Below are 56,533 nucleotides of genomic sequence, written 5' to 3'. Positions count from 1 at the left end.
GAACTGGCCGTGGATGGAGTCGCGGCGCAGCAGGGAGGCGCGCTTGACCAGGTCCGCCTCGCCGCCGCCGCGGACGACGATGGCGCGCAGCCGCAGGCCGTTGCCGGAGCCGGCCTTCTCGATCAGCAGACGGGCGACGAGGCGGCCGATCCGGCCGAACCCGTAGAGGACGACGTCGCGCCCCTCGCGGCACTCGATCTTGTTGGCACCCGTGGCTCCGGCGACGGCCTCGGCGGTGAACTCCTCCACCGTGAGACCGCGGTCGTCGGTCTTGTACGTCGCGGCGAGCATGCCGATGTCGATCTGGGAGGGGCCGAGATCGAGCGTGGTGAGAGCCTGCAGGAACGGCATGGTCTCGAGGACCGAGAGTTCCTCGCCGGCTATCTGCCGGGCGAACCGGTGGGTCTTGAGGATGCTGACCACCGACTTGTTCACCAAGGAGCGGCTGTGGAGGAGGACCGTGACGTCCCGCTCCCTGTGCAGCTTCCCGATGATCGGGATCATCGACTCCGCGATCTCCTCGCGGGTATTCCAGTTGGTGAACGAGTCGTCGTTGACAGTCACAGGCTTATCTTTCGAGCTAGGCGGTGCTCATATGCTAGCCCTGCCGTTTTGGTCTCTTCACAGCGCCCCCTTGGCGGGATGGCGCGAGCCGGGCTCCGCGGTCGGGACGGTCGGGGAATACGCCGGTTTGCCCGATAAAGAGGAAGCTGCCAATCGCCCACAATTGACGCTTAAGTAAAGAAAAGGGACGCATAGGGGCGAAAATCAGCTATCGGCCCTATGCGTCCGCTGGGCGACGCGGTCGGCGCCACATCCCCCACAGCGTCGGCCCGTCCCCGGGCAGCCTCAGCTCCGCCCTCACGGTGAAGCCGAAGTGCTCGTAGAAGGGGAGATTGGATTGGACGGCTTGGAGGACTCCAGATAGGCGGGCAGACCCGCCGCGTCGGCCTTGGCCAGCCCCGAGCGCAGCAGGGCGGCCCCGTGCCCCTGCCCCTGGGCGGCCGGGTCGGCACCGATCAGCGCCAGGTACCAGTGCGGCTCCTGGGGCGTGTGCCGGGCGGCCGTCTCGACAGCGTCCCGGAACAGCCCGGCACGGTCACCGAGGATGCTCAGGAGTTCCTGGATGGTCTCCGCATCGGGAACGGCCTTGGCCTGCGCCTCCGGCGGCACCCAGAACGCGGCCGCCGCCTCGGTGCGCTCGCACACACCGTGGCGGACGTACTGCCGGGTGAAGATCGTGGTGAAGTAGCGGCCCAGCGCCGCCTCGCGCGAGGCGGCGTCGGGGAAGAACCAGCGCATCATCGGGTCGTCGTCGAAGGCGCGGGCCAGGGTGGGGCCGATCAGCGGAGCGTCGTCGATCGTCGCCGCCTTCGGCGTGTTCGTTATCGGCATACGGGTCATTCTGTACCCGATGATCTTCGACGGCGGGAGCGGGCCCCGGCAGGGCAGGGCAGTGAGGACCGGGCCGTCGCCGTGTCCGCCGTCGGGCCAGGTGGTGGCGCCCCGGCCGGAAATCCCTGGCACGCCGAGGCGAGGGGACGTTACGATCCACGCGATGACTACTCATTCCCCTGGCAGATTGGGGGTCCCGTCCGCGCAAGGTGAGTGCTGATGCTCACTCATCTCGCGAACGGGGATTCCCGCCTTTCCTTCTGGCTGCGCGTGCGCGAGTACGCCGTGCCGCCGTCCATGATCGAGACTGCGACCGCCCGCCGGCATGCCGGGGACTGGGCGGGGGCGTGTGCCGCCGCAGGCATCGATGTCGACCTCCAGCTACGTTCCGTGGCGCGTGTCCACGGTCGGGAACTCGCGGCCCAACTCCGGGCCGATCTCCGCCATCTGGCTCCCGATCTGCTGCGCTGGCATATGCCGAGGATCGCTCCTGACGGGCTGCTGCGCCCGGGGCTGACCCTCGCACTGGCCCGGTACAACTCCCCGAGAGACAACGGCACTTGCCCGGTGTACCTCGTGGCCCGGACTCCGCCGGCCTGGGCGGACGCCGGTCAGCGGATCAGCCTCGCCCTGTGGGACGGATCCGGCTCCGGGGCGGTCGCCGCCTGCCGTCATCCGCATCCGCATCCGCACCCCAACCGGCGGTTCCGTCTCGATCTGCACCGGCACCTGTGGGATGCGCGCAGGACCGAGGAGTTGCGGATCCGGTCCGGGGCCGATCGTCCGGAGACGGGCAGGGGCAGGGGCAGGGGCAAGGGCACAGACGTAGACGCAGACGTAGGCGTGGACCTGGACCTGGACCTGGACCTGGACCTGCTGCGGACGGTGCCTCGGGGGCGCCGCTGCGCGGTCGACCGGTGGGCGGCCGAGGCGGGGATCGTGCTCCACGCCGAGGGGCGTTCCACCGGAGCCGTCGCGGTGCGGCTCGGGGGCCGGCATCGGCTGGTCCTGGAGCTGGTCGCGGGCCGGGGCGGGGTCGGGCCACCCACCTTGCGGAGCACGGCGGCGCCCACGGGCGGCGACGTCTCCTCGCTGCCGGTCCTGCCCGACGCGGCGGCCTGGATACTGCCCGACCTGGAACTCCTCCGCTCCGGTCTGATCGAGGTCGACCGGCTGCACCCGCTGGTCGCCTCGGCACTCGTACCGCATCATGCGCCGGCCGGTGCGCCCCGGCCTCCGGACCGGGCAGGACAGCCACGTCTGGTGGAGTGCCGAGGAGCCCGGCACCGGATCGGCCTGGTCGACGGCGTACTGGCTCCGCTGGACCACGGCCCGGCCGAGATCCGGCAGGAGGAACTGCTGGTCGCACTGGGCGGCACTCCGCTTCCCTGCCTACGGGCCATCGATGAGGCGCACCGTCGGCCGGACTGCCTCAGCGGGGTCCGCGAACGCCTGGACCACGGCGACACCGCCGGCGCGCTGGCCGTCGTCGAGGGCCTGCTGGGTCCCGACGCGGTGCTGCGCAACGGCGCTCTGCGGGACGAACTGGAGGCGGCCGCGCTCCGGCGCATCACCTACGGGCTGTTCAGGGCGGGCCTGATCGGCCCCGGGCCCGGCCGCGTCCGCCCGGACCGTCGCCGCCACCGCGAGCGCCGCTCGCACCCGCGCCACGCCACCGCCCGCTGACCGGGACCTCCGTCCCGCACACCCACTCTTCCCACCGCGAACCCACAGGTGATCACACATGCCCACTTACGCCCCGTTCTCCGCGTCCGCCACGTCCTCCGGCCCGGGCCCCGTCGCCCAACTCGACGTCGCCGGCGAGCTGCTGGCCCTGCTGCGCGACTCCACCACCGAACCGCGCCCCGACACACAGCTGGAGGCCCTGACGCTGGCGGTGGCCGCCGACCTTCCCGTACTCCTGTGGGGCGAGCCGGGCATCGGCAAGACCGCGGCCCTGACACAGCTCGCCGCGGCCCTGGACCTGCCGCTGACCACGGTGATCGCCAGTGTCCACGAGCCGTCCGACTTCTCGGGCCTGCCCGTCGTCGGCGACGACCCCGCGGAGCAGGGTGTCCCGATGGCGCCGCCGGACTGGGCGGTACGGCTGGTGCGGGCCGGCCGGGGGCTGCTGTTCCTGGACGAACTCTCCACCGCGCCACCGGCCGTACAGGCCGCGCTGCTCCGCCTCGTCCTCGAACGGCGGATCGGCGCCCTGCAGTTGCCGCCCGGGGTCCGCATCGTCGCCGCCGCCAATCCGCGGTCCTCGGCGGCGGACGGCTGGGAGTTGAGCCCGCCGCTGGCCAACCGGTTCGTTCACCTCCAGTGGACCCATGACCACGAGGTCGTCGTACGCGGCCTCGGTGGGACGTGGCCCCGGGCGACCCTGCCCCGACTCGCCCCGGAGAAGCTGGCCGAGGCCGTGGACTTCGCCCGCCGCGCGGTGACCGGGCTCCTCGCCGCCCGCCCCGGGCTCGTACACCAGCTGCCCAGCAGTGAAACGCGCCGCGGCGGTCCCTGGCCGTCGCCGCGGAGCTGGGAGATGACACTGTGTCTGATCGCCTTCGCGACCGCGGCCGGCTCCTCACGTGAAGTGCTCTCCCTGCTGGTCAGGGGCACAGTGGGGGACGGTCCAGGACTGGAACTGCTGGCGAGCATGGACCGGATGGACCTCCCGGACCCCGAGGTGCTGCTCGCCGACCCGGCGGGTGCCGCCCTGCCCGAGCGGGGGGATCTGCGCCAGGCGGTGCTGGACGCCGTGGTGGCGGCGGTCCGCGCACGCCCGGAGAGGTCACGCTGGGACGCGGCGTGGGCGCTCCTGGTCCGGGCGGTGGAGACCGGAGCCCCGGACCTGGTGGTCGTCCCCGCGACGACCCTCGCCGCCCTGCGCCGCGAGGACTGGGACGTTCCGGCGTCGATCGAGCGACTCGCCGGAGTGGTGTCCCTCTCCCAGCGGGCGGACCAGGCCGCGGCCCGGACCGCGGCGGTCGCCGCGAAGGCCGGACGATGACGCCCGACGCACCGGGGGCACTGGACCTCGACAAGCTCTACACCGCCCGGCTCCACGCCGCCCGGGTGCGGCCCTACTTGGCGACGGCACTGTTCGCGCTGCACACCGTGGAATCCCGGCGGGTGCCGACGATGGCCGTCGACCGGCACTGGCGGGCCTACGTCTCCCCGGCGTTCGTGGACCGTACGCCGGTGGAGGAGTTGGCCGCGGTATGGGTGCACGAGGTGTCCCACCTGCTGCGCGATCACCACGGGCGCAGCGACCGGGTCGCGCGGGAGCGCGGACTGACCGGCCCGGGGGAACGGCTGCGGATGAACATCGCCGCGGACTGCGAGATCAACGACGACGCGTTCGGTGACGGGTTGGTCCGGCCCGAAGGCGCCGTCGAACCGGAGTTCCTGGGGCTGCCCGAGGGCGAGCTGATGGAGGACTACCTGCGCCAGTTCCGGCTCGGTCCGTATACGCAGAGCCTGTCCTGGCTGGACTGCGGCAGTGGCGCCGACGGGCTGGAACGGGACTGGGACCTGGGACCGGACGGCGCACACGGCCTCAGCGAGCAGGAACGGGACGCGGTGCGGTTCCGGGTGGCGCAGGGCATCACCGCGCGTCCGGGGAACACCCCGAAGGGATGGCGGCGGTGGGCGGAGGAGGCGTTCCATCCGCCGCAGCCCTGGCGGGAGTTGCTGGGCGCGGCGGTCCGCTCGGCGGCCTCCGGCTCCGGCGCGGGCGAGGACTACACCTACGGCCGGCCGTCGCGGCGCTCCGCGGGGGTGCCCGGCGCCGTCCTGCCGAGCCTCCGGCGCCGGCCGCCCCGGGTCTCCGTGGTTATCGACACCTCCGGGTCGGTCAGCGACGCCGAACTGGGCAGCGCGCTCCTCGAAGTCGCCGCGATCTCCCGGGCCGTGGGCGGCCGTCGGGACCTGGTCTCCGTACTGACCTGCGACGCGGCGGCCCGGGTCGTGCACCCGCTGTGCCGGGCCGAGGGAATCCCGCTGCTGGGCGGTGGGGGGACGGATCTGCGCACGGGGTTCAGCAAGGCGCTCCGTGCCCGGCCCCGACCGGACGTCCTGGTGGCGCTGACCGACGGGCAGACACCCTGGCCGGACACCCGGCCACCGTGCCGGACCGTGGTGGGCCTGTTCCCTCGGCAGCGCGCGGCCCGGTCGTGGGACGAGGACGATCCCGACTACGTCCCGGACTCGCCGCCGGAGTGGGCACGGGTGGTGTCCATCGGGTCGGCACCTGCTGGTCGTTGAGCACGGGAAACACTCCCCCCGCGGCATGGGCAGGGTCTACCTGGCCAGGTCACCGGGAGCGCGACTGGTCGCGGCCGTCTCTTCGCCGGCCGGTCCGGCAAGCTCTTCCGTTTCTCGGCACCGGAGTGACTCCGCGTTTGCACAGGTGAAGCAGGGGAAACGCTCTTGCGGATCGATGGACCTGGCGCCGGAGCCCGCCGGCCCGCGCCGCGCGTACCGCGCGCAGTCCGCCACGCAGCGAGAGGACTCCATGAAGGACATCCGCCGTTCCCTCACCGTTCTGGCCACCGCCGTTCTGCTCTCCCTGGGGGGTCTGGCCCTTGCCGCACCGGCCCAGGCCTTCTCCGAAGGTCCCGAGAGCAACGCCGCCGTCGTCCCCGCGCTGGGGGCGGGGCTGATCCTGTAACCGCCCCGGCCCCGGCCCCCGCCCAGGGGAACGCGTCAGTCGCCCCAGATCTTGCGGTAGGCCTGGCGGTAGCCCTCGGAGTCCCAGGACAGTGCGCCGCCGCTGTTGGCGGCGGTGGCGATGTGGACGGGGGCGACGTACCCGCTGTCGGGGGCCCCGGCGAAGGCGCGGTTGAACTCGTCGACGATCTGCCAGCCCTGCTCGGAGAGCGGCTCGGGCACGGTGGCGGCCTGGAACTCCTTGCCGTTGACGCGTTCGAAGGCCGAGGGGTCACCGTCACCGGCACCGATGTTGAACGGGGCCCCGGCGCCGTCCTTGCCCGCGGCGCGCAGGGCGGGGGCGGCATGGCGGAAGTACAGGTCGTTGATGGCGGCCGAATAGGTCCACTTGCGGCCGAAACGGGACAGCAGGGAGCGGACTTCCCCGATGGAGCGGCTGTTGGCCTGGGGAATGGGGATGTGGGTGTAGCTCAGCAGCTTGGTGCCGGAGCAGGTGGCGAGTTCCTTCTTGATCAGGTCGGACTTTCGCTTCGCGAACGGTATCGAGGTGTCGGTGAACAGCACGACGCCCGCGCGGCCGTTGGACCGGGCGATGATCCAGTCGGCGCTGATCTTCGCGACATCCTCGACCCGGGAGGTGATGTTGCTGACGAGCTGCGGATCCTCACTGGGGCCGGGAACCGCGGTGGCGTGCCAGCCGATCAGCGGAATGCGCGCCCGGTTGGCCTTTTTGACGCTCTCCGCGGCCATGCCGGGATCGAAACCGCCGACGACGATGCCGTCCGGCTTGAGGCCGACGGCCTGCTTGAACGCGGCCCGGATGCCGTCGGGCGTGCCCTGGCCGTTGAGGGTGCGCACGTGCCATCCGACGATCTTGGCGGCTTCCTGGACACCTTGGGCGACCCCGGCGACGCCCGGGTTGGTCAGGGTCTGGGCGATATAGACGATGCTCTTGCCGTGGGCGGCCTCGGGCCCGGTGGTGGGCCCTCTCCAGGGGGCGTTGGCCTCCTCGGCCTTCGCGACCGCTTCCTTGGCCCTGGACAGGGTGGTGGGGCACCCGGGCTTGGCGGAGTCCTTGCGGGCCGCGGTGGTGCCGGCGTCGGAGTCACAGCCGGCAGCGGCCATGACCAGGAGTGCGGCGGCTGACACGACCGCCTTGCGGGTGGGGTGCACGGGTCTCCTCGCAGGGCAGGTTGAGGATACGGGTTGGGGTGGGGGGAGACAGGTTACGGGTGGCGAGGCCCGGCGGAGCATCCGCCTCCGGAAGGTACGGCACAGGCCACCGGCGCCGACCCTGTGGGGGAACGGGCGGTCCGCGCACCACTCCCCCACGGACACCGACCCGTTCACCGGGCCGGCACCCCGCCGTGGGACAACCCGCCAAAAGTGACAAAGAGTTGAATACCGCTTGGCCTTTGCTGCCATGTGTTGCATGCGCGTGCACAAGCGGTAGTGTTCACGGCCGGTCGGGCATGTGGCGCGATCTTTTCGCTCACATCTGGGGTGAACTGCGCAAACGCCACACTTCCCCATCGTCGGCGGTCGGCGACAACGACACCTCGGTCACCGCTCAGGAGCACGTCGTAAGGAGGCTGGGTGTCTGTCGACGCAGTGGACCCGCCACACGAAGCGGACCCGTCTCGGCGTTCACCGTCGAGGCCGCGGTTCCGTCAGCGGGCGGGCGTCCTCCTGGACCGATGGCCGTTCCGGCGGAAACTCAACGTTCTGGTGATCGCGCCCGTCGCGGTCGTCGGCGTACTGCTGGGCCTCGGCGTCAACTCCCAGGTGGACAAGGCCGTCGACGCCAGCCGGAGCGCGGAGCTGGTGCGCGACAGCGAACAGGTCACGCGCCTGATCAACGACGTGCAGGCCGAACACCGGCAGGCGCTGCTGCTGTCCGTGGAGCAGGAGTCGGTCCGGCCCGGCGCCGCCCTGCCGTCGACCGCCGCCTACCGCCGGGCGCAGCGGGACACCGATGAGCAGGTCACCGCCGTGCGCTCCGCGTTCGGGGCGGGCCTGCCGCGGCAGGAGGCGCAGGCCCTCGACTACATCCGGGGCCTCGCCGTGCTGCGCGACAAGGTCGAGCGGGGATCGATTCCGGCCGCCGGCATCGATCCCGCGTACGCTGCCGCGGTCGGCTACCTCATCGACGGCATCGGCCTCGATCGCTTCGTCGGCACCTCGTCGTCCTCGGTCACCGAACTCCTCGACACGGTGCTGCGGGCCGACGCCGCCCACGCGGCCTTCGAGAGCGGGGTGTTCTCCGCCCAGACCCGGGATGCCAACGCGCTCACCGAGTACACCCGTGCGGTCGGCGCCCACAAGCTCTACGAGGAGCAGACCGAGCGCTTCGGCAGGATCGCCGACCCGGACCAGGCCCTGCGCCTGGGCGGGATCGAGCGGGATGCCGAGGAGAACGGCATCGAGGCCCAGTTCGCGGAGCTCCAGATCGATCCGGGCTCGCTGCAGGGCCAGAGCCCGCGTCAGCTGCGCGAGGCGATCACCGCCGGAACCCGGCAGGCCGAGGCCCGCCTCGACATCACCCGGTCGCTGATCGGTCAGATCGCCGTCCGGGCCGACGGCCTGTCCCGGAGCGCCCTGCACAACGCGCTGGCGATGCTCGGCCTCGCCCTGCTCGGCTTCGCTTCCTGGCTGGCCTTCTCCGTCCTGGTCCGGCGCTCGGTCGTACGCCCGCTGGCGGCCCTGACCGGTGCCGCCCAGCAGGTGGTCGACGTGGCCGGCGAGGAACTCGCCAGGGTCGAGGACGACGAGTCGGCGGAGGGCACCCCGCTGCGGCCGCGGCCGATCCCCGTCCCGGTCCGCGACGAGATCGGCCACCTGGCCGAGGCGTTCAACCAGGTGCAGGTCACCGCCGCGGCGCTGCTGGAGCGGCAGGTGCTCAGCCGCCGCAACGTGGCCGAGATGTTCGGCAACGTCGGACGCCGGGTCAGCAACCTCACCTCACGCCAGCTGATGCTGATCGACACCGTGGAACGCGAGGAGACCGACCCCGACATCCTGGACCGGATGTACCGCATCGACCACATCGCCGTGCGTCTGCAGCGCAACGCCGACAGCCTGATGCTGCTCGCCGGTATCCGGGACCCCGAGGTGGAGGCCCGGCCGACCACCCTGGCCAACGTCATACGGGCCGCCCTCGGCCAGATCGAGGGCTACCAGCGGGTGTCCCTGCGGTCCGAGACGGAGTTCACCGTCGGGCCCGACGTCGTCGACGATCTGACGCTGATGCTCGCCGAACTGCTGGAGAACGCGGTCTCGTTCTCCCCGTCCGACACGCCCGTCGAGGTGGTCGTCCGGCCCGGTACCGACATCACCTCGGACGGCGGTGCCCTGATCGAGGTCATCGACCACGGCCTCGGCATGAGCACGGAACGGCTCGGCGAGGAGAACTCCCGGCTGGTCCGCCGGGAGCGGCTCGACCTCGTGCCGACCAAGGTCCTCGGCCTGTTCGTGGTCGGCAGCCTCGCCCGTCGCTCGGGCATCCGGGTCACCCTGAGCCGTACCCCGGGCGGCGGGGTCACCGGCTCCGTCTGGCTCCCCGCCACGCTCCTGCTGGCCGTGAGCCCCGCCGCCGCGCCGTCCCCGGCAGCGGACGGGCCCCAGGCCGCGTCGGAACTCCCGGCAGCGCCCGAGCAGGAGTCCACCGCGCCCGCGCTCCAGCCGGTGCCGGCCCTGGCCACGCCCCTGCCGGTGCGTCCCGCCGCCGCGCCCGGCCAGCGGCAGGGCGAGGTCCCCCGGCGCCTCCCGCACGGCGCGGACGCGGAGCGGACCGCCCCCGCGGCCGAACCGCGGCCGGCGCAGTCCGCTCGGCCGCTGCGGCGGCGGGTACGGGGTGCGACGCTCGACATGACCACCCCGACGGCCGACCGTGGGGCTCAGGCCCTGCGCCGGCCCGTCGACCCCGACGCGGTCCGTTCGGAACTCGACGAATTCGAGGCCGCCGTCCGCAGGGCAGAGCAGGAGAGTGCCACTGCCCCGACGGATCCAGCACCCTCGCACCACCAGCAACCCCGGAAGGAGTCGGGCAGTGACCACGCCGACAGGTAAGAGCAGCTCCGAGCGGGAGGAGCCGATGGACCTGACAGCCGCCGCGGCCGACTTCACCTGGCTGCTCGACCGGTTCGCCACCCAGACCGCCGGCGTCGTCGACGCCATCGCGGTGTCCTCCGACGGTCTGCTGATCGCCGTGTCCCAACTGCGCGAACAGGCCGACTCCGAGCGGCTCGCGGCAATCGTGTCGGGCGTCACCAGCCTGGCGGCCGGGGCGTCCGGCAACTACGGCCTCGGCGGCCTCAACAAGGTCATCATCGACTTGGAGGGCGGCCATGTTCTGGTGTCGGCCATCGGCTGCGGTGCCGTCCTGGGCGTGGTGACCTCGAAGGAGGCGAAGCTCGGCAACATCGCCTACGAGATGACCCTCTTCGCCAACCGGGCCGGGAGCGCGCTCACCCCCCAGTTGGTGCTGGAGCTCAAGAACAACGCCGGCGCCGCACCGGCCCGCTGACCCGTCCCGCACCGCGGAGCCAGGGGCGCGGGCGCCGAGAAGAGGATCATGATGGCCGCAGGTGGACCAGGACCGTCGGAACCGGCCGGCCGCGCTCCCGCGATCAGGCCTTTCCTGCTGACCGCCGGCCGGGTGGCGGGCGGCGGCGCCGGCCCACCGCTCCCGGTCGAGACCCAGGTCGTGGCGACGTCGTCCGGCCTCTCCGCCCTGGGCTCGCTCGCCTTCGAACCACACGACATCATCGCCGCCTGCCGAAGGCCGCAGTCGGTGGCGGAACTCGCCGCGCGGCTGCACCTGCACCTCAACGTGGTCCGGGTGCTGGCGGAGGACCTGCGTGCCGCCGGACATCTGACGGTGCACGTCCCGAACGCCAGGACAACCCAGGACATCTCCGTACTGCGAAGGGTTATTGATGGTCTCCGCGCCGTCCCCGACTCACGGGACACACTCCGCGACAGCGGTTGAACAGCCGCCGGTACCGGTCAAGTTGGTCATTGCGGGCGGCTTCGGCGTCGGCAAGACCACGGCCGTGGGTGCGATCTCCGAGATCCGGCCGCTGACCACGGAGGCCGCCATCACCGAGGTCGCGGCGGGCGTGGACGATCTCTCCCACACCCCGGAGAAGACCACCACCACGGTCGCCATGGACTTCGGCTGCGTCACCATCGACCCGACGCTGAAGCTCTACCTGTTCGGCACGCCGGGCCAGGACCGGTTCGGGTTCATGTGGGACGACGTGGTCGAGGGCGCTCTCGGCGCTCTGGTGATCGTGGACACCCGCCGCCTGGACGACTGCTACGCCGCGGTGGACTACTTCGAGCACAAGAACATGCCGTTCGCCGTCGCCGTGAACGCGTTCGACGGCGAGGTCCACCACAACCTCGACGAGGTCCGGTGGGCACTGGACGTCTCCGACCACATCCCGCTCCTCGTCTTCGACGCACGCCACACGGGCTCGGTCCGCGACGCCCTGCTGGTCGTACTCGAAGCCGCCCTGTCCCGCGCGGAGAGCACCGCAGGGAGCTGACTGCCGGGCCCGGGGTGGACGCCGCACAGCGCGGACAGCCGCCGCTGGTCCTGGTCGAGATCGCGGTACGAGACCGCCCGTACCGAGGACGCTCACCTCGTACGTCCCTCCTGTCGACTCACAGTGACCGGCCCAGCCATCGCACACAGGCCAGGGCGGCCCGCAGGAACCCGTCCGCCTCGGGCGATCCGGGGGCCGGCGGCGGGCGGTGCTCGCGCCCCACGGCGAAGGCCCGCCGGATGCCGGTCGCGTCCGGGGCCCCGCACTCCGGTGCCCGCCGCAGGACATGACGGGCCGCCGTCACCCGCTCGCCCTCGCACAACAGCCGGTAGCGCAGCGCGTCGAGGCAGAAGCGGGAGGCGAGCCAGGCGTCCCGCACCGGGTCCGTGCGCTGTCTGTCGGCGGCGGTCAGCCGGGTCCACAGCACGCTCTCGGCGTTCTGGGTCCAAAACCGGGCCTCGTCCGCCAGGGCCTGGGTGGTCGGCCAGGTCACCCCTGCCTCCTCCAGTGTGCCGACCACGGGATGGCGTTCCGCCAGCAGCCGGCAGGCGACCAGCGGGGACCTCGCCGGCCCGGCCGCCTCGGTGACGTTGACGCGCAGGGTGGCGAGGTGCCGGTTCATGGCCGCGGCCAGTGCGTACCAGTGCTCCTGGCAGGGGTCGTCGTCGATGACGACCGTGATGTCGATGTCGCTGAAGCGGCTGACGGCCGCCGGGTCGAGCGTCGAGCCGGTCAGGACGGCGGCCAGGACGCCCGGCCGGTCCCGCAGCACGCCGTGGGCCCAGGCCGCGATGTCCCCCGGCGGCAGGAACGCGGGCCGGACGGGGCCCGGATCCGCGGGCGGCCCGGCGGCGGAGGGCGTGCCCGCCGTGCGAAGCGTCCGGACGGTCAGGTCGGCTCCCAGCAACGCGCGCAACGCCGCGGCGATCGTGGTCCGTTGAAGGTCCGTGGCGGGGCGCGGGCCGTGGTGTTCCACCACGACCTCGTCGCCGTCCCTGACGATCCGCGAGACGCCGAGGTCGAGTTGCCGGGAGAGCTTGGCCAGATCGATCCTGCGCACCGCGCGGCCGCTCGGCCCGGTCACCAGGGCGTGCTGGGTGCGCGCGGCGAGCAGCCGCAGCCGCGGACCGGGCCGCCGGCAGCCGCACGGCCCGTCGACCCAGACGCCCTGGTCCCCGTTGACGTAGCGCAGAAGCGGCATCGCGCGGTTCACCAGCGGCGTCACCGCGACGTCACCGGCGACCCCGGGTGGCAGCGGATCCCCCTGGTCCCCCACCACCTCCACAAAGGCAGCCGTCTCCTCGACGTGGTAGGTCCCGCTCTGCCCGCACTCGTGCGCGACGATGCCGGCCTCGGCGAGGGTGTAGAGGGCGGTGACCGGGCAGTGGAACGTCTCCTGGATCCGTTCCCGCAGCCCGGCGGTGAACTGCTCACCGGACAGCACGACCAACCGCGGCCGCACCCCGCTGGACGGCCCGAGGCGGTCGCACAGGGCCGCCATCACACTCGGCATCACGGTGATCACCTTCCCGCGCAGTTCCCCCAGCGCGGAACGGAACTCCTCGTCCGGCAACTGCCAGGCCCGGCTCAGATTCCACTTGACCAGCGCGACGCCGGGCGGGTCCGGTGCGATCGACGCCCGGGAGGTCGACGCCAGGTGCAGCGTCAGATGCGTGATCGCCAGACCGGCAGGCCCATCGAGGTGACGCCGTACATGCCGGACCAGGGCGGCGAGCTCCGCCTGCTGCGCCGCGTCGTCGACGACGACCTCCAGGGGCGCACCGGTCGTTCCGGTGGTGTGCACCCGCCGCCACCGGTTGGCGTCCCCCTCGGCCGACCACAGGCGCGGGCGCTCGCTCCGGACGGCCGTACGGCGCAGCAGCGGCAACCGGCGCAGCACGGCGACCGCGTTCTCCCCGGTCACCGGGCCCGGCGCAACCAGCGACTGGTAGTGCGGGACGTGCCGGCGGGCGTGGTCGAGCAGTGCGGCGAGCGCCGTCGACGCGCTCGTGCCGCTCACCCCGGAAGCCAATCGGCGGCCTCTTGGTCGACATCGGCCAGGAACCCGGACAGCTCCTCGATGTCGTGACCGCTCGACGCCCAGAACTGGGCGAGCCCGGCGGGGCCGGTCTCCTCCGCGGGCTCACCGGCCACGGGCGCGTGCAGGGCCTGGGCACGGTAGTTCACCATTCTGACGAGCTTCAGCAGGTCGGCGGTGTCCCCGCCCTCGGCGGCCCAGCGGCTGCGCAGTTCGCCGAAGGCGTCCCCGGCGTCCAGCACCGAGTCGTCCGACCGTGAGGCGTGCACCAGCAGCGCCAGATGGCCGCGCAGCAGCACCCCGGTCCGCTTGCTCATCCGTTCGGGGGCGGCCTGGACGAACGACTCGCGCAGATAGTCCGGCAGGCCGCCGGCGCGCAGCGCCGACTTCATCAGCCGTGCCGGCGTCTTTCGTCCGATCACCGCGGCTCGCCCTCTGCCTTCCGCCCGTCCCCCGCCAGCCGGGTCACCTGTTGGAGGTTCTCCAACCGCCACAGCATCCGGTCGACCGCCTTGCGCACCGCGGGGTCCCGGGCCGGTGTGGCGGCGGCCTGCCGAACCGACTCCAATGCCCGGGCCGGCAGCCCCAGCCGCTCGTAGACGAGGGCGAGCCCGTGCAGCGCACGCGGCAGGTCGATGGTCAGGGACAGGGCGCGCATCTCGTGCACCGTGCGCTCCAGATGCCGCACCGCTGATTCGGGTGAGCCCAGGCGCGCCTCGCACATCGCCAGGCTCGCCTCCGTGTCGAGACGGTGCCGGGGGTCGGCGGCGCTGCCGCCCGCCGCCAGGGCGGTGCGGTAGGCCGCGGCGGCCTCCCCGTACCTCCCGCGGCGCAGATGGACGTTGCCCTCCAGCTTGTGGGCGATCAGCAGGCCCGCGGCGTCGCCCGTGCGGGTCCGCAGATCGACACAGACGCCCAGCTCGTGCAGCGTCGAGCGGTCGTCCTCCTGCAGATAGGACAGGAAGGCCCGCTGCCCGGCCAGCTCGGCGCGCAGGGCGGGTGAGTCGGCGGCTCCCGGCACCGACTCGCATTCGCGCGCCAACTGCCAGGCGGACCTGGTGTCGCCGAGCTGGGCGATCTTGCGGGACAGGCGGACCCGCAGGCGGACCCGGTCCGCTTCGTCCCCGAGGCCGTCGACCGCCTCGATGAGTGCCTTGGTGAGCAGGACGTACTCCTTCCAGAAACCGCGTGCGTTGAGGCGGTCCAGCACCCGGTCGGGGACGGCGTCGCGAAGTGCCCGCCACTCACCCGTCTCCACCGACACCAGGGCCACGGGTGCCAGCACGCCCGCGAGCGACGCCAGCACCTCGCTCTCCGCCTCGGCCGCCGGCCCCGCCAGTTCGGCGAGAATGTCGTGCAGGGCGGCCCGGCGGGCCGTCGGGTCCACATCGTCCAGCGCCTGCCTCACGAGCTGGGGCACCTCGATGCCGCCGGCGACATGGACGACGAGGCAGCGCGGCACCAGATCGGACAGCGCGGCGGTGAACCACGGCGGGAGGGCCATCCCGGCCGAGAGGAGGTCCGCCGGCGGCACCCGGTCGAGCACCGCGGCGTACGCCAGGGCCTTGCGGTGCACCTCCGGAAGTCGGGCGACCGCAGTGGCCACGAGTTTCCGTGCGGAGAGCACATCGGAGGGCAGGTCGGGGCGGATCAGCAGAGCCGCGGGCACGTAGGCGGTGTGTGCCAGGAAGGTGCGCAGGGCGAGCGGGTGGGACAGCACATCGCCCGGCAGTTGCCTCGCGAGCTCCGCCGGGTCCACCGGGAGGTTCGTGCTCTGCGCCATATGGGCGATGAAGTCGGTGCTTTCGGCGCGGGACATCGGTGGCACGAGGAGGTGCCGGACCTCGGTGGCGTCCGCGAAGTGCTCCTGGGCGGTGGCCAGGACCAGGCAGTCACGGAGACCGGCGAAGGACCGCAGAATCGTCCTTCCGACCTGGTCCGTGCCGAGGTCGTCCAACAGCACCAGGAGCGGCTCGTCCGCGACGCGCGCCAGCAGGGCCGCGAGCGCGTCCGGCCAGTCGCGCAGGTACAGGTCCTCGCGTGCCAGCCCACGGCCGAACGCACGGTCCAGCCGGCCGTTGACCTCGTCCACGAGGAAGCGGGGCTCGGCGGCGGTGGTCCCTCCCGCGGACAGGGCCAGGACGGTCCGGCCGACGCGGAGGTCGTCCGCCGTGTCGCACAGCACATGCGTCTTGCCGATGCCGGGGAGTCCGCACAGCACCACCGGGGCCCCACCCGGCGTCGCCGCGGCGCGGGCCGCCGCCACGACGGAGCTTCGTCGCCAGCCGCCGGCAGGGGCGTTGAAGCCCGACCGGTGGTCCGCGTCGGTCGCTCCGCCCGGTAACGCCGCTGCCACCGGCTCCGGGGGGCCGGGTGCCTCGCCGCGGATTCCGGCACAGAGGCGGGTGAACGAACGGGGCTGGTCCAGCCCGCCGCGGAAGTCGCAGTAGGTGAACCGGTCCAGGAAGTCCAGATGCTCCAGGGCCGAGTCCGGGGCGTTCGGGAGCAGCACGGGTATCACCCGCATGGAGCGGCCGCTGACCCGGGCGTTGACCGCGAGCCGCACCTCCTCGTTCTGCCACGGACCCAGGCCGTGCGGGCCGCACATCGCAAGACAGCAGGGGCTGTTGGCCAGCGCCTCGTTCTGGCGCTCCTGCCACGGCTCCCCCGCCACCAGGCACCAGTCGTCGAGGAAGACCTGGAAGCCCTCCTCGTGCAGCATTTCGGCGAGCCGGTGCACCACGGCCAGGTCCCTGGTGTTGTAGCTGACGAACGCGTCATAGGTCGGCATCCGCCGACGGTCTTCGCTCTCCACCGTCCCCCCGTAGAAACGCACCCGGATTCCGGAACACGAGCGAACGCCGCGGCCCGGCACGGTCACCCGATTATGCCCGTCGGCACTGACACAGGGGTAACTCGCGGTGGCCCGAGCGGCGTTCGGTCGTGTCCCAGGTCCGGCGACTCAGTCAGCAGCCGTGACCGGCTGCCGGCGGGTGTCCACCACGCTCCGCAGCTTGCCGGTGCCGGGGGTCCGTTCGAGGCCGGCGCAGTCCGTCTCCGTCACCTCCAGCTCCAGCAGCCCCTCGGCGACGGCCGACCGCAGCTCGGGGTAGCCCGCGAGGAACACCTCGCGCGCCCGTAGGGCCCGCGGCTCGCCGCCTGCCCGCTCCAGGCGGACGGTGAGTTGCTCCCGCAGCCCGTCGTGGGCGAGCACGATCTGCGTCTCGCCCCGGTGGCCCAGGGACTCCTCGGCGAGCGTGACGAACCGGCGGTAGTTGAGGAAGTGCGTTGCCACCCGCATCACTTCCCCCAGCCGCCCCAGCAGTTCGAAGCGCGGGGCGCGGTTGCCGCAGGGGCAGGGGCCCGGTACGGCTCGGCCGAGGTCGCCGATGACGTATCGGCCCAGGTCCTGCCCCCGCCGCGCACGCGTGGCGAACACCAGCCGGCCGGTCTCGCCGTGGGCCACCGGTCGGTCCTCGTCGACGTCGAGGATCTCCAGGGCGTGCAGATCGGCGTGGAGGTGGTGCACGCCCCCGGTGCTCTCGGTGCACTGGTAGCCCAGCGGGCCCAGGTCCGTGCTGCCGTAGGTGAGCGAGCGGACCGTCTCGATGCCGAAGTCCTCCACGAGCACCCGTCGCTGCTCGGCGGTGAAGTGCTCACCGCCGTAGAAGATCCGGCGGATCCCGCCGTAGGCGCGCAGCAGGTCGCTCTGGTCGTGCAGCAGCTGCCACAGGTACGAGGGCATGCCGAACAGCGTGTCGACCTCGCACTCCACCAGCGCCTGCGCCGTCGCCCGGTGGTCGGGGCCGGCCGCCAGCGGTATCTGCACGCCGCCCAGCCGCTCCAGTATGGAGAAGAAGCTGATGAACCCGCCGTACATGCCGCCGCAGTAGAAGAGGTTGGCGGTCCGGTCGCGGCGCGGGTCGTAGCCGGCGGCCAGCAGGCCGCGGGCGGCGGCGTGCATCTGCGCGTCGTAGTCCTCGTAGGTGAACAGCGACAGCGCGGGGGTGCCGGTGCTGCCGCCGCTGCGGAAGTACAGCTCGGCGTCGGCGCGGGAGACCTGCTCGTTCAGTTCCTGCACCGCGGCCTTGTCGCGCAGCGGCCCGCGCTGCGCGGGCGGCGGCACCGGGCGTACCAGATCGTCGAGGCAGGCGACGGTGGCGAACCGCTCGTCGGCCTGCACCGCCACGCGGCGGCTGTAGCGCTGCAGCGCGTACACCCCGTCGTGCGGTTCGCCGGAGTAGCCCGACAGCATCCCGCCCAGTGGCGTGACGCGCGTGGCGCCGGCGGCCAGCACCAGGTGGGAGAGTTCGGCGACGTCGGTGCGGTCGCCCGCCACGCCGGCCGTCTGCAGGTAGCGGCGCATCGGCCGCAGCGTGGCCAGGGCGCGCTTGCGCGGCAGCGGCTTGACCCAGACGCTCCGGTGGAGCGGGGAGGCGGTGAGCGCCGGCCGGGTATCGGCGAGCACGCGCCAGGAGCCGTCGGCCGCCGCGTGTACCCGCGTGAGTCCGAGGTGTTCCTCCAGCCGGGCGAGCAGCTCGGTGGTGGTGACCTCCGCCTCCTCAGCGATGCCGGGCGCGTCGGCGGCCGGGGCGGGCGCCGCGGCCAGTACGCCGGCGAAGCGCTCGGCGAACGCGAAGACCTCCTCCTCGTCGTCGGTGTCGAGGTAGACCACCTGCGGGCTGGAGCACGCCTGTTGCTCGTGCGCGCAGACGTCGGCGGCCAGTGCCGCGAGCGCCTGGTCGTCGTGCCAGGCGGCGCGCGCCAGATAGGCGAAGGAGATCCGGTGGCCCCACTCCACCAGGCGGCAACCGGGCGGTACGTGTTCGGCGACGCCCGCGACGGCCGCCTCCCCGCCCCACACCGCGACCGCGTCCGCGGGCGCGCACATCATGCGCAGCCACTCCTGCCGCGACGAGGGGAAGCGCAGTACGATCACGCGCTCGCAGATGGCTCCCGTCGGGTCCAGCGCGGCCAGTTCGGCCAGGACGTGCTGGGCGAACAGCGGGTCGCCGGAGCTGGTCTTGAGCACGTTGACGTTGCCGGCGAGCAGGCCCTCGACGACGCTGAGCGGGGCGACGGTCGCGGCGTTGCCGGGCGCGATGTGGGCCACCAGACCCACCGGTGCCCACGCCTCGTAGACGGTCTCCTTCGCGTCGGGCCGGGTCAGCCGCTGGGGCGCCGTGCCGCCCAGTTCGCGACGGAGTTTGCGGGTCAGCTCGGCGCGGGTGAGGGCCAGGCCCAGTTCGGCGAGCACGCCCTCGTCCTCGTCGGGGGGCAGCTGCGCGGCCAGGCGCAGCCGCGTCGGGTGCGCGGGGTCGAGCAGGGCGGTGGCCAGCGCGTCGCACGCGGACAGCACGGCCGCGGTGTCGATCGGGGTGGCGAGGACGGCCTCGACGGTGTCGGCCAGGGTCGTCAGGCGGCGGCCCGCCTCCTCGTCGCCGATGAACACGTTCTGCCAGTAGTGGTGGAGGTCGGCTGGTGTGCTCGCAGGCGGTGTCGTCACGACAGTCCCTTCATCAGTTCGGCGGCGGCCACCGCACAGCTTCGGTTGCGGCTCACTCCGGCCCGGCCGAGGACGGTGAACCAGGGTGTGTCCAGGTCGCACGGGCACTCCCGGCCCGGCTGCAGGGTCGCCAGGTCCCCCATGACGACGCTCTGCGCGGGCACGGAGGTGATGTACGGGGAGACCAGGTGCAGGAAACCGGGCTCGCCGTGGGGCAGCGGCTCCAGAGTGCGTGTCGAGCGGACGCACACCCGTGACCACACGGGGGCGTGCAGCCGGTGGTGGTCGCATTCGATGTAGGGAACGCAGTGCTCGACCGAGCCGAAGGTGTCGCGGATCCGTTCCGACGGAACACCCAACTGCTCGGTGACGCGTGTGTACAGCTCCTCCTTGCCGATCTGCCGGTCGGTGTGGCCCTTCCAACCACCGCCGAGGACGATCAGGGAGCCCTCCGGGAGGCGGAGCGGCGGCAGCTCCATGGCGCGCATCCGCTCCAGGGTGAACCAGAGGAAGGCGGGAAAGCCCAGGATGCGCACCGGTACGTCGTCCTGGGCGAACCGCCGTAGCGCCGCGACGGTGCCGAACGGGTCGAACTCGTGGCCGCTGCCGGTGTGCCGCAGCGCGTACTCCACCTGCCGGGCGGGCGCGAAGTCGCACAGGTAGTTGTCGGTGAAGGCGGTGCCCAGCTTCAGGCCGGGGGCGGGCTCGTAGCTGTAGAGCAGGTAGTTGACGTCCTGGTCGGGAGTGATCCAGCCGTTGCGCTCGAAGATGCGGGCGACCATGCGCTGGGCTGCGCGGATGGTCCAACGGTCGAAGAACATCTGCGACTTCTGGCCGGTGGTGCCCGAGGAGGTCAGGTGCAGCTCCACCGCGTCCCGGGGGATCGAGAGCACCTCGTGCCGCTTGAAGAAGTTGGCGTGCACGAGAGGAGCGCCGTACGCCTCGGCTGCGCCCCGGTCGGCTCGCTCGGCCAGCGAGCGGAAGAACGGGGAGCGGTCCGCGTGCCAGGCGTTGATCTCCGCCATGGCCGCGGCGAACAGCTCGTCCTGCCGGGGGCCGCAGGCGTACGGATCGGTGAGATCGCACAGCTCCTGGACCCGCGGCAGCAGGGTGGGGTCGGGAACCTCGACGGGGGCGAGGTGGGGATTGACGACGGGGAAACTGCTCACGGTCATGAGGCAACCTCGAAAGGGGGCAGGTAGGTCGACGCCCAGGTCGACAAGTAGGCGTCCAGGTAGGGCTGCAGGGGGCCGTCGGCGACCACGCCGCGGAAATCGATCTGTTCGGCGGTCCGCGACATCACCACGTAGTCGTGGCGGCCGTCGCCGTCGGGCTCGGGGCGCATCGCCGGATAGAGCGCGCTGGGGATGAAGCCCTGCGCGAGGAACGTCGACAACAGGTCGTGCCGCGCCAACGGCAGCAGCGCCTCGACGTAACCGGCGCCGGCCCTGGTCAGGACCCGGTTGATGGGCTCCAGCCAGGCGGCCGCCGCCTCCGGTTCGGGGTACGCGGCGACCAGGGAGCAGTAGCGCCCGGCCCGGTTGAGGTAGGCGTACACCTCGAAACCGTCGTCGTCGGGCACCAGCAGGGTGTTGGGCAGGTGCAGGGGGTAGAACCAGCGCTCGGCGCCGGGGAACCGGTCGCGGAAGCGGCGGCGGACGAAGCCGGGTGCCTCGATCATCTCCAGCCGGTCGGCCGGAGCGGCCGGGCGGGCCGGCACGGGGCGCGGTGCGGTCGGGCGGGTGAGTCCGTAGTCGATGCCCAGGCTGCGTTCGGCGGCGCGGAGCAGGGGGGTCAACGGGGCCGGCACCTCGGCGACGGGGATGCGGCGGTCGAGCACGCCGGCGGAGTGACGCGCGTAGAGCGCGAGGCTTTCACGGCTGCTGAGGTCCACGGCGTTGGCCAGCAGGCCCAGCGGCCGGAAGCCGTTGCGGGCGACGACACGCTGCGGACCGGCGCCGACGGTACGGACGGTGGCGTACACCGAGTCCAGGCGACGGGTCCCCAGCGTGCGCCGGCACAGCTCGTCGGTGAGCGCCGAGGCCAGCCCGCCGGCCCGGTGACCGGGGTGCACGGCCAGGCCCTCCAGCCGGCCCACGCGGCCGCCCGGCTCGCCGTGGATCGCGGCCGACGCGATCAGGGCACCGGTGTCCCGGCAGCGCGCGACCAGCCAGAGCGTGTCCGGGTCGGCGATGAGCCGCAACATCGCGTCAGGGTCGGTACCCAGAGCACCGGGGTAGTGCGGCCCGTAGACGGCGTAGTAGAGCTGGCGCAGCTCGGCGATGTCGGCCGGCGACGCCGGGTCGATCGCGGCGGTCATCGTTCTCCTCGGGTGGCCACGAACTCGGGGGAAGGATCGGACGGATGGGGCCGCCGGTTCACGTCGGCCTGCCCGCGATCCCGGTCGTCCGCGCCCGGTCCGCGCAGCAGCGCCAGCGCGATCGCCGCGGGCACCAGCCCCACGGCCTGCACCAGGCACAGCGTCCGCGCCGGAAGGTGGTCGCCGAGCAGGCCGAACAGCAGCGAGGCGACGGGAAAGGACGCGCCGAGCACGGCCTGCATGACGGCGAAGAAGCCGGGCTTGTCCGCGGGCGGGACGAGCCGCTGGAACAGTGCGACGAAGCGCACGCCGATGACGCCCACGCACCAGCCGACCACCACCAGGCAGCCCGCCAGGACCAACCGCCCGGCCACCAGGTACGCCACGGCGAACGCCGCTGCCATCACGGCCAGCAGACCGGCCCCCACGCGCGTGGGCCGGCCGGGCACCCGGGCGCCGGTGATCGAGCCGAGCAGCGTGCCCGTGCCCAGCCCCGCTTCCAGCAGCGCCACGGTGGAACCGCCGCCACCGAGCTCCGACTTGGTGTAGAGCGGGATGACCACGAAGACGGCCGTGGTGAACAGGTTGGCCGCGGTGAAGCAGACCAGGATCTTCCGGATGGCCGGCAGCCCGGCCAGCACCTCGCGCAACCCGCGTGCCGTGCCGGCCCCGGCCGCCGCGCCGTCCTGCGGCTCCTGCGCGGCGGCCGGGCGGAAGCGGACCGTCGTGACGAGGAGCGCGGCGGCCAGGTAGGCGGCCGCACAGCCGGTGGCCAGCCCGGCCACGCCGGCCGCGTCCACGACCAGCGCGCCCAGCAGCGCGCCGCCCAGGCTCGCCAGCGACTGTGTGGACAGCTCGAAACCGGTGGCGGCCTCGATGTCCTCGTCGTCGACGAGCTCGGGAACGGATGTGGTCAGGCAGGGGTCGAAGAACGCCTGGCACGAGGCCAGCACCAGCGTCGCCGCGTAGGCGGCCGCCGCCGGCGGCGCGCTGCCGTACGCCACCAGGGCCAGCAGCAGGACGGCGGCACCGGCCGTCGCCGCGGCCGTACGCAACACCGACCGGTGCGAGAGACCGGCCACGGCCCGGGCGACCACGGGCGCCAGCGCCACGGCCGGCAGCGTGCTGACGGCCATGAACAGGCCCGACGCCAGCCCCCGCCCGGCGCCGACCGCATACGCCACCAGCCACCACGCCACACCGACCTGGAACATGCGGACCGCGGCCTGGGTCAGCACCTGGCCCAGCCAGACCGCGCCGAAGGCACGGTTGCGCAGAACGAGTGGCAGCCTGCGCCGCTGCCTCACGGCGGTGGCGGTCACGCGGTCGGCCTCTCGTCGACCACGCGGACCAGCTTGCCCGAGCGGGGATTGACCACCAGGTCGGCGTGGTGTGCCCACTCGACGGTGAGCGGGTGGACGTGCCCGGCGGCCACGCTCTCCGGGTACAGCGGCCGGGCCCGGTTCAGCCCGTCGACGACCGTACGGCCCAGGGCCGTAAGCCCCCGGCCGTCGTCACCGGGCGCCGTGACCAGGCGCAGCACGAGCCCGTCGCGGCCTTCCCAGCGCCGCACCACGAGCTGGGTGCCCACTATGCGCCCGCCGGAATCCGCCGTGGCGACGGCGTCCTGCGCGTCCTGCGCGGACAGCGACACGGGTCCCACGCGCACTCCCTCCTCGGCCCGGCCCAGGATGCGGAAGCAGCCGGCCTCGGGGTCCGTCCACTCGGCGCGGTCGCCGGCGGGGTAGCGCAGGACGGGCATGAGGCGGCGGTAGAGCTGGGTCACCACGACGCGCCCCGGCCGGCCGGTCTCCCGAATGGGCTCCCCGGTCGTCTCGTCGAGGATCTCCAAGACGGTGTGCGGGGTGAAGGTGCGATGCACGCGCGGGTCCGGCCCGGGGACGGGACGGCCGAGGAGGCCGGCGTCGACGCTCGCATAACCCAGCGACCGTGGTTCGGCGTTGGGGAACGCGGCGGCCAGCAGGGGCCGCTGGTCGGCGAAGAGCGGCTCGCCGCCGAAGAACAGCAGCTCCACCGCGGGCAGCTGACGGCCCGTGCTCACCAGGTGCGCGGCGAGCCGGCACAGCGTGGTCGGGGTGCCCGCCACCACCTGCGCCCGGAAGTCCTCAAGCGCGGGGGCGGTGGTCTCCAGGGGAGCGGCCCCGCCGATCGGGAGGCGGACGTTGCCGACCGGGGCATGCGCCAGGGAATCCAGGACGAAGAGGAAGCTGGCGTACAGGTCGCCGGCGTAGAACAGGTCCGCCACCCGGTGGCCCGGACGCAGCCCGGCGTCCACGAGGCCCTGGCCGAAGGCGGTGACGAACTCCCGCCACTCCTCACGGCTGTAGTACGAGAACTTCGGCGCGCCGGTGGTTCCGCCGGTCTTGTAGACGACCGCCTCCGCCAGCGGCCCGGTCAGCACGCGGTTGTCCTGGACGGTGTTGGCCGCCCAGTAGGCGTCCTGGTCCACGACGGGCAGCGCGGTGAGGTCCGTCACGGCCGGCGGGAGCGCCGCGTAGAGCTCGGAGTAGAAGGGCGAGTGATCGCGGGCGTGACGTATGAGGTGCGCTAACGGATGAACGGACATGCGGCCTCTGCCTAGGTGGTGCGGACGATGGCGGTAGGGGTCTGCCGGCACGGCGAAGCTGTGACGAGGGCGCAGAGAGGCGCCCGTGCGTCACGTACCGGTTCTCGATGTCGTTCCGCGGGGGGCGTGAGTACCGCCCTCCCGGCGTCGTGCCGTCGTCGCATCCGACGTTCCGTCACGAGGGAACGCCGTAGAAGATATCGCACATGAGAGACACACCTGGACACATGCAAGGCAAAGCTGACCAGAAACCTCTGTTTTATCGATTCTGTGGGGCGACGATGGTCGGGCTGGCGACCGCGGACACCGACCGCGATCACTTCCGTGGCCACCCGGCCCGCACCTCACGGCAGCTGCCGCGGTCTTCGGCTCCGCATGGCGGGCCGCCTACCACCGACTCACCGCGGAGACGACATCGATTAGGATCGATGGCCACATCGCGTGTCGGTCACCGGCTGGGTGAGGCATGGAGGTGTGGGGAGATGCCCACGGAGGCATTCCTTGTCAGTTGAGTTGAACCACACGATCGTCCATGCCCGGGACAACCGGGAGTCCGCGGAGTTCTTCGCGGGCCTGTTGGGCCTTGAGATCACCGCCGAGTGGGGCCCGTTCATCGCCGTCGACCTGAGCAACGGCGTCACGCTGGACTTCGCCACGATCCCCGCGGACAGGATCACCCCGCAGCACTACGCCTTCCTGATCTCCGAGGAGGAGTTCGACGCGGCGTACGCGCAGATCAGGCGGCGCGGCATCGAGCACTACGCCGACCCGCACCAGAAGCAGCCCGGCACGATCAACCACAACGACGGCGGCCGCGGCGTCTACTTCATGGACCCGGCGGGTCACGCCATGGAACTCATCACCGTGCCCTACGGCGGCTGGCCTGCGTAAGTACACACTCCGAGGGCCGCACCTCGCACCGGGGTGCGGCCCTCGGCGGCGGCTCACGGCCGGCATTCCGGCTCCGGTCCCCTTGGCGTCGATCGCCTAGGAGCACCAGAAGTCGTCTAGGAGCACCAGAAGAGGAAGCAGGTCCGCGGCCGCGTGGGGCGCGGTGCGGGCGTCGGGTTCGACCCCGCGTTCGTGGGTGACTGCTCTGGCCGGGGCGGCTCCTCGGCGGTGGGTCGGGTGGCGACGGGCGGTGCCGTGGTCGCGGATGCGGGAACCGCGGAGTGGGAGACGGCGACGTCCGATGCCGATGCCGACGGCTTCGCGGTGTGCGACGGACGAGCCGGCTCTCCCGCGGTCCGGCTCGGTACGGGCTGCGCGGTGGCGGACGCGTCGACGGGCGTGGGCGACGCCTGCGACTCCGTGTGCCCTCCGTGCGTCGGGCCGGTGGGCAGCAGTTCCCCCGACAGGCCTGTCGCGACGACGCCGACCAGTACGACCCCACCGGCGACGCCGAGGGCCAGCTTGGTCTTGCCGCCCTTACGGCGTCGCGCCCGGCGCGGGCCCTTGCCGCGGCGGCGCGTCACCGACGTTTGGGGGGAGGCGTACGCCTCGTCGCCGTCACCGGGACCGGTAGCCGCAGCCGCGTCGAAGCCGGTGGCCGTGCCGGGGTCGTCGAAGCCGGTGGCCGTGCCGGGGTCGAAGTCCCCCTCGGCCGGGCCGGGTCCGTCGGGCTCACCGCCCTGTTCGGGAAAGGGCCCTGCCTCGTACGACTCCAGGGGCTCGTACGACCGCGTCTGCTCGTACGCGTGCGGGGCCTCCAGGCCCCCGTAGTACCCGTGCGTTCCCGTGTGCTCGTGGACCGGCGGCTCGGCCATCGGCGGGACGCCGCTCCGGTAGAGGGGGTGCGGCCGCGCCGGGGGGTACCCGGTGGCCACGCCACCGTGGGCACGGCCACACGTCGGGCACACCTCCGCCCCATCGAGATAGCTCCCGCATCCCACGCAGTAGTCCATGCGGTTGTCCGTTTCCTCCGGTCGCCGCCCCCACCCCCCAGATGGCGGCACCATACTGGCGCGGCGATATCCGGCCCACCCCACCCCCTCGCCAGGCCCGAGCTGTACCGATGCGCCCCTGGTGCGGCACTACGCCCTGCCGACCCCCGGCTTGCCCGGTTGGTCGACAGCGAACGCGTCCCTTCGCCTCTGGCCTAGGGCCTGTCCGATGAGTCAGGGTCGGAAAGGCCGCGGCGTCTGGTGCGGTGCATCGCAAGGCGCCGGAGCGTCTCGATAGCGGAGCTATCGGGACGTTTCGGCAACGCCGCGAGGTGCCGTGCCAGACGCCGCGGACCCGGCCATGACCCATCGGACAGGCCCTAAGGGCTGTCCGGACCCGACCTACCGCGAGCCGAGGAACTCGATCGCCCGCCGGGTCAGGAGCTTGGCGGCGTCCGGGTCGTAGGAAGGCAGCGAACTGTCCGCGAACAAGTGCTGGTCTCCGGGGTAGAGGAACATCTCCGCGTCAGCGCAGTCGGAGACGAGCGCACGGGCAGCGTCGATGTCCTCGGCGAAGAACGCATCGGCTTCCTTCGCATGCACCTGTACCGGCACACCGTGAGGCCAAGCCGCGCCGTACTCCGACACGGGGATACAGGCGTGGAACAGCAGCGCGCCCCGTGCGCCCGGCCGTGTCTGCGCCAGCTTCTGGGCGGGCAGCACACCGAGCGAGAAGCCGACGTAAACGGTGTCCTGCGGCAGGTGTTCGGCCGCACGGACGCCGCGCTCGGTGATCTCGCCGAAGCCGATCCGCTCGACGTGGCCCAGGCCCTGCTCAAGGGAGCCGAAGGTACGTCCGTCGAAGAGATCGGGCGTGTGGACGGTGTGGCCGGCCGTGCGGAGTTCGTCGGCGAAGGCGGCGACTCCGGGAGTCAGCCCCTGCGCGTGATGGAACAGTGCAACCTCTGTCATGCCCGAACCCCTCGCTTGTGGGTAGCGAATGATCCGGAACTTTAGAATAATCGAGAGGTGTCGAACAATACCCGCCTGCCCGACTACGACCTTGCCGACGTCACGGACGTGGCAGCCCCGGCCCAGCTCCGCGCGCTGGCCAGCCCGCTGCGTGACGCCATCCTCGAGCTGCTCCTCGAACGCGCCGCGACCGTGAGCGAACTGGCCGCCGCACTCGACCGCCCGAAGAGCACGGTCGCGCACCACGTGAGCGTCCTGGTGGATGCCCGGCTGCTGAAGGTCGTGCGGACCCGCCGGGTGCGGGCCATCGACGAGCGCTACTACGGCCGTACCGCGCGCATCTTCCGCGTGGGCACGGTCAGCCCGACCGACGCGGACGCCACGCCGTACTGCAACAACGATCTCGCCACGGCCGCGACCGAGTCGGCCCCCGCACATCAGGCGGATCAACTTTCCTCGATCGTGCGGCACGTGCGGATCCCGCGGGAGCAGGCCCTCGAGTTCTGGGCGCGAGTCCTGGAACTCGCCAACGACTACGCGCAACTGCCGCGCGGAGGCGATGTGGTGTACGGCTTCGCGGCCGGGCTCTACCCGACCGACTACCCGGCACTGCCAGAGGCCGAGTCTGCGGCAAAGGGCCCGGACTAGGGCCTAGCCTGTATCGCAGGTCATGGCGTCCGCAGTCGCGAGGACAGGTGGTTGCAGATGCCGGTCCAGCAGCTCAGCCTCCGGGCCGAGACACCCTGCCCACGGTGGCGGCCAGGGCGCGCAGGACGCCCGTGCCGGCGAGCACCACCGAGGAGACCGGTCGTCCCACCCATCGCGTCAGATCGCCTTGGAGGTCGGGATCCACCTCGAGGGTCACCCGGATGTATCTGCTCTGAAGTGTGGTGACCTTGGTGGGCCGGGGTGCGGAGACGTCCTGCTCGCGCTGCAATGCCGCGCGGTAGTTGTCCTTGCGCTGGCTCATACCTCGTCCTGACGCTTGATCAGTTCCTCTGCGAAGTCCATGTACGCCGAGCCCTTGGCCTGGACCGGGTTCCCGAATGACTGGGAGTACAGGTCGAGCCGCGCGATCTGGGTGTCCAGCACTTCGAAACCCCGCTCGGTGAGTGCCTCGCGAGCGTCGGCATCGGGCCCGGTGCGCGTGGCATCGGCGCGGTTGGTGCGATTGAGCAGCACCGCCGTGCGGGCCGGTTCGGCACGCAGGGACTGCACGTCCGCCATCTCGCCGCGGATGGGTGCCATCCGGTCCAGTTCGATGGGGGCGGGGGTCACGGGCACGATCCACTCACCGGCGTACCTCATGATGCTGCGGGTGATGCGGGGATGGTCCTCCAGCTGGGGCGCATCGAGCACGACGGCCTGCCGGTTGCCGAGGAAGTCGTTCACGCGCCGGTGGACGTCCCCCACCGGCAGGGCGATCACCGGAAACGGAAAGCCACCGGCCAGCTCGCTCCAGCGCAGCGCGGAAGCGGCCGGGTCACCGTCGACCAGTAGCGGCGACAGGCCCGACTCATGAAACGCATGGGCCAGCCACACAGCACTCGTCGTCTTTCCGACGCCGGGTTTGAGGTTCACAAACGCACAGCTCAAAGACACAAGAGCCGACAATAACGGTCGTTATTGTCCATTCTCGGTCGGCGCGAGGGCGCGGCTTCGTGGTTCACCCGTAAGCAGTGAGAAACGACGGACACCCGGTTGTGGTCGCGGCCGACAGTGCGCACCACCGGCTGCGCTTTTTGCCCCGCGCCGGATCGACGGCGAGCCCGTCGGGGAAGCCGGTGTCCTAACCGAGAAAGCTCAGCCGCACCCGCCGATTCGGGTTGTCGACGTTGGTGTCGACCAGGCAGACCGACTGCCAAGTGCCCAGGGCCAGCTCTCCCCCGATGACGGGCAGTGTGGCGTGCGGGGGTACGAGGGCGGGGAGCACGTGGTCACGGCCGTGGCCGGGGGTTCCGTGCTTGTGCTGCCAGCGGTCGTCCGACGGGAGGAGGTCGCCGAGGGCGGCCAGCAGGTCCTCGTCGCTGCCGGCGCCGGTCTCCACCAGCGCGACGCCCGTTGTGGCGTGGGGGGTGAAGACGTTCAGCAGCCCGTCACGTCCCTGGGCCACGTCCCGCAGGAAGGACGCGCACTCCCGGGTCAGGTCGTGGACCGTCTCGCGGGAGCCGGTCCGTACGTCGATCTCTCGTGTCGTGAAGGTCTCAGCCATGGAGGGACTTTCTCAGAGTCGACGGGGCCTGTGAGAGGCGACTCGACCGGGTGGGTCCTGATGGGGGCCGGTGGCGGTGGGCAGGGGTGAACCCAGGAGTACGCAGACGTACGCAGGTGTACCCAGGTGTACCCAGGTACACCCCTGCCCGGCAGGCAGGGCCAATGGCGACAGCCCCGTGAGGCGGCATCGTCGGTGCCATGCGAATGACACCTGTGGACATCAGGGCGATGGCCTCGTTCCTCGCCGTCACCTTCCTGGCAGCCGGTGTGCTGGGCGCGGTCCAGCCCGCGACGGGGATACCCGTCGAGGTGATCCAGCTGACGCAGTTCGGTCCCGCCCTCGGGGTGGGGGTCGCCGCGATGCTGTGGCCGGGGCGCGTACGGACGCTGTTCACGAGCGGTCGGCGGGGCGGCGGCCATGGGGCGCTGCTGATCGTGACGGCGCCGCTGATCATCGCGGTGAGTGCCGGCGCGTACGCGGCGTTCAGCGGGGACGTGCGGTTCACGCGTCCGGATGCCCCGTTCGCGCTGATCGCCTCGGCGCAGTTGATCGGCGCGTGCGGGGAGGAGATCGGGTGGCGCTGCTTCTTGCAGCCGTTGCTGCGCACGCGTTTCGGGTCCCTTGCGTCCTCGGTCGCGGTAGGCGTCGGGTGGGGCGTCTGGCACGTCCAGGTTTTCGCGCAACACCCCGTGTACGCGGGGGCGTTCCTGGTGGCGGCGGTGTCCATGTCGGTGGTGATGGGGTGGGCCCTCGAAGGAGCGCGGGCTTCCAGGCTGCTGTTCGCGGGGTGCTTCCACGCGCTGATCAACCTCGGCATGCTGCTGTTCATGGACGAGGAGTCCGGCGCGGTGCTCCCCATGGTGCTGTTCGGCGTCTCGTGTCTGACGGCGGCGGTCGGGTGGACGTGGCTGAGCGCCGGGCGGGGGTGGGCGACGGCGGCGGCACCGGCTAAGCTCACCGCGATCATGGAAGATGTTCGCTAAGCCGCGCGAGGTCGTCACCCGCGCCGGTATCGCCCTCGGCCGGTGCCAGTTGGCGAGCCTGCATGCGCTCGCGGCGTCGGCGGCCGGTTCGTTGGTGGTACTGGCGCTGCTGCTGTTGCCGGTGGGCATCGGCTTCCGGCTGCTGCCGCCTGCCGCGCGAGCCCTGCGCGCGCTGTCCGACCGCTCCCGCTCGCGCACCGCCCGCTGGACGGACGTCCGGATCGACCCGCCCGGGCCGCTGCCCGCCGACCCTGGTGCGAACGCCCGCAAGAGGTCGGGGGCGATCCTCGCCGACGAGGGGTTCTGGCGTGACGTCGGGTGGGCGTGGTGGGAGCCGGTGACCGGCGGGCTCCTGGTGGCCGTCCCCCTCGCCCTGGTCGAGTACGGGGCGTTCGGCGCGCTGGTGCAGCCTTTCGTGTGGCGGCTCATCGACGACGGCAACTGGTACGCGTTCGTCCCGGTGCACACCACCGGGACCATGCTCGCCGCGCTGCTGCTGGGGCTCGCCTTCATGGCCGCCGGCCTGCTCGCCACCCCCGCCGTGCTCCGCTTGCACGCCCGGGTGAGCCGGCCGCTGCTGTCGGCGCCGCGCAGCACGCAGCTCACCCGGCGGATCGAGCGGCTCACCGACACCCGCGGCAGAGCCCTGGACACCCTTGCCGCCGAGCTGCGGCGCGTCGAACGCGACCTGCACGACGGCGCGCAGGCCCGGCTGGTCGCCCTGGGGATGACACTGGACCGGGCCACCCGCCTGCTGGAGACGGACCCGGCGGCGGCACGCGAGCTCCTGCTGGAGGTCCGCAGTACATCCGAGCGGGCCTTGCAGGACCTGCGCGACCTGGTCCACGGCATCCACCCGCCGGTCCTCGCCGACCGCGGCCTCGGCGACGCGGTCCGGTCGCTGGCGCTCGACAGCTTCCTCGACGTCCATGTCGCGGCGCGGCTGCCGGGCCGGCACCCGGCGCCCGTGGAGTCCGCGGCCTACTTCGCGGTGGGCGAGGCGCTGACGAACGCGGCGAAGCACTCCGGAGCCCGCGAGGTCCACATAGCCCTGACGCACGAGGACGACCGGTTGCGCATCGTCGTCACCGACGACGGTCACGGGGGCGCCGACCTCTCCCGGGGCACCGGACTGGCCGGCGTGCGACAGCGGTTGGATACCTTCGATGGCACTCTCGCCCTGCACAGCCCGCAGGGCGGACCGACCACCGTGACGATGGAGATTCCGTGCGCGTTGTCCTCGCCGAAGACCTCTTCCTGCTGAGGGACGGGCTGACCCGCACACTCCGGGAGCACGGCTGCGAGGTCGTGGCGGTGGACAACGGCCCGTCCCTCCTGCGCGCGCTGCTCGACGAGGGTGACGCGGCACCGGACGTCGCGGTGGTGGACGTGCGGCTGCCACCGACCTTCACCGACGAGGGCCTACAGGTGGCTCTGGAAGCCCGTCGCCGGCGCCCGGGCCTGCCCGTCCTCGTCCTCTCCCAGTACGTCGAGCAGCTCTACGCCCACGAGTTGCTGGCCGGAGGGGAGGGAGCCGTCGGGTATCTGCTCAAGGACCGGGTCACCCACACCGAGCAGTTCGTCGACGCGGTGCGGTGCGTCGCCGCCGGCGGCACGGTGATGGACCCGCAGGTCATCTCCCGCCTGCTGTCGCGCGGCGACGCCCGCGGCACGATCGGGAGCCTGACGCCACGTGAGCGCGACGTGCTGGAGCTGATGGCGGAGGGCAGGTCGAACGCCGCGATCGCCAGTGGTCTGCACATCAGCGAGAGCGCCGTCGCCAAGCACACCGCCGGCATCTTCACCAAGCTCCGGATCGGCCCGTCGACGGACGACAATCGCAGAGTGCTGGCCGTTCTGGCCTATCTCAGGAGCTGAACTCGGGCGCGCGCCGTGGGTTCGTCCGAATCGAGCAGTAACTGCTGCCGGGTAGTCCAGTAGTCCAGCGGTATCCGCTGGCGGGGAAACCAAGCGCGGCAGACGTCTCCCGCAATGGCGAAGCCATGTTCCTTCCATGCTCCCTCCATGCTCCGGCAACAAAGGTCCGGTGGTCGAGACGGCGTTTGACCCGTCTCGGACGGCACCGCTACGTTCGGCGACATGCCTCCTTCAGCCCTGCTCACCACGCGCGGTCATATCGACCTGGTGCGGGTGGCGTCCGCCGCGTGTCGTCGCGGCGGCGCGTGCTGATGTCCCGGCGCTGATTTTCGAAACTGCGGGCCACCTCCGTTCCGGCCTGCTCTCCATTGCGCGCGTTTGAGTCGGCGCACGGGTTTCTGTTGCGCTGAAGTGCGTTGCGCCGGGGTTGTGTTGCTCACCGGACGGCCCTCTCTCCTGCGTGCCCTTCCTTCCTTTCTTCCTTCCTTCCCTTTCTCCCTACCCCCCCCCGCTTCAACGGTGATCTGGCGCCGTCGACCACGGCGCCGCGTACCTACGGAAAGGCCGAGTGATGTCCGTACACCTGCACTGGTTTCTGCCGACCGGCGGCGACGGGCGGACGCTCGTCGACCGGCACGCCTACACCGACGGCGGCATCCGGCGGGACCGCATCACCCCGGTGAGCGGGGTACGGGCTCCGGACATCGAGTATCTGGCCCAAATAGCCAAGGCCGCGGAGCAGTTGGGATTCGAGGCGGTGCTCACGCCGACCGGGACGTGGTGCGAGGACGCCTGGCTGACGACGGTCGCGCTCACCCAGGTCACCGAGCGGCTGAAGTTCCTGGTCGCGTTCCGGCCGGGGGTGATCTCGCCGGTGCTGGCCGCGCAGATGGCCGCGACCTATCAGCGGATCTCGCGCGGGCGGCTGCTGCTGAATGTGGTCACCGGCGGTGACTCGACCGAGCAGAAGCGGTTCGGCGATCATCTCGACCACGATCGCCGCTATGCCCGTACGGATGAGTTTCTGCAGGTCGTACGGGGTGTCTGGAGCGGTGAGCCGTTCGACTTCCAGGGCGAGCACTATCAGGTGCAGGGCGGGCTGACGGCGCTGCCGCCGGACCCGCTGCCGCAGATCTTCTTCGGTGGGTCGTCCGCGGCCGCGGGGCCGGTCGCCGCCCGGAACGTGGAGGTGTATCTGACGTGGGGTGAGCCGCCCGAGCAGGTGAAGGAGAAGATCGACTGGATCCGGGGGCTGGCGGAGAAGGAGGGCCGTACGGTCCGGTTCGGGATCCGGCTGCATACGATCTCGCGGGACTCGTCGAAGGAGGCCTGGGCGACCGCCGGGCGGCTGCTGGACGACCTGGATCCGCAGACGGTCGCGGCCGCCCAGCAGGCGCTGGGCAGGAGCGAGTCGGTGGGTCAGCAGCGGATGCTCGCGCTGCACGGCGGCTCGCGCGACCGGCTGGAGATCTCGCCCAATCTGTGGGCGGGGGTGGGGCTGGTGCGCGGGGGCGCGGGCACGGCTCTGGTCGGCAGCCATGCCGAGGTGGCCGACCGGATCGAGGAGTACCACGCCCTGGGCGTCGAACACTTCGTACTGTCCGGGTATCCGCACCTGGAGGAGGCGTACTGGTTCGGTGAGGGCGTACGGCCGGAGCTCGCCGCCCGTGGGCTGCTGGAGGCCGGGCCGTCGCCGCTGGCGGGCGTACCGGTTGCCAACGGCCGGCCGGCGTCCGCGCCGGGCGGTGCGCCACTGTTGATCACCGGGGGGCGCTGAGGCGGGGCGGAACACGCGCCCGGGGAGTCCGGGAAGAGATCACCCCCTCCCCCGGTTGGTAGAAGCATGAACTACACCGGGGTGCGGACGGTCGAGGTCGTGGTGGTCGGGGCCGGGCAGGCGGGTCTGGCCGCGGCCTTCCATCTGCGGCGGGCGGGGTACGCACCGGACCGGGAGTTCGTGGTGCTCGATCACTCTCCGCGGCCCGGCGGTGCCTGGCAGTTCCGGTGGCCGACGCTGACGTACGACAAGGTGCACGGCATGCACGCGCTGCCGGGGATGGAGCTGACCGACGCCGATCCGCGACGGCCGTCGTCCGAGGTGATCGGCGCGTACTTCGACAGCTACGAGCAGACCTTCGGGCTGCGGGTGCACCGGCCGGTGAGCGTGCTGGCGGTACGGGAGGGCGAGGACGGGCGGCTGCTCGTGGAGACGTCGCAGGGGACGTATGCGGCGCGGGCGCTGATCAATGCCACCGGTACGTGGGACCGGCCGTTCTGGCCGCGGCTCCCCGGGCAGGAGACGTTCGGCGGGCGGCAGTTGCACAGTTCCCAGTACGCCGGGCCGGAGGGGTTCCGCGGGGCGCGGGTCGTGGTGGTGGGCGGCGGGACCTCGGCCGTACAGCAGTTGCTGGAGATCGCTCCCGTGGCGGCGGCCACGACGTGGGTGACGCGTCGGCCGCCGGTCTTCCGCGAGGGCTCGTTCGGCGAGGCCGAGGGCCGGGCCGCGGTCGCCCTGGTCGAGGAGCGGGTCAGGCAGGGGCTGCCGCCGCGGAGCGTGGTGAGCGTGACCGGGTTGCCGATGACGGACGCGATCCGGCGGGCCCGCGAGAGCGGTGTGCTGCAGCGGCTGCCGCTCTTCGAGCGGATCACGCCCAGCGGGGTGAGCTGGAGCGACGGGCGCTCGGTCGAGGCCGACACGATCTTGTACGGGACCGGGTTCCGCGCCGCCATCGACCATCTCGCCCCGCTGAAGCTGCGCGAGCCGGGCGGCGGCATACGCGTGGCGGGCACCCGTGCGGTGCGCGACGCCCGGGTGCACCTGGTGGGTTACGGGCCGTCGGCGAGCACCATCGGCGCCAACCGGGCGGGCCGGGCCGCGGTACGGGACATCCGCCGGCTGCTGGCGCGTGAGCCGGCGGTGGCCGCCGGGTGACCGGCACCAGACGGAACGGTGCAGGGTTCCGCCACCAGTTCGGACTTCACACGTTTACATGATCGAAAACGAACGCGGGAACGAGTGTTCGCCGGAAAGCGTGATCGATACCGGAAGGGGTTCCGTGGGAACAACGCGTCAGGTGATGCTTACGGGGCGCAAGCGGCGGGCTGCAGACCGTCACGGCGCCTCCGGTCGATATCCCTTGCTGGGCCGGAGAGTTGGTCCCACAACGCACGACTTTCCCAAGGAGCACAAGCCAGATGAACGACATCCTCACCAACGTGATCGCCGGCATCGTCCACCTCGTTGGTTGGCTCGTCTGACGGACTTCGCAGCAAAAGGAGCGCCGCCCCTCCCTGTCCCGGGAGGGGCGGCGCTCCGCGTGTCCGCCGTGCCTCAGGTCTCCAGCTTCCGCCGGGAGGTCTCGGGCAGCGTCAGATACACCACGAAGGACACCAGGCACAGCGCCGCCACGTACCAGGGGAAGAGGTCGGCGTGGCCGGCCTGCTTGAACCAGGTCCCGACATAGGGGGCGGTGCCGCCGAAGAGGGCGACGGTCAGGGAGTACGGGAAGCCGATACCGGCGGCCCGCACCCGAGCGGGGAACACCTCGGCGTTCACGGCCGCGGCGATCGCGGTGTACCCGGTGAGCAGCACCATTCCCGCACACTGCACCAGCAGCAGCGACAGGAACGCGTCGGTGACCAGGTGCAGCAGCGGCACCGCCAGGACGGCGAAGCCCAGCGAGAAGCCGAGCAGCAGCGGTTTGCGGCCGATGCGGTCCGAGAGCATGCCCCCGAGCGGCTGGAGCAGCGCGAAGAAGGCGAGCGAGAGGGTGCCCACGGTCAGCGAATCGCCCTTGTCGAAGCCGGCGTTGACCTGCGCGTAGGTGGGGAGGTAGGTCGTCCAGGTGTAGTAGGCGATGGTGCCGCCCGCGGTGATGCCGCAGATCAGCAGGGACTCGCGGGGGTGGCGGCGCAGCGCCTCGAAGAGGCCGGGCCGTTCGGCGGCGGCCCGCTGCCCGGCGCTCGGGGTCTTTCCTGCTCCGGCGGAGCTGCGGGCCTGCGGAAGGGTCTCCTGGGCACCGCGCCGGATCCACAGTCCCAGCAGGCTCAGCACCGCGCCGATGAGGAACGCCACCCGCCAGCCCCACTGGCCCATCTCCCGCTCGGTGAGCGTGGCCGCCAGCAGCGCCGCGGTCCCGGAGGCCAGCAGCTGGCCGAGGGTCGTGGAGACGTACTGGAAGCTGGAGAACAGTCCGCGCCGCCCCGGCCCCGCCGATTCGACGAGGAAGGTCGAGGACGCCGCGAACTCACCACCCACCGACAGGCCCTGCACCAGGCGCGCGACGACCAGGACCAGGGGCGCCAGGACTCCGGTGGCCGCGTAGGTGGGCGTGACGGCGACCAGCAGGCTGCCGGCGCCCATCAGCAGGATGGTGACGGTCAGCGCGGTCCGCCGGCCGCGCCGGTCGGCGACCGCGCCCAGCAGCAGCCCGCCGACCGGCCGCATGAAGAAGCCGACCGCGAAGACGGCGAACGTCGAGAGCAGGGGCACCAGGGAGTTCCCGGTGCCTTCGGGGAAGACCTGCTCGGCGAAGTAGACCGCCAGGAAGGAGTAGGCGTACCAGTCGTACCACTCGACGGCGTTGCCGACGGAGGCGGCGGCCAGCTGCCGCAGCCGCGACGGCGGGCGGGCACCGTCATCGGGTGTCCGGCCCTCGGTGATCTGCTCGGCGCTCGACATGGTCCTCCGCTCCGGGTTCTTCTCCTGGGCCCGCTGCTGGGGCAGGATGAGCCGTCAGGTGATCATGTACCGGTGAGGCGGGTGTCCGCCAGAGTCCGTGGCGGCCGAAAGGAGACCGAAAGGAGATGGCAACGTGCGGGTAGCACTGTTCGTCACCTGCATCAACGACCTGCTCCATCCCCGGACCGGCCGGGCGGTGGTGGCCCTGCTGGAGCGGCTGGGCGTGGACGTCGGCTTCCCCGCCGAGCAGAGCTGCTGCGGCCAGCCGCAGTTCAACACCGGGTACCGGCACGCGACCGAGCCGCTGGTGTGCCGCTTCGACCGGGCGTTCCGGGACTACGAGTACGTCGTCACCCCGTCCGGTTCGTGCGCGGCGATGGTGCGGGACAACTACCCGCGGATCGGGGCGAAGGCCGCAGCCGAGGGGCGCGGCCGGGAGCTGGCCGAGGCCGCGGCGCTCGCGGTGCCCAAGACCTACGAGCTGACCGAGTTCCTGGTGGATGTGCTCAAGGTCGAGGACGTCGGCGCCTATTACCCACATACGGTCACCTACCACCCCACCTGCCACGGTCTGCGGATGCTGGGGCTGGGCGACCGGCCTCGGCGGCTGCTGGCGCAGGTCGGAGGGCTTGAGTTGCGGGAGCTGCCGGGCGCCGAGGAGTGCTGCGGCTTCGGCGGCACCTTCGCGGTGAAGAATCCGGCGGTGTCGGCGGCGATGGGCGCGGACAAGGTCCGCCATGTCCTCGGCACCGGCGCCGAGGCGGTCTGCACCGTCGACAACTCCTGTCTGTTGCACATCGGCGGCACCCTCGCCCGGCAGGGCTCGACGGTCCGCCCGGTCCATATCGCCGAGATCCTGGCCAGCACGGAAGGGAACGTGTGGTGAGCGGCACGTATCTGGGCATGCCGGCGTTCCCCCGGGCCGCGGAGGTCTCCACCCGCGACGCCCGGCTGCGCGCCAACCTCACCCATGCCACCCGCACCATCCGCGACAAGCGGGCCGGGGCGGTGGCCGAGCTGGACGACTGGCCGCAGTTGCGGGCCGCGGGCGCCGCGGTGAAGGACCGTACGCTGCGCCGGCTCGACCACTATCTGGAGCAGCTGGAGGCCGCGGTGACCGCCGCGGGCGGCCGGGTCCACTGGGCGGCGGACGCCGAGGAGGCCAACCGGATCGTCACCGGGCTGGTGCAGGAGACCGGCGAGCGCGAGGTGGTCAAGGTCAAGTCGATGGCCACACAGGAGATCGGGCTGAACGAGGCGCTGGCCAGGGCCGGCATCCGGGCCTACGAGACGGATCTGGCCGAGCTGATCGTGCAGCTCGGCGACGATCTGCCGTCGCACATCCTGGTCCCGGCCATCCACCGCAACCGCTCCGAGATCCGCGACATCTTCCGCCGTGAGATGGCGAGTTGGGGACGCCCGGCGCCCGAGGGGCTGTCCGACTCCCCCGCCGAGCTGGCGGAGGCGGCGCGACTGCATCTGCGGGAGAAGTTCCTGTCCGCCAAGGTCGGGATCTCCGGCGCGAACTTCATGGTCGCCGAGACCGGCACGCTGGTGGTCGTGGAGTCCGAGGGCAACGGACGGATGTGTCTGACCCTGCCCGAGACCCTGATCTCCGTGGTCGGCATCGAGAAGGTCGTACCGACCTGGCAGGACCTGGAGATCTTCCTCCAGCTGCTGCCGCGCTCCTCCACCGCGGAGCGGATGAACCCCTACACCTCCACTTGGACGGGCACGACGGACGGGGACGGGCCGCAGACCTTCCACCTCGTACTGCTCGACAACGGGCGCACCGACACCCTGGCCGACACCGTCGGACGACAGGCACTGCGCTGTATCCGCTGCTCGGCCTGCCTGAACGTCTGCCCGGTGTACGAGCGGGCCGGCGGGCATGCGTACGGATCGCCCTACCCGGGCCCGATCGGCGCCATCCTCACCCCCCAACTGCGCGGGATTCAGGGCCCGTTGGAGGCCTCGTTGCCGTACGCCTCCTCGCTGTGCGGGGCCTGCTACGAGGTGTGCCCGGTCGCCATCGACATCCCCGAGGTGCTGGTGCACCTGCGCGAACGGGTGGTGGAGGGCGGCCCGGTCACCCGTGGCGGCACACGGGCCGTGCTCAAACCGGCCAGGGGGCATGCCGCGGAGCGGGCCGCGATGCGCGCGGCGGCCTGGGCGTTCGACCACCCGGGCGCGCTGCGGGGCGGGATGCGGCTCGCGGCCCGCACCCGGCGGCTCCATCCACGGCGACTGCCGGGGCCGGGCCGAGCCTGGTCCAGGACCCGCGAGCTGCCGGCGGTGCCGGCCGAGTCCTTCCGCGACTGGTGGCAGCGCACCCGGGAAGCATCGCCGAACGGATCCGGGGAGCGGGGTGAGACCAAGTGAGCAGCCGGGAGGTGGTGTTGGCGCGGGTGCGCCGGGCACTGGCGGATGTGCCGCGCGGGCAGCGGACGGCCGGCCTCGGTGATCCGCCGGTGGTCCGCGACTACCACCGGGTGCACGGGTCCCGTACGACCGCGCAGAGTGTCGATCTGCTCGCGGAGAACCTCGCCGACTACCGGGCGATCGTGCACCGCAGCGACCCCGGGGGCCTGCCGGCGCTGATCCGCCGGCTGCTGGCCGAGCGGGGGGCACGGACGGTGCTGGCACCGCCGGGGCTGGAGGCGGCATGGCTGGCGGCGGCGACGTCCGCCGACTTCGGCGTCACCCTCGTCGACGACCGCGCGAGTGACACCCCCCGCGAACTCGACGCCGTGGACAGTGTGGTGACGGGCTGTGCGGTGGCCGTCGCGGAGACCGGCACCCTCGTTCTCGACGCCGGCCCGGACCAGGGAAGACGGCGGATCACGCTGGTGCCCGACCATCACATCTGTGTCGTCCGCGTCCCGGACCAGGTCGTCGGCTCGGTGCCGGAGGCGCTGGAACGGCTGGTGCCCGGACGTCCGCAGACCTGGATCTCCGGCCCCTCCGCCACCAGCGACATCGAACTGGACCGGGTGGAGGGCGTGCACGGGCCGCGGACACTGGAGGTGATCCTGCTGGCGGGGCCTGGAGCGGTCCACCAGAGCCCGCCTCTCCGGCCCTGAAGCATCGGACAGCCCTGGGCTCCTGACCCTCCGTCAGGGCCCCTGCCCCTCCGTCCGGCGGACCAGGACCGGCGGACCAGGACCAACGGCCGATCGCGTGCCCGCCGAGGCGCCCGGTACCTTGCTTTCGATCATCCGACGGGCCCTCCCTGGGACCCGGCGTCTCCACAGGAGTCCCCATGCGCGTCATCGCCTTCGACCACCTCGTTCTGAACGTCGCCGACCTCGAACGATCGCTGGCCTTCTACTGCGGGCAGCTCGGTCTGGAGCCGGTCCGCGTGGACGCCTGGCGCGCGGGCGAGGCGCCCTTCCCCTCCGTGCGCGTGAGCCCGACCACCATCATCGACCTCGTCGAGGGGCCCCGCGGGGGCTCCAACGTCGACCACCTCTGCCTGGTCGTCGAGCCCCTCGACTGGCAGGAGGTCGTCGACTCGGGCGAGTTCACGGTCGTCGACGGGCCCGGTCCGCGCTTCGGCGCCCGTGGCGACGGCCAGTCCCTGTATGTCAGCGACCCGGACGGCAACATCGTCGAACTCCGCTGGTACGCGCCCGACGCCTGAGGCCGCCGGAGCCCGTCACCGTTAGGGGCACCCACGGCCTCTGGCCATGGGTGCCCCGGACAGTCCGCGTCACATGCCACCCATGAGGCGGCCGACCAGCCCGCCGGGGGACTCGTCCTCCATCTTGCGGCCGGAGGCGCCGTCGGAACCGCGCCCGCCCTCGCGACCGGACACGACCACTTCTCTGCCCATGGGGGCGTCGGAGACGTCCGCCCCGGAGGACGAACGGGGGGTGGAGTAGTCCGGGTTGGCGTCGGCGGCGGCGGTGCCCGCGCCGCCGAGCAGGGCGGCGGTGGCCAGGGTTACTGCGAAGAGCGTGGTGCGGATACGCATGAATCCTCCTCAGAGCCGAGACATTGATCAGCCTGTGTACTTCCCGTCACCGTCTGCGCGATGTGGAGAGCGCCACAAAGATCACCCCGTTGGACCCTTGCGCGGGCGGTCCTCCTTGCTGCCTGCCCGTCATGCGCCGTACAGGGCCGGCCCCGCGCACACATGCCATCGGACCAGCGCCCGTACGGCGGGTCATGGCCGGGCCTGGCTGGACAGGTGTGCGACCCCGTTGTCAGTGGGGATTCCTACACTGATCGGGATGTCTCTCGCGCACGCGGTGCGCGGACGCGCCCCGGGGGGAGGGAGCAGGCGATGCTGCGGCAGGAGTTACCACCTCGGCGTTCCGGAGCGGCCGACGGCCCGCCCGCGCCGGATCCCGGGACGCCGGCCCCCGCCGCGCCGGCCACCGCGCCGGTCCGGCTGCTGACCTGGCTCGGGCGGCTGGGCGCACCGGCCGCCGCGTTCGGCGCTTTCCAGACGCTGATGGGGCTGCTGCCCGAGAGCCTGGCGGGCGAGGCGGCGCGGTACAGCCTGGCGGCGACGGCCGGTGCCGGGGTGGGCGCCGTGGTGTGGCTGGCGGCGGCGCTTCTGCAGGCCCGTGCCACCGCCGCCGCGTCGGCGTCGCCGCCCGGCCCCGCGGTGCCGGTGTCCGGTTCGCTGCCCGAGCTGATGGACGGCACGTACGAGGCGCTGCGGCGCGGTCTGTCGGTGATCGCGGTGCCCGGCCACGGTCCGCTCACGGGCTGGCCGCACTCCCTCGCCGAGAGCCGTCCGCCGGTGCACCCGACGGCGTTCGGCACGGCGTACGGGCTGCATCTGCTGCTCGACATCGCGCCGGACGACGGGCGCATACGGGCCGGTGAGGTGGCCGAGACGCTGTGGCGGCTGCGGCTCCCCGGCGGCGGGTGGGCTGCCCGCTCGCAGGGCAGCGGGGCGCGCCCCGAGGTGACCGCGATCGTGCTGGGCGCGCTGGCCCGGGCCGGCGCCGATCCGCGGCTGCTGGAGGCCGAAATCCACTCCTGCGAGGCGCTGTTGGACCCGGATCACGATGCCTCGGGGCTGAGCAGCACCTATGTGGTGACCAATGTGCTGCGCGGTCTGCTGCGGGCGGCGCCCGGGTCCCCGGCGCTGCACCGGCTGCGGGAGGTCCTGGTCAACGGCGCCACGGCCGACCCGGCGCGCGGCCACCACCGCTGCTGGGGTGCGGCGCTGGCCGGCGGACTCGGCAATCCGGCGCCGTCCGCGGCGCACACCGCGCGGGCGGTGGTGACGCTGGACCGGGCCGCGCGGGTCCTGGGCGAGGACTGCCGGCAGCGGGCGGTGCGCGAGGAGGGCCTGCGCTGGCTGCTGGCGGGCGCGGCGGCGCCGGACGGCGCCACCGACCTGGACAACTGCCAGGAGGAGGTGCGGCGCCCGGGCCGGGAGGACCCGCTGCATCAGGAGCTGCTGTCGGTACGGCATTTCTCGGCCGCCTGGGTGGCCCGGGCCCTGATGACGGACGGGGCGCGGAAGATCGCCGCGGAGGGGGCGGGACCGCAGGTGTGGGAGGAGCGGCTGGCCGAGGCCGTGGCGCGGGTACGGGGGATGCAGCAGGGCGGGGTGTGGCGGTGGGACGACGGCGCGATGGGCCATCCGGTGTGGATGGCGTATCAGGGCCTTTCGGTGCTGCGGCGGCATGCGCTGATGGTCTACCGGCCGTGAGGTCGGCCGGGTTCGGGGCGGCGGGGGCCGCCGGCGGTCGGCGGCCCCGGTGAACGGGAGGCGGACATGCAGGTCGAGGAAGCGCGGCGGCTGCTGGCGGAGCGGCTCGGCGGCGGGCCGCGGCCCCCGTCGCCCGAGTCGGCGCGTGCGGCGATCGCCCGGCTGGCGCAGCCCGACACGCTCGGTCCGCTGGTGCGCCGATTATCCACCGGCGACCGGGACCTCGGGGAGTGCACCCGGCTCTCGTACCGCCATGTGCTGGGCTTCGACAAGCTGTTGCTGCTGTCCGGAGCGCCCCGGTTCATGCTGCGGGTCCACTTCTGGCACGGCCGGACCGACGCGGTCCCCGAGGACATCCACAACCACCGCTGCGCCATCGCCTCGGCCGTGGTGCGCGGCCGCGTCCGGATGGAGTGCTACGAACCAGCCCCGCACGGCATGCCCGCGGTCGCCTATCGGGAGACGATCGACGGCCCCGGCGGGGCGTGGCGGCTGCGGCGGGTCGGGGACGCGCGGCTGCGGCTGCTGCGCACGGAGCGGTTCGGCGCCGGGCGGAGCTACGGTCTGGACGCCCGTACGCTGCACCGGGTCGTGAGCGAGCAGCCGACGGTGACGCTGTTCCTGGAGACCGCCGCGCAGCGTACGGCGACCGACGTCTACGTCCGGAGCGGCGGCGCCGGCGGGCGCGCCGCCGTGGTCAGGAACGACGGCGTCGGGCGCCCGGCTCCGCCGCCCAAGGCTCCGCTGCCGCCGGCCGTCTATCTTGCCGAACTCGACGCGCTGGCCCGATCTTTGGGCTACTGAACGGGACCGGCCCCAGCCCCGCGTAGCCATAGCGGGCCGTCATCGCGCGCAGCCCCGCCGCGTCCAGCCGGCCGCCGAGCGCCTGGCGGATCACGCCGAGGTTGTACGCGTCCACGCCGGCCTCGGCCAGCTCGGCCGGCCGTGCCCAGCGGTAGGCCTGGTCGGCGCTGGGCAGCACGACGTCCAGCGTCAGCGGGCGGACGATGAAGTTGTCCTGGTGGTTGCGGACGCGGCGGCCCTGGTAGTCGCTCAGGAAGCTGGACGCGCCGGTGCGCGCGACGATGACCCCGAGGAGTCCGGTCTCCTCCTTGAGCTCCCGCAGGGCGCCGCTCTCGGCGGACTCCCCGCGGTCCAGCTTGCCGCACGGCACGCCCCACGCGCCGGGCAGAAAGCGCTCGCGGTAGCTGCGGCGCACGATCAGCACGCGACCGTTGTGCACCACTACCGCCGCGGCCAGATGGGTGTGGGCTGCGGATTGATTCATCGGACATCTCGCAATCCGAAGGGACGGGCGGCAGGCCCGTGGCGGAGGTCCACCGTACCGGCGATGACTTCACGAGGGACCGGTGCCGACACGGGGCCGCAGGGTGAACTGGCGTGCGGAGGGCTCGCATTGGGCGCACACCGCGTGCGACCCCGCTGACGGGTGTCGGCCTGCGCTCGGAGCGGTCGAACGCTCCGTCCGCCGAGGGTGACCCTGGCGTGGGTAGGCATCCGATGCGTACGCAGCCCAGAGGTCTGGGTAGCCCACACGCCCCTCGGCAGACTCCCTGTCATCGCCGCCGAACGGACGGCGGCGGACGACAGGAAGGCAGCACGGCATCATGAGCGGCGAGAGCAACTCTCTTGTGTGGAACGCCGGTTGGGCAGCGGCCGTACAGCGCCCCAGTGAGGGCTTCCACAAGAACTGGGCGCTGGAGGGGTTCGCGGACCAGACGGTGCGGCAGGTCGTACGGGTCACCGGCGCCGGCACCCGGGCCCGGGTCAGGCTCTCCAACCGCTACGGGACTGCCCCGCTGGAGGTCACCGGCGCCACCCTGGCCCGCACGGACAAGGGGCCGGCCGTGCAGGACGGCACGGTGCGCCGGCTCACCTTCGACGGCGCACCGTCCGTCCGGATCCCGCCGGGGGGCGAGGTCTACAGCGACGCCGCCGAGGTGACGGCGGCGGCGTTCGACTCGCTCACCGTCTCGCTGTACTTCGCGCGTCCGACCGGACCGGCGACCTTCCACGCCCAGGCCTACGCCACGGCCTACCGCGCCGAGGGCGACCGGCTCGCGGCGTCCGATCCGGCGGTGTTCAGCGAGACGACGGTGTCCTGGTACCACCTCGCCGCCGTCGAGCTGGCGGACGGCGGCCCGGCGCGGCACGAGACGGTGGTGGTCTTCGGCGACTCCCTCACCGACGGGTTCGCCTCGACCATCGACGGCGACCACCGCTACCCGGACGCGCTCGCCGAGCGGCTGGCCGCGCGGGGCACCCCGCGCCCGGTGCTCAACCAGGGCATCGGCGGGAATCTGCTGCTGAACGACTCGCCGTGGTTCGGCGAGCGGGCGGTCGAACGCTTCCGGCGCGATGTGCTCGACCAGCCCGGCGTGCGCTCCGTGGTCGTCCTGGTGGGCCTCAACGACATCGGTTTCAGCGAGATCGATCTGCCGACGTACAAGCCGAACCCGGACAACTCCGTGGCGGATCTGATCGCCGGATACCGGACGCTGATCGCCCTGGCGCATGCCGCGGGGGTGCGGATCACCGGGGCGACGATCATGCCGTTCAAGGGGTCGGAGTACCACACACCGACCGCCGAGGCGAAGCGCCGGGAGGTCAACGACTGGATGCGCGCCTCGGGCGAGTTCGACGCGGTCGCCGACTTCGCCGCGGCGCTGGCGGACCCGGACGACCCGGACGCGCTCGCGCCCGCCTACGACAGCGGTGACCGCAAGCACCCCAACGACGAGGGCTACCGCGCGATGGCCGCCGTGATCGATCTCGCCGCCCTCTAGGGCGTGTCCGGAAATGCCGGAAAGAGAGTGCGGCGACCACCCCGACCAAGTGAACTGGCCGCCGCACCATCGACCTTACCCGCGGGTCACTTACGGGTCACCACTTGATCGCCGACGGGGGTGAGGTGTGCGTCACGCCGCACCAGCGCCGCATAGCGGCCGTCGGCGGCGAGCAGTTCGTCATGGGTGCCGCGCTCGGCGATCCGGCCGGCGTCCAGGACGACTATCTGGTCCGCGTCGCGGACCGTGGACAGGCGGTGCGCGATGGTGAGGGTGGTGCGCCCCTCGGACAGCGCGTCGATGGCCTGCTGCACGGCGTGCTCGGTGCGGGTGTCCAGGGCGCTGGTCGCCTCGTCCAGGACGAGGACGGGCGGGTCGCGCAGGATGGTGCGGGCGATGGCGAGGCGCTGCTTCTCGCCGCCGGAGAAGCGGTAGCCGCGCTCGCCGACGAGGGTGTCGTAGCCGTCGGGGAGGGCGGCGATGTGGTCGTGGATCTGGGCGGCCTTGGCGGCGCGTTCGATCTCGTCGTCGGTGGCGTCCGGTTTGGCGAAGCGGAGGTTGTCGGCGACGGAGGCGTGGAAGAGGTAGGTCTCCTGGGAGACCACGCCGACCGCCCGCGCCAGGGTGGCGAAGTCGAGGTCGCGGACGTCCCTGCCGTCGAGGGTGACCCGGCCCTCGGTCACGTCGTAGAGCCGCGGTACGAGGTAGCTCAGGGTGCTCTTGCCGCTGCCGGTCGGGCCGACGACGGCGAGGCTGCCGCCGGCGGGGAGGGTCAGGTCGATGCCGTCGAGGGTGGGCGCCGCGTCGGGGTCGTAGCAGAACCGCACGTTCTCGAAGCGGACCTCGCCGCGCGGTGCGGGCAGGCGGACCGGGTCGGCGGGCTCGGTGATGGCGACCGGCAGGTCGAGGTATTCGAAGATCCGCTGGAAGAGCGCGAGCGAGGTCTGCATCTGCACGCCGGTGGACAGCAGCGAGACGGTCGGCCGCAGCAGGCCCTGCTGGAGCGAGACGAAGGCGACCAGGGTGCCGATCGAGAAGACCGGCCCGCCGAACTGGAGGACCAGTCCCGCCGCCCAGTAGATCAGTGCGGGCATGGCCGCCATGACGATGCCGATGGTGGCCATCCGCCAGCGGCCGGCCATGTTGGCGCGGACCTCCAGGCCGACCAGGCGCTCGGACTCGTCGGCGAAGGACCGGGTGAGGGAGCCGGCCCGGCCCATCGTGCGGCCGAGCAGAATGCCGCTGACCGAGAGGGATTCGGTGACCATCGCGGACATCGCGGCCATCTGCTTCTGCCGCTGGGTGGTGATCTTCTTACGTTCGTTGCCGACCCGGCGGCTGATCCAGACGAAGAGCGGAAGCAGCAGCAGCGAGACGGCGGTCAGCCGCCAGTCGAGCGCGAGCATGGCGCAGACCGTGGCGGTGACCGAGGTCAGGTTGGAGACCAGGGAAGTGGCGGTCGAGGTGACCGTGGCCTGCATACCGCCGATGTCGTTGGCGATCCGGGACTGGACCTCGCCGGTGCGGGTGCGGGTGAAGAACGCCAGCGGCATCTGCTGGAGCTTGGCGTAGACGGCGGTGCGCAGGTCGTGCATGACGCGCTGGCCGACGGTGGTGGACACCAGGGTCTGCAGGACGCCGAAGACGCTGGTGGTGACGGCGGTGACGATCATGCCGAGGGCGAGCAGGGTGAGCAGTCCGGTGCGCCGTTCGGGGATCGCCACGTCCAGGATCTCGCGGAGCAGGAACGGCGCGGCCACCGAGACGAGGGAGGAGGCGCCGACGAGCAGGCCGACGAGGGCGAGGCGGGCGCGGTAGGGGCGGAAGAGGGTGAGGATCCGCCGCAACTGGACCGGCGTTTCGGGGTCCTTGGGCGGTGGGGTCCACTGGGGTTCGTCGCTGCGCATGGGCTCCTTCGAGGGGTGTGGAAATCGGGCGGGACAGACCGGGCGAGCGTCAGGGAGCTTAGCTCATTGTTACCTATACTCACAATGAACTAGATCCTGATATCCGCTATCCTCGTGGCATGCCCTCCCCCGAGCCGACTCTCAGCACCGCCAACGTCGCCGAGCAGCTGGTACGGCTGACACGGCGGATGCACCGCGCCCAGAAGCACCATCTGGCGCACCTGGACCTCGCCTTCACCCCCGCGCAGTCCCGGCTGCTGCGGATCGTCGACCACTACCGCGACGCCCCGCCCCGGATGGCCGACCTGGCCGAGCGGCTGGAGGTCGTACCACGAGCGGTGACGACGCTGGTGGACGGGCTGGAGGCGCATGGCGCGGTGCGCCGGGTGCCCGATCCGGCCAACCGCCGGGTGGTGCGGATCGAGCTCACCGACACCGGACGCGCCACCCTCCGCGCGTTGCGCAGCGCGCGCCGCGCCGCGGCGGAGGAGATCCTGGCCCCACTGACCGCCGAACAGCGCCAGGTGCTGGGCGGTCTGCTGTCCACCCTGGTCGACGGACCGGGTGGACCGCACTGAGCTGACCCAAGCCGAGCGGCCCAGGGCCCGTCCGACGCCGATCCACCGGGCGGGCCCGGACGCGGAGTCGACCGGAGGAGTGCCCGCCATGCCCCTGCTGGAGCCGAAGCCCGAGTCCCTGCGGCCCACCGCCCCCCACGGCCCCGCGCACGACCGGGTGGCCGACCGGCGGGCGTCGGGCACCCCCGAGCCGCTGCGCGGCGACCTGATCGCGCTGCTGGGCGCGGACAAGGTGCTGCACACGATCTCCGACCTGGTCCGCTACTCCTGCGACGCCAGCCCCTACCGCTTCGTCCCCCAGGTCGTGGTGGTGGCCGAGGACCTCGACGACGTCTCCGCGGTCTTCTCCTACGCCCACGGCAAGGGCCGCAAGGTCGTCTTCCGGGCCGCCGGGACCTCGCTCAACGGCCAGGCGCAGGGCGAGGACATCCTCGTCGACGTACGCCGGCACTGGACCGGGATCGAGGTGCTCGACGGCGGCGCCCGGGCCCGGATCCGGCCGGGCACCACCGTGCTGCGCGCCAACGCAGCCCTCGCCCGCCACGGCAGGGTGCTGGGCCCCGACCCGGCCAGCGCCGTCGCCTGCACGCTGGGCGGGGTGGTCGCCAACAACGCCTCCGGGATGACGGCCGGCACCACCCGCAACTCCTACCGGACGCTGGCCTCGGTCACCGTCGTCCTGCCGTCCGGCACCATCGTCGACACCGCCGACCCGGCCGCCGACGAGGAGCTGGCGCACGCCGAACCGGCGCTGTACGCGGGCCTGCTGGCGCTGAAGGCCGAGATCGAGGCGGAACCGGAGCTGGTGGCCAGGATCCGCGCCAAGTACGCCCTGAAGAACACCAACGGCTACCGCCTGGACGCGTTCTTGGACGGTGCGACACCGGTGGAGATCCTGCGCGGGCTGATGGTCGGCTCCCAGGGCACCCTCGGCTTCCTCGCCGAGACCGTCTTCGACACCGTGCCGCTGGACCGCCGCGCCTCCGGTGCGCTGCTGTTCTTCCCCGATCTGAGCGCCGCGGCCGCCGCCGTACCGCGGTTCACCGACGCGGGCGCGCGGGCCGTGGAGTTGATGGACGGCAACACGCTGCGCGCCTCGGTCAGCGTGCCCGGGGTACCCGCGGACTGGGCGGCGCTGCCCAAGGACACCGCCGCACTGCTGGTGGAGTTCCGGGCGCCCGACGAGGCCGCCCAGGAGGCGTACGAGCGGGCCGCGGCGCGGGTACTGGCCGAGCTGGAGCTGGTCGCTCCGGTCGCCTCCGTCAGCAACACCTTCACCCGGGACGCGGCCACACTCGGCGGCTACTGGAAGGCCCGCAAGGCGTTCGTCACGGCGGTCGGCGGCTCCCGGCCGTCCGGGACCACGCTGATCACCGAGGACTTCGCGGTGCCGCCGCACCGGCTGGCGGAAGCCTGTACCGCCCTGCTGGAGCTGCAGTCCCGGCACGGCTTCGACGCGGCGGTCGCCGGGCACGCCGGGCACGGCAATCTGCACTTCCTGCTGGCCTTCGACGCGGCGAAAGCGGACGACGTGGCGCGCTACGCGGCCTTCATGGACGCGTTCTGCCGGCTGACCGTGCGGCGCTTCGACGGCTCCCTCAAGGCGGAGCACGCCACCGGGCGGAACATCGCCCCGTTCCTGGAGCTCGAATGGGGCCCGCGGGCAACGGAGTTGATGTGGCGGATCAAAGAGCTGGTGGACCCGCACGGCATCCTGGCGCCCCGCGTCCTCCTCGACCGCGACCCCCGGGCCCATCTGCGCGGCCTGAAGACCCTGCCCGAGATCGAGGCGATCGCCGACCCCTGCATCGAGTGCGGCTTCTGCGAACCGACCTGCCCCAGCGAGGGCCTCACCACCACTCCCCGCCAACGGATCGTGCTGCGCCGCGAGATGCTCCGCCAGCCCCCCGGCTCCCCCGTGACCACCGAGCTGCTGGACGCGTACGGCTATGCCGCGGTGGACACCTGCGCCGGCGACTCGACCTGCAAACTGGCCTGCCCGGTGGGCATCGACACCGGCGCCCTGATGCGGGACTTCCGGCATCGGCGCCACTCGCCGCGCGAGGAGCGGCTGGCGGAGCGGTCCGCCCGGCAGTTCGGTGCCGTGGAGAGAGCGGCGCGGCTGGCGGTGGCCGCCGCGGACCGGATCGGCGACCGGCTGCTGACGTCGCTGACCGGCACCGCACGCCGGGCCGTACGCCCCGACCTGGTGCCCCAGTGGCTGCCCCGGATCCCCGGCGCGGCGGCCCGCCGGCTGCCCCCGACGCGAAGGGCGGGCGCGGCCGCGGTCTACTTCCCGGCGTGTGTCAACCGGATCTTCGGCGAGCGTGCCGAACACCGGGGGCCTTCGCTGCCCGAGGCCGTCGTGGCGGTGTCACGGCGGGCGGGCCGGCCGGTGTGGATCCCGTCGGACGTGACCGGGACCTGCTGCGCCACGATCTGGCACTCCAAGGGATATGAGCGCGGCACCGCGGTGATGGCCAACCGCGTCGTCGAGGCGGCCTGGGGCTGGACGGCCGGCGGCCAACTGCCCCTGGTCGTGGACGCGTCCTCCTGCACACTGGGCATCGCCCGTGAGGTCGTGCCGTATCTGACCCCGCTCAATCGGGCGCTGCACGCCGAGCTGACCGTCCTCGACTCCGTCGTCTGGGCCGCCGACGAGCTGCTGCCGCGGCTGCGGATCGAGCGCAGCGTCGGCTCCGCGGTGCTCCACCCCACCTGCGCCATGCAGCACTTGGGGGACGAGTCACAGCTGCGGCGGGTCGCCGAGGCGTGCGCGCGGGAGGTGGTGGTGCCGCACGACGCGGGCTGCTGCGCCTTCGCCGGCGACCGCGGGATGCTGCATCCGGAGCTGACGAAGTCGGCGACCGCCAAGGAGGCGGCGGAGGTCACCGCGCGGCACTTCGACGCGTACCTGTCGGCGAACCGGATGTGCGAGATCGGCATGGACCAGGCGACGGAGGGCCGAGGGTACCGCTCGGCCCTCCTGGCGCTGGAGTGGGCCACCCGGTCCGACGGGTGAGGACGGGCGCGCGTCAGCCGGAGATGTGCAGCGCCACCGCGCTCTTGGCGGGCACGGTCACCCGCGCCCTGCCGTCGTCGCCGACCGTGACCGTGTTGCCGGAGCAGTTGTCCGGTGCGGCCTTGACCACGTTGCAGTACGTCCCGCCGGGCAGCGACGTGGCGAAGGTCTGCGTCAGTTCGCCGTCGCCGTTGTTGAGGGCGACGAACCCCTTGCCCCGGCGCCCGAAGGCGATCGCGCTCTTGCCGTTGTCCCACCAGTCGGTCAGCTCCGCGGACCCCACGGCGTTGCGGAACCCCACCATCCCGGTGATCTCCCGCTTGGCGTGCTGCTCGGTCCAGCCGCCGCTCCCGCTGGGCGGCCCGGCGTCCTTGTCGGACCACTCGTAGCCGGAGTAGACGTTCGGCGAGCCGTAGGGCGAGGCGAGCAGGAAGACGTTGGCGAGGGTGTAGGCCGCGCCGTCCTTGTACGTGAGCGTCGATCCGTTGCGCTCGGTGTCCCAGTTGTCGACGAAGGTACGGGCCCTGTCGCCGCCGAGTTTGCCGTCCGCGACGGACTTGAGCTGGGCGATGTCGCCGCCCTGGAAGGCGCTCTTGAGGTGGCTGCCGTAGCGGAACTCGTCGACGTCGCCGATGCCCGTGTACTCGTCGGGCTGGACCGCCTCGCCGGCGCCGTGGATGACCTCCTGCACCCAGTATCCGGGGTCGCTCATCTTGCCCTTGATGGCGGCGACGTCGGTTGCGGAGAGGTGCTTGGCGGCGTCGATCCGGAAGCCGTCCACGCCCAGCGACCGCAGGTCGTCGAGGTACTTGGCGATGGTGGTGCGGACATGGTCGCTGCCGGTGTCGAGGTCGGCGAGCCCCACCAGTTCGCAGTTCTGCACATCGTCGCGGTTGGTGTAGTCGGAGATGCTCCGGCGGCAGCCGTGGAAGTCCTGGTCCTGGTAGTAGCCGGGGTAGTTGTACTTGGTGTACTGCGTGCCGCCGGTGCCGGTGCCGGACCCGGCCGCCATGTGGTTGATGACGGCGTCGGCGATGACCTTGACGCCGGCGCCGTGGCAGGCCCTGACCATCGAGGCGAACGCGTCCCGGTCGCCCAGCCGCCCGGCGATCTTGTAGCTGACGGGCTGGTACGAGGTCCACCACTGGTCGCCCTGGATGTGCTCGGTCGCGGGCGAGACCTCGACATAGCCGTAGCCGGCCGGGCCCAGCTGGTCGGTGCAGGCCTTGGCCACGTCCGTGTACTTCCGCTCGAACAGCGTGGCGGTGACGGTCTTCTCGCCGGGCGGGGTGGCCTGGGAGGACCATGGCGCGAAGGCGGCGAGGCCGGTGGCGGCCACCACTCCGGCCAGCGCCCCGCCCACCACACGGGAACGATGCTGCATCTTGCGGCTCCTTCGTCATGGGGCACGGCACGCCGCACCGCGCCCACGAGAGCAGCCACGCGCCAGGCCGCCATGGGGGGTTTCCGTATCGGAGCCTGCCGTTTACCTCGTGAACACGTCAACCCTTTCCGCAAGGCTTTTCAGCAGCTTGCGAAAGATGCTGACGGAGAGTCGGGCGACGTTGCAGCAAGAAGACCCGCACGGCGGCCGGAGCCCGGCCCGACGCCGCGAAAAGAGTCCAAGTGTGTCGTATCAAGAGTCCAATCGGCCCTCTTGTGCCACCGCCTCCCGGCCGACATGGTCCTGACCGAGGTTCACCTGCCCCGGCGCACCACCGCTCCCCTGGAGGATCGATGAACGAGGCACAACCGCAACCCCACGACCACAACGAGGCGGGCCCCAGCCGCCGTTCGGTCCTGTGGACCGCCGGTGCCGCGGGGGCCGGGCTGGGCCTCGGCGGAGTGACGGCCGGCTCCGCCGCGGCGGCCGCGCCCACGGCGGCCGGCCCCGCGTCGGCGGCCGGCACGGCGCCCGCGGCCAAGGGCAAGACCATGATCGGAGTGCCGTTCGAAGGACGGTCCACCGTACGTGTCGGCATCATCGGCCTCGGCAACCGCGGCGACGGCATGATCGGCCTCTTCCTGGCAGTGCCGGGGGTACGGGTCGTCGCCCTGTGCGACCCGGTGAAGGAGAAGACCGCCAAGGCCGCCAAGAAGGTCACCAACGCCGGGCAGCCCGCGCCCGCCGTCTACTCCAACGGCGACCACGACTTCGAAAACCTCTGCAAGCGCGGCGACATCGACTTCGTGTACGTGGCCACGCCCTGGGACTGGCACTTCGAGATGGCCAGGACGGCGATGCTCAACGGCAAGCACGTCGGCGTGGAGTGCCCCCTCGCCCTGCGCCTGGACCATCTCTGGGCCCTGGTCGACCTCTCCGAACGGACCCGCAGACACTGCATGCAGCTGGAGAACTGCTGTTACGGCAGGAACGAGATGCGGGTGCTGCGGATGGCACACGCGGGCCTGTTCGGCGAGTTGCTGCACGGGGCGGGCGCGTACCAACACGATCTGCGCGGCCTGATGTTCGACCCGAAGTACTACGAGGGGCCGTGGCGCCGGCTGTGGCACACCCGGCTGCGCGGCGACCTCTACCCCAACCACGGGTTCGGCCCGGTCGCCAACTACATGGACGTCAACCGCGGCGACCGCGCCGTGCGCATCTCCAGCTTCGGCACCCCCGCCCTCGGCCTCGCCGAGTACCGCGAGGCGCACATGCCGGCGAACGACCCCAGCTGGAAGGAGTCCTACATCGAGAGCGACCGGACGATCAGCCTCGTACAGACCGCCAAGGGCCGGGTGATCCGCCTGGAGCACGATGTCTCCACCCCACACCCCTACAGCCGCATCAACAGCCTCGGCGGCACCAAGGGCGTCTTCGAGGACTACCCCGAGCGGATCTACCTGGAGCCGGACCAGAGCAACGACGAGTGGGGCGACTTCGCGCGGTACGCGGAGTGGGACCACTGGCTCTGGAAGGAGCACGCGAACCCGCCCGGCGGACACGGCGGCATGGACTACATGCTGGTCTTCCGGCTGATGCAGTGCATGCGGCTGGGTCTCGTACCGGACTTCGACGTCTACGACGGGGCGACCTGGACGGCGCCGGTGCCGCTGAGCGACGCGTCCATCAAGGCAGGCGGCGCCCCGCAGGAGATTCCCGACTTCACCCGCGGGCTGTGGAAGAAGGCCCGGCCGGGGATGGACTCGCAGAAGCCGGAGGAGTAGGGGCGGTTCCCAGGGCCCCGGCCGCGTCCCCGCGTCCCGCGGCCGGAGCCCCTGGGCATCAGGCGCCGGAGGCTTCTGTCAGGGCCTTGACCCCGATGCCTTGACCCGATGCCTTGACCCCGATGCCCCGATGCGCCCGAAGGCCTTGCGGCCGGGCTTTCGCCGCGCCCTTCAGGCCCCGAGACGCGCCTTGTCGCCCATGACGACGACGGGCTGCCGCGCCGGGTCGAGGGCGCGCAGCAGCGTCTGCATCGCGGCCTTCGGCACGCTGACACAGGCGGAGGTCCCGCTGCCGTGGTCCCCGTGCAGCCAGATCCCGCCCCCCTTGGACTGCCCCTCGGGCCGGGTCGGGTCCAGCGGGGAGGTGCCCTTGACGCGGTTGTAGTTGATCGCGACGACGTAGTCGAAGTCGTGCCGGGTGCTCTTGTCCCAGTACGGCGGCGGGGTGAACGCCGGCGAGTGCGTATAGGGCAGCTTGGCGCCGGGGTCGGCGAGCACCCCGCCCGCGTCGGTCAGCGTGAACACGCCCACGGGGCTGCGCTTGTCGCCTTCGTGGTGGTTCAGCGTCCAGCCGCGCCGGCCGTTGTGCGCCGCCCAACTCGCCTTGCGGTCCCATCCCTTGGCGTCCTTCTCGTAGAGGACGACGGTGGAGTCGGAGGAGTCCGCGCCCGCGCCGTAGACCGCGACGACCTGACTGGAGCCGGCGGGGATCCGCGACCGCAGGACGCCGCCGATCCCGGGAACCTCCTTGAGATGGGTGCTGGCGGACGCCCCGCGAGCCGCACCGCCCGGACGCTTCCCCTTCCCCGCGTCGTCCGTGCCGCCCGAATGCCGGCCACCCGGCCCGCCGCCGCAGCCCGCCAGTAGGACCAGCCCCGCCGCGGCCACCGCCGCGCTCCTCACCGCACCGCCCGAAGTCCGCATGGCCCCATGGTCGCACCGCGAGCCTGACGACCGTTCAGCGCCCGTCCGCCGCGCACGGCTTCCCACACGATTGTCCGAATCATATGACCGCAGCGGAAAAACCGTTTGAAACCGGCCTGCGCCACGGGCCAATCTTCCAGAACCTCCGCCGACAGACGAGACGGGCGAGAGGGGCATTTCGCCTGCCGGGACGGCGCTCTGCCGCCCCACCCCCCACCACGACTTCGCCTGGGACACCATGCAGATTCGCGATCTTCCGCACCCCGACCCGGGCGTCCCGGACGTCCGTACGGGCGGCGCCTTCCTCTTGTGGCTCTACAAACAGCAGCTCGGCGGGCAGTTCAAGGCCCTCTTGTGGGGGCTGGTGAACTTCGGCGCCATCGCCTCGTTCCCGCTGCCGGTGGGCCTGGCCGTGCAGGCCGTGGTGGACCGCGACGGCGGCCGACTCGCCCTGGCCGGCGGCCTGGTCGTGGTGCTGGGCGCGCTGATCGCGCTCGGCAGCACGATGCTGCACCGCGCCGCCGTCACCAACTGGATCACCACCGTCGCCCGGATGCAGCAGCTGCTCGCCCGCAAGACCACGGAGCTGGGATCGGCCATGACCCGGCGGGTGGCGGCCGGCGAGATCGTCGCCGTCAGCACCGGCGATCTGGAGAAGATCGGCTGGTTCGTCGAGGCGGTCTCCCGGTTCGGCGCGGCGGCGGTGACCACGGTCGGCGTCTCACTGGCCCTGGTCGTCAGCCAGCCGCAGCTCGGCGTGCTGGTGGCGCTCGGCGTACCCGTACTGGCGCTGGCCGTACTGCCGCTGCTGCCGCCCGCCACCCGGCGTGCCGACGCCCAGCGCGAGAAGGCCGGCCGGGCCACCGAGCTGGCCTCCGACACCGTCGCCGGACTGCGCGTACTGCGCGGCATCGGCGGCGAGGAGCTGTTCCTCGGCCGCTACCGCAGCGCCTCGCAGGAGGTTCGCGAGGCCGCCGTCCGCAGCGCCCGGATGTGGTCGCTGATCTCGGCCGTCCAGGTGGTGCTGCCGGGGCTGCTGCTGATCGCGGTGGTCTGGTACGGCGCCCGGCTCGCCCTCGACGGCACGGTCGCCGTGGGCGAACTCGTCACGATCTACAGCGCGGTCACCTTCCTGCTCTTCCCGCTGCGGCACTTCGAGGAGATCGCTCAGGCCTACTCCTTCGCCCGGCCGTCGGCGAAGCGTACGGCCCGCGTACTGGCACAGAGCCGGCCGGCCGGCGGCCGGACCGCCGGGCACGGGGCGACGCCCACCGGCGATCTGCACGACCCGGTCAGCGGCCTGACCGCCCCGGCCGGCCGGCTGACCGCGGTCGTCTGCGGCGACCCCGACGCCGCGGGCCGGCTCGCCGAACGCCTCGGCGGCCATCCGCCGCAGACCGACGAGGACGGCGCCGACCGGGTGGACAGCGGTGCCGCGCGGTCCGTCGTCCTCGGCGGCGCCCCGCTGGACGACCTGCCGCGCGACACCGCCCGCCGGGCCGTACTCGTCCAGGACAAGGACCCGATGCTGCTCTCCGGCACCCTCGGCGAGCTGCTCGACGTGCCGTCCTCCGGGCAGGTGCCGGCCGCCGAGGCACTCGGCGCGGCCCAGTGCGCCGACGTACTGACCGCGCTCGCGCAGGCGTCCGTCGACGACTCCGGCGACCCCATGGGCACCCACATCACCGAACGCGGCAGATCGCTCTCCGGTGGCCAGCGGCAGCGGCTGGCACTGGCCAGATCGCTGGTCACCGACCCGGAGGTGC

Annotated in this window: 48 protein-coding genes and 1 pseudogene (2 of these 49 running past the window's edge); 27 read left to right on the top strand and 22 right to left on the bottom strand. The window is 72.3% G+C overall.

From position 1 onward, the window contains the following. On the bottom strand, window positions 1-564 hold the beginning of the coding sequence (locus tag ACZ5XZ_RS15975; protein WP_468978194.1) for a glyceraldehyde-3-phosphate dehydrogenase. It extends 882 nt beyond the left edge of the window; 564 of the gene's 1,446 nt are visible here — the first part of the coding sequence; it begins with the start codon at window positions 562-564; its stop codon lies off the left edge, out of view. A gap of 217 nt (window positions 565-781) precedes the next feature. Continuing rightward, a pseudogene (locus ACZ5XZ_RS15970) lies at window positions 782-1,395 on the bottom strand (GNAT family N-acetyltransferase). A gap of 219 nt (window positions 1,396-1,614) precedes the next feature. On the opposite strand from ACZ5XZ_RS15970, the gene ACZ5XZ_RS15965 reads away from it, so the two are divergent. From ACZ5XZ_RS15965 to ACZ5XZ_RS15950, 4 genes are all read left to right on the top strand, one after another. Beyond that, on the top strand, window positions 1,615-3,081 hold the full coding sequence (locus tag ACZ5XZ_RS15965; RefSeq protein ID WP_468978192.1) for a hypothetical protein: 1,467 nt from the start codon (window positions 1,615-1,617) through the stop codon (window positions 3,079-3,081). A 58-nt stretch (window positions 3,082-3,139) separates the two neighbouring features. Further along, a complete protein-coding gene (locus tag ACZ5XZ_RS15960; protein WP_468978190.1) occupies window positions 3,140-4,405 on the top strand; it encodes an AAA family ATPase in 1,266 nt (421 codons plus the stop codon). Then, window positions 4,402-5,661: a vWA domain-containing protein gene (locus ACZ5XZ_RS15955; protein ID WP_468978188.1), complete on the top strand. Its 1,260-nt coding sequence runs from the start codon at window positions 4,402-4,404 to the stop codon at window positions 5,659-5,661. Before ACZ5XZ_RS15960 ends, ACZ5XZ_RS15955 begins: the two co-directional genes overlap by 4 nt. A 175-nt stretch (window positions 5,662-5,836) precedes the next feature. Further along, window positions 5,837-6,067 (top strand): hypothetical protein, encoded by a 231-nt coding sequence (locus ACZ5XZ_RS15950; RefSeq protein ID WP_468978186.1) that lies wholly within the window; start codon window positions 5,837-5,839, stop codon window positions 6,065-6,067. 35 nt (window positions 6,068-6,102) lie between these two features. On the opposite strand, the gene ACZ5XZ_RS15945 is transcribed toward ACZ5XZ_RS15950, so the two are convergent. Continuing rightward, window positions 6,103-7,239, bottom strand: coding sequence for a substrate-binding domain-containing protein (locus ACZ5XZ_RS15945; RefSeq protein WP_468978185.1), 1,137 nt, complete (start codon window positions 7,237-7,239; stop codon window positions 6,103-6,105). A 555-nt stretch (window positions 7,240-7,794) separates the two neighbouring features. Between ACZ5XZ_RS15945 and ACZ5XZ_RS15940 the strand changes: the two genes are divergently transcribed. Genes ACZ5XZ_RS15940 through ACZ5XZ_RS15925 form a run of 4 tightly spaced genes read left to right on the top strand, consistent with a single transcriptional unit; the run spans window position 7,795 to window position 11,618 of the window. After that, a complete protein-coding gene (locus tag ACZ5XZ_RS15940) occupies window positions 7,795-10,134 on the top strand; it encodes a sensor histidine kinase (RefSeq protein ID WP_468978182.1) in 2,340 nt (779 codons plus the stop codon). Window positions 10,135-10,159: 25 nt separating this feature from the next. Next, a complete protein-coding gene (locus ACZ5XZ_RS15935; protein ID WP_384427746.1) occupies window positions 10,160-10,591 on the top strand; it encodes a roadblock/LC7 domain-containing protein in 432 nt (143 codons plus the stop codon). A 48-nt stretch (window positions 10,592-10,639) separates the two neighbouring features. Then, window positions 10,640-11,056, top strand: a complete 417-nt coding sequence (locus ACZ5XZ_RS15930) for a DUF742 domain-containing protein (RefSeq protein WP_468978179.1) — start codon at window positions 10,640-10,642, stop codon at window positions 11,054-11,056. After that, window positions 11,004-11,618 carry a GTP-binding protein gene (locus ACZ5XZ_RS15925; RefSeq protein WP_468978178.1) on the top strand — a complete coding sequence of 205 codons (615 nt, stop codon included), beginning with the start codon at window positions 11,004-11,006 and terminating at the stop codon, window positions 11,616-11,618. The genes ACZ5XZ_RS15930 and ACZ5XZ_RS15925 overlap by 53 nt, the downstream gene beginning before the upstream one ends. Before the next feature lie 118 nt (window positions 11,619-11,736). Here the strand turns inward: ACZ5XZ_RS15925 and ACZ5XZ_RS15920 are convergent, their stop codons facing one another. The 8 genes from ACZ5XZ_RS15920 to ACZ5XZ_RS15885 form a co-directional block, all read right to left on the bottom strand. Then, window positions 11,737-13,638 carry a hypothetical protein gene (locus ACZ5XZ_RS15920; RefSeq protein ID WP_468978176.1) on the bottom strand — a complete coding sequence of 634 codons (1,902 nt, stop codon included), beginning with the start codon at window positions 13,636-13,638 and terminating at the stop codon, window positions 11,737-11,739. Then, a complete protein-coding gene (locus ACZ5XZ_RS15915) occupies window positions 13,635-14,078 on the bottom strand; it encodes a hypothetical protein (protein WP_468978174.1) in 444 nt (147 codons plus the stop codon). The genes ACZ5XZ_RS15920 and ACZ5XZ_RS15915 overlap by 4 nt, the downstream gene beginning before the upstream one ends. Then, window positions 14,075-16,447 (bottom strand): toll/interleukin-1 receptor domain-containing protein, encoded by a 2,373-nt coding sequence (locus ACZ5XZ_RS15910; RefSeq protein WP_468978172.1) that lies wholly within the window; start codon window positions 16,445-16,447, stop codon window positions 14,075-14,077. Before ACZ5XZ_RS15910 ends, ACZ5XZ_RS15915 begins: the two co-directional genes overlap by 4 nt. Before the next feature lie 171 nt (window positions 16,448-16,618). Next, the gene (locus ACZ5XZ_RS15905) at window positions 16,619-19,162 is read right to left on the bottom strand and encodes an acyl-CoA reductase (RefSeq protein WP_468978169.1); all 2,544 of its coding nucleotides are present in this window, start codon (window positions 19,160-19,162) and stop codon (window positions 16,619-16,621) included. Beyond that, window positions 19,159-20,337, bottom strand: coding sequence for a LuxE/PaaK family acyltransferase (locus tag ACZ5XZ_RS15900; protein ID WP_468978168.1), 1,179 nt, complete (start codon window positions 20,335-20,337; stop codon window positions 19,159-19,161). The genes ACZ5XZ_RS15905 and ACZ5XZ_RS15900 overlap by 4 nt, the downstream gene beginning before the upstream one ends. Further along, window positions 20,334-21,482 carry a GNAT family N-acetyltransferase gene (locus ACZ5XZ_RS15895; RefSeq protein WP_468978166.1) on the bottom strand — a complete coding sequence of 383 codons (1,149 nt, stop codon included), beginning with the start codon at window positions 21,480-21,482 and terminating at the stop codon, window positions 20,334-20,336. The genes ACZ5XZ_RS15900 and ACZ5XZ_RS15895 overlap by 4 nt, the downstream gene beginning before the upstream one ends. After that, window positions 21,479-22,804, bottom strand: coding sequence for an MFS transporter (locus ACZ5XZ_RS15890; RefSeq protein ID WP_468978164.1), 1,326 nt, complete (start codon window positions 22,802-22,804; stop codon window positions 21,479-21,481). Before ACZ5XZ_RS15890 ends, ACZ5XZ_RS15895 begins: the two co-directional genes overlap by 4 nt. Further along, the gene (locus ACZ5XZ_RS15885; RefSeq protein ID WP_468978162.1) at window positions 22,801-24,069 is read right to left on the bottom strand and encodes a phenylacetate--CoA ligase family protein; all 1,269 of its coding nucleotides are present in this window, start codon (window positions 24,067-24,069) and stop codon (window positions 22,801-22,803) included. Before ACZ5XZ_RS15885 ends, ACZ5XZ_RS15890 begins: the two co-directional genes overlap by 4 nt. Window positions 24,070-24,570: 501 nt before the next feature. Here ACZ5XZ_RS15885 and ACZ5XZ_RS15880 point away from each other — a divergent pair. After that, window positions 24,571-24,960, top strand: a complete 390-nt coding sequence (locus tag ACZ5XZ_RS15880) for a VOC family protein (RefSeq protein WP_468978161.1) — start codon at window positions 24,571-24,573, stop codon at window positions 24,958-24,960. Between the two features lie 116 nt (window positions 24,961-25,076). On the opposite strand, the gene ACZ5XZ_RS15875 is transcribed toward ACZ5XZ_RS15880, so the two are convergent. Continuing rightward, the gene (locus ACZ5XZ_RS15875; protein WP_468978158.1) at window positions 25,077-25,895 is read right to left on the bottom strand and encodes a hypothetical protein; all 819 of its coding nucleotides are present in this window, start codon (window positions 25,893-25,895) and stop codon (window positions 25,077-25,079) included. Window positions 25,896-26,354: 459 nt separating this feature from the next. Then, the gene (locus ACZ5XZ_RS15870) at window positions 26,355-26,924 is read right to left on the bottom strand and encodes a dienelactone hydrolase family protein (RefSeq protein ID WP_468978156.1); all 570 of its coding nucleotides are present in this window, start codon (window positions 26,922-26,924) and stop codon (window positions 26,355-26,357) included. Between the two features lie 57 nt (window positions 26,925-26,981). Between ACZ5XZ_RS15870 and ACZ5XZ_RS15865 the strand changes: the two genes are divergently transcribed. Further along, window positions 26,982-27,572, top strand: a complete 591-nt coding sequence (locus ACZ5XZ_RS15865) for an ArsR/SmtB family transcription factor (RefSeq protein WP_468978154.1) — start codon at window positions 26,982-26,984, stop codon at window positions 27,570-27,572. Between the two features lie 73 nt (window positions 27,573-27,645). Here the strand turns inward: ACZ5XZ_RS15865 and ACZ5XZ_RS15860 are convergent, their stop codons facing one another. The 3 genes from ACZ5XZ_RS15860 to ACZ5XZ_RS15850 form a co-directional block, all read right to left on the bottom strand. Continuing rightward, a complete protein-coding gene (locus ACZ5XZ_RS15860; protein WP_468978152.1) occupies window positions 27,646-27,894 on the bottom strand; it encodes a hypothetical protein in 249 nt (82 codons plus the stop codon). Further along, the gene (locus ACZ5XZ_RS15855) at window positions 27,891-28,505 is read right to left on the bottom strand and encodes a nucleotide-binding protein (RefSeq protein ID WP_468978150.1); all 615 of its coding nucleotides are present in this window, start codon (window positions 28,503-28,505) and stop codon (window positions 27,891-27,893) included. Before ACZ5XZ_RS15855 ends, ACZ5XZ_RS15860 begins: the two co-directional genes overlap by 4 nt. Before the next feature lie 208 nt (window positions 28,506-28,713). Next, window positions 28,714-29,136, bottom strand: coding sequence for a secondary thiamine-phosphate synthase enzyme YjbQ (locus ACZ5XZ_RS15850; RefSeq protein ID WP_468978149.1), 423 nt, complete (start codon window positions 29,134-29,136; stop codon window positions 28,714-28,716). A 200-nt stretch (window positions 29,137-29,336) separates the two neighbouring features. Between ACZ5XZ_RS15850 and ACZ5XZ_RS15845 the strand changes: the two genes are divergently transcribed. The 6 genes from ACZ5XZ_RS15845 (at window position 29,337) to ACZ5XZ_RS15820 (ending at window position 34,932) form a co-directional block, all read left to right on the top strand. Next, window positions 29,337-30,122 (top strand): lysostaphin resistance A-like protein, encoded by a 786-nt coding sequence (locus tag ACZ5XZ_RS15845; RefSeq protein WP_468978147.1) that lies wholly within the window; start codon window positions 29,337-29,339, stop codon window positions 30,120-30,122. Continuing rightward, window positions 30,112-31,386: a sensor histidine kinase gene (locus ACZ5XZ_RS15840; RefSeq protein WP_468978145.1), complete on the top strand. Its 1,275-nt coding sequence runs from the start codon at window positions 30,112-30,114 to the stop codon at window positions 31,384-31,386. Before ACZ5XZ_RS15845 ends, ACZ5XZ_RS15840 begins: the two co-directional genes overlap by 11 nt. Further along, window positions 31,350-32,000, top strand: coding sequence for a LuxR C-terminal-related transcriptional regulator (locus tag ACZ5XZ_RS15835; RefSeq protein WP_468978142.1), 651 nt, complete (start codon window positions 31,350-31,352; stop codon window positions 31,998-32,000). The genes ACZ5XZ_RS15840 and ACZ5XZ_RS15835 overlap by 37 nt, the downstream gene beginning before the upstream one ends. Window positions 32,001-32,222: 222 nt before the next feature. Continuing rightward, window positions 32,223-32,312, top strand: coding sequence for a putative leader peptide (locus ACZ5XZ_RS15830; RefSeq protein WP_468978140.1), 90 nt, complete (start codon window positions 32,223-32,225; stop codon window positions 32,310-32,312). Window positions 32,313-32,571: 259 nt separating this feature from the next. Continuing rightward, entirely contained in the window at window positions 32,572-33,777 is a 1,206-nt protein-coding gene (locus ACZ5XZ_RS15825; RefSeq protein ID WP_468978139.1) for an LLM class flavin-dependent oxidoreductase, read from the top strand. Window positions 33,778-33,843: 66 nt separating this feature from the next. Further along, window positions 33,844-34,932, top strand: coding sequence for an NAD(P)-binding domain-containing protein (locus ACZ5XZ_RS15820; RefSeq protein WP_468978137.1), 1,089 nt, complete (start codon window positions 33,844-33,846; stop codon window positions 34,930-34,932). A 399-nt stretch (window positions 34,933-35,331) separates the two neighbouring features. Here the strand turns inward: ACZ5XZ_RS15820 and ACZ5XZ_RS15815 are convergent, their stop codons facing one another. Continuing rightward, the gene (locus tag ACZ5XZ_RS15815; protein ID WP_468978136.1) at window positions 35,332-36,681 is read right to left on the bottom strand and encodes an MFS transporter; all 1,350 of its coding nucleotides are present in this window, start codon (window positions 36,679-36,681) and stop codon (window positions 35,332-35,334) included. Between the two features lie 133 nt (window positions 36,682-36,814). Between ACZ5XZ_RS15815 and ACZ5XZ_RS15810 the strand changes: the two genes are divergently transcribed. From ACZ5XZ_RS15810 to ACZ5XZ_RS15795, 4 genes are all read left to right on the top strand, one after another. Continuing rightward, window positions 36,815-37,567 carry a (Fe-S)-binding protein gene (locus ACZ5XZ_RS15810; RefSeq protein ID WP_468978134.1) on the top strand — a complete coding sequence of 251 codons (753 nt, stop codon included), beginning with the start codon at window positions 36,815-36,817 and terminating at the stop codon, window positions 37,565-37,567. Continuing rightward, complete coding sequence (locus ACZ5XZ_RS15805) at window positions 37,564-39,063, top strand: lactate utilization protein B (protein ID WP_468978131.1); 1,500 nt, start codon at window positions 37,564-37,566, stop codon at window positions 39,061-39,063. The genes ACZ5XZ_RS15810 and ACZ5XZ_RS15805 overlap by 4 nt, the downstream gene beginning before the upstream one ends. After that, on the top strand, window positions 39,060-39,764 hold the full coding sequence (locus tag ACZ5XZ_RS15800) for a LutC/YkgG family protein (protein WP_468978129.1): 705 nt from the start codon (window positions 39,060-39,062) through the stop codon (window positions 39,762-39,764). The genes ACZ5XZ_RS15805 and ACZ5XZ_RS15800 overlap by 4 nt, the downstream gene beginning before the upstream one ends. 179 nt (window positions 39,765-39,943) lie before the next feature. Then, entirely contained in the window at window positions 39,944-40,324 is a 381-nt protein-coding gene (locus ACZ5XZ_RS15795; RefSeq protein ID WP_468978127.1) for a VOC family protein, read from the top strand. Between the two features lie 69 nt (window positions 40,325-40,393). Here ACZ5XZ_RS15795 and ACZ5XZ_RS15790 read toward each other — a convergent pair whose 3' ends face one another. Continuing rightward, complete coding sequence (locus tag ACZ5XZ_RS15790; protein WP_468978125.1) at window positions 40,394-40,657, bottom strand: hypothetical protein; 264 nt, start codon at window positions 40,655-40,657, stop codon at window positions 40,394-40,396. Between the two features lie 312 nt (window positions 40,658-40,969). On the opposite strand from ACZ5XZ_RS15790, the gene ACZ5XZ_RS15785 reads away from it, so the two are divergent. Next, entirely contained in the window at window positions 40,970-42,358 is a 1,389-nt protein-coding gene (locus tag ACZ5XZ_RS15785) for a hypothetical protein (RefSeq protein ID WP_468978123.1), read from the top strand. A 66-nt stretch (window positions 42,359-42,424) separates the two neighbouring features. Then, window positions 42,425-43,162 carry a hypothetical protein gene (locus tag ACZ5XZ_RS15780; RefSeq protein WP_468978121.1) on the top strand — a complete coding sequence of 246 codons (738 nt, stop codon included), beginning with the start codon at window positions 42,425-42,427 and terminating at the stop codon, window positions 43,160-43,162. Here the strand turns inward: ACZ5XZ_RS15780 and ACZ5XZ_RS15775 are convergent. Further along, the gene (locus ACZ5XZ_RS15775) at window positions 43,056-43,646 is read right to left on the bottom strand and encodes an NUDIX domain-containing protein (RefSeq protein WP_468978120.1); all 591 of its coding nucleotides are present in this window, start codon (window positions 43,644-43,646) and stop codon (window positions 43,056-43,058) included. The genes ACZ5XZ_RS15780 and ACZ5XZ_RS15775 overlap by 107 nt on opposite strands. A gap of 340 nt (window positions 43,647-43,986) precedes the next feature. Here ACZ5XZ_RS15775 and ACZ5XZ_RS15770 point away from each other — a divergent pair, with 340 nt between their 5' ends. After that, window positions 43,987-45,165, top strand: coding sequence for an SGNH/GDSL hydrolase family protein (locus ACZ5XZ_RS15770; protein ID WP_468978117.1), 1,179 nt, complete (start codon window positions 43,987-43,989; stop codon window positions 45,163-45,165). Between the two features lie 86 nt (window positions 45,166-45,251). Here the strand turns inward: ACZ5XZ_RS15770 and ACZ5XZ_RS15765 are convergent, their stop codons facing one another. Further along, the gene (locus ACZ5XZ_RS15765) at window positions 45,252-47,072 is read right to left on the bottom strand and encodes an ABC transporter ATP-binding protein (protein ID WP_468978115.1); all 1,821 of its coding nucleotides are present in this window, start codon (window positions 47,070-47,072) and stop codon (window positions 45,252-45,254) included. A 119-nt stretch (window positions 47,073-47,191) separates the two neighbouring features. On the opposite strand from ACZ5XZ_RS15765, the gene ACZ5XZ_RS15760 reads away from it, so the two are divergent. Further along, window positions 47,192-47,650, top strand: coding sequence for a MarR family winged helix-turn-helix transcriptional regulator (locus tag ACZ5XZ_RS15760; protein ID WP_468978114.1), 459 nt, complete (start codon window positions 47,192-47,194; stop codon window positions 47,648-47,650). Window positions 47,651-47,738: 88 nt separating this feature from the next. Continuing rightward, on the top strand, window positions 47,739-50,672 hold the full coding sequence (locus tag ACZ5XZ_RS15755) for an FAD-binding and (Fe-S)-binding domain-containing protein (RefSeq protein ID WP_468978113.1): 2,934 nt from the start codon (window positions 47,739-47,741) through the stop codon (window positions 50,670-50,672). Window positions 50,673-50,685: 13 nt separating this feature from the next. On the opposite strand, the gene ACZ5XZ_RS15750 is transcribed toward ACZ5XZ_RS15755, so the two are convergent. Further along, window positions 50,686-52,056: an alpha-amylase gene (locus ACZ5XZ_RS15750; RefSeq protein WP_468978110.1), complete on the bottom strand. Its 1,371-nt coding sequence runs from the start codon at window positions 52,054-52,056 to the stop codon at window positions 50,686-50,688. A gap of 353 nt (window positions 52,057-52,409) precedes the next feature. Between ACZ5XZ_RS15750 and ACZ5XZ_RS15745 the strand changes: the two genes are divergently transcribed. Beyond that, complete coding sequence (locus tag ACZ5XZ_RS15745; protein WP_468978109.1) at window positions 52,410-53,843, top strand: Gfo/Idh/MocA family protein; 1,434 nt, start codon at window positions 52,410-52,412, stop codon at window positions 53,841-53,843. 171 nt (window positions 53,844-54,014) lie between these two features. Here the strand turns inward: ACZ5XZ_RS15745 and ACZ5XZ_RS15740 are convergent, their stop codons facing one another. After that, window positions 54,015-54,767: a L,D-transpeptidase family protein gene (locus ACZ5XZ_RS15740; protein WP_468978108.1), complete on the bottom strand. Its 753-nt coding sequence runs from the start codon at window positions 54,765-54,767 to the stop codon at window positions 54,015-54,017. 238 nt (window positions 54,768-55,005) lie between these two features. Here ACZ5XZ_RS15740 and ACZ5XZ_RS15735 point away from each other — a divergent pair, with 238 nt between their 5' ends. After that, a protein-coding gene (locus ACZ5XZ_RS15735) for an ABC transporter transmembrane domain-containing protein (protein ID WP_468978105.1) crosses the window boundary here: on the top strand, window positions 55,006-56,533 show its 5' portion. The gene runs 317 nt beyond the window's last position; 1,528 of the gene's 1,845 nt are visible here — the first part of the coding sequence; it begins with the start codon at window positions 55,006-55,008; its stop codon lies off the right edge, out of view.

This window comes from Streptomyces sp. NPDC033270 (genome assembly GCF_055576575.1).
The sequence above is the reverse complement of the archived record's forward strand: the minus strand, read 5'-3'. Positions and strand labels throughout refer to the sequence as shown.

Excerpts from the sequence above, each read along its gene's own strand:
- ACZ5XZ_RS15885 (WP_468978162.1), bottom strand. The coding sequence starts at position 24,069 with ATGTCCGTTCATCCGTTAGCGCACCTCATACGTCACGCCCGCGATCAC.
- ACZ5XZ_RS15820 (WP_468978137.1), top strand. The coding sequence starts at position 33,844 with ATGAACTACACCGGGGTGCGGACGGTCGAGGTCGTGGTGGTCGGGGCC.
- ACZ5XZ_RS15960 (WP_468978190.1), top strand. The coding sequence starts at position 3,140 with ATGCCCACTTACGCCCCGTTCTCCGCGTCCGCCACGTCCTCCGGCCCG.
- ACZ5XZ_RS15900 (WP_468978168.1), bottom strand. The coding sequence starts at position 20,337 with ATGACCGTGAGCAGTTTCCCCGTCGTCAATCCCCACCTCGCCCCCGTC.
- ACZ5XZ_RS15950 (WP_468978186.1), top strand. The coding sequence starts at position 5,837 with ATGGACCTGGCGCCGGAGCCCGCCGGCCCGCGCCGCGCGTACCGCGCG.
- ACZ5XZ_RS15870 (WP_468978156.1), bottom strand. The coding sequence starts at position 26,924 with ATGACAGAGGTTGCACTGTTCCATCACGCGCAGGGGCTGACTCCCGGA.
- ACZ5XZ_RS15825 (WP_468978139.1), top strand. The coding sequence starts at position 32,572 with ATGTCCGTACACCTGCACTGGTTTCTGCCGACCGGCGGCGACGGGCGG.
- ACZ5XZ_RS15845 (WP_468978147.1), top strand. The coding sequence starts at position 29,337 with ATGCGAATGACACCTGTGGACATCAGGGCGATGGCCTCGTTCCTCGCC.
- ACZ5XZ_RS15790 (WP_468978125.1), bottom strand. The coding sequence starts at position 40,657 with ATGCGTATCCGCACCACGCTCTTCGCAGTAACCCTGGCCACCGCCGCC.
- ACZ5XZ_RS15770 (WP_468978117.1), top strand. The coding sequence starts at position 43,987 with ATGAGCGGCGAGAGCAACTCTCTTGTGTGGAACGCCGGTTGGGCAGCG.
- ACZ5XZ_RS15910 (WP_468978172.1), bottom strand. The coding sequence starts at position 16,447 with ATGCCGACCTATGACGCGTTCGTCAGCTACAACACCAGGGACCTGGCC.
- ACZ5XZ_RS15860 (WP_468978152.1), bottom strand. The coding sequence starts at position 27,894 with ATGAGCCAGCGCAAGGACAACTACCGCGCGGCATTGCAGCGCGAGCAG.
- ACZ5XZ_RS15830 (WP_468978140.1), top strand. The coding sequence starts at position 32,223 with ATGCCTCCTTCAGCCCTGCTCACCACGCGCGGTCATATCGACCTGGTG.
- ACZ5XZ_RS15745 (WP_468978109.1), top strand. The coding sequence starts at position 52,410 with ATGAACGAGGCACAACCGCAACCCCACGACCACAACGAGGCGGGCCCC.
- ACZ5XZ_RS15785 (WP_468978123.1), top strand. The coding sequence starts at position 40,970 with ATGCTGCGGCAGGAGTTACCACCTCGGCGTTCCGGAGCGGCCGACGGC.
- ACZ5XZ_RS15935 (WP_384427746.1), top strand. The coding sequence starts at position 10,160 with ATGGACCTGACAGCCGCCGCGGCCGACTTCACCTGGCTGCTCGACCGG.
- ACZ5XZ_RS15775 (WP_468978120.1), bottom strand. The coding sequence starts at position 43,646 with ATGAATCAATCCGCAGCCCACACCCATCTGGCCGCGGCGGTAGTGGTG.
- ACZ5XZ_RS15795 (WP_468978127.1), top strand. The coding sequence starts at position 39,944 with ATGCGCGTCATCGCCTTCGACCACCTCGTTCTGAACGTCGCCGACCTC.
- ACZ5XZ_RS15740 (WP_468978108.1), bottom strand. The coding sequence starts at position 54,767 with ATGCGGACTTCGGGCGGTGCGGTGAGGAGCGCGGCGGTGGCCGCGGCG.
- ACZ5XZ_RS15850 (WP_468978149.1), bottom strand. The coding sequence starts at position 29,136 with ATGGCTGAGACCTTCACGACACGAGAGATCGACGTACGGACCGGCTCC.
- ACZ5XZ_RS15750 (WP_468978110.1), bottom strand. The coding sequence starts at position 52,056 with ATGCAGCATCGTTCCCGTGTGGTGGGCGGGGCGCTGGCCGGAGTGGTG.
- ACZ5XZ_RS15925 (WP_468978178.1), top strand. The coding sequence starts at position 11,004 with ATGGTCTCCGCGCCGTCCCCGACTCACGGGACACACTCCGCGACAGCG.
- ACZ5XZ_RS15840 (WP_468978145.1), top strand. The coding sequence starts at position 30,112 with ATGTTCGCTAAGCCGCGCGAGGTCGTCACCCGCGCCGGTATCGCCCTC.
- ACZ5XZ_RS15895 (WP_468978166.1), bottom strand. The coding sequence starts at position 21,482 with ATGACCGCCGCGATCGACCCGGCGTCGCCGGCCGACATCGCCGAGCTG.
- ACZ5XZ_RS15815 (WP_468978136.1), bottom strand. The coding sequence starts at position 36,681 with ATGTCGAGCGCCGAGCAGATCACCGAGGGCCGGACACCCGATGACGGT.
- ACZ5XZ_RS15930 (WP_468978179.1), top strand. The coding sequence starts at position 10,640 with ATGATGGCCGCAGGTGGACCAGGACCGTCGGAACCGGCCGGCCGCGCT.
- ACZ5XZ_RS15755 (WP_468978113.1), top strand. The coding sequence starts at position 47,739 with ATGCCCCTGCTGGAGCCGAAGCCCGAGTCCCTGCGGCCCACCGCCCCC.
- ACZ5XZ_RS15760 (WP_468978114.1), top strand. The coding sequence starts at position 47,192 with ATGCCCTCCCCCGAGCCGACTCTCAGCACCGCCAACGTCGCCGAGCAG.
- ACZ5XZ_RS15765 (WP_468978115.1), bottom strand. The coding sequence starts at position 47,072 with ATGCGCAGCGACGAACCCCAGTGGACCCCACCGCCCAAGGACCCCGAA.
- ACZ5XZ_RS15780 (WP_468978121.1), top strand. The coding sequence starts at position 42,425 with ATGCAGGTCGAGGAAGCGCGGCGGCTGCTGGCGGAGCGGCTCGGCGGC.
- ACZ5XZ_RS15965 (WP_468978192.1), top strand. The coding sequence starts at position 1,615 with ATGCTCACTCATCTCGCGAACGGGGATTCCCGCCTTTCCTTCTGGCTG.
- ACZ5XZ_RS15955 (WP_468978188.1), top strand. The coding sequence starts at position 4,402 with ATGACGCCCGACGCACCGGGGGCACTGGACCTCGACAAGCTCTACACC.